The organism is Candidatus Pantoea symbiotica, from assembly GCF_056491525.1.
In genome coordinates, this window is the sequence record NZ_JBSZHR010000002.1 from 1091826 (window position 1) to 1149496 (window position 57671).

General features: G+C 56.6%; 51 protein-coding genes (2 of these 51 cut by a window edge). 31 read left to right on the forward strand and 20 right to left on the reverse strand.

Going from position 1 to position 57671, the window contains the following annotated elements; all coding sequences use genetic code 11:
* Nucleotides 1-1337, forward strand: the 3' portion of a protein-coding gene (locus ACXIZX_RS05635) for an MmgE/PrpD family protein (RefSeq protein ID WP_479403754.1). Its footprint begins 25 nt before the window's first position; the window shows 1337 of its 1362 coding nt (coding positions 26-1362); its start codon lies beyond the left edge, outside the window; its stop codon occupies nucleotides 1335-1337.
* A gap of 337 nt (nucleotides 1338-1674) precedes the next feature.
* Here the strand turns inward: ACXIZX_RS05635 and ACXIZX_RS05640 are convergent, their stop codons facing one another.
* Nucleotides 1675-2760, reverse strand: a complete 1086-nt coding sequence (locus ACXIZX_RS05640) for an iron-containing alcohol dehydrogenase family protein (RefSeq protein WP_479403755.1) — start codon at nucleotides 2758-2760, stop codon at nucleotides 1675-1677.
* Nucleotides 2760-3716 (reverse strand): agmatinase, encoded by a 957-nt coding sequence (gene speB, locus ACXIZX_RS05645; RefSeq protein ID WP_061717265.1) that lies wholly within the window; start codon nucleotides 3714-3716, stop codon nucleotides 2760-2762. The genes ACXIZX_RS05640 and speB overlap by 1 nt, the downstream gene beginning before the upstream one ends.
* Before the next feature lie 124 nt (nucleotides 3717-3840).
* On the opposite strand from speB, the gene ACXIZX_RS05650 reads away from it, so the two are divergent.
* From ACXIZX_RS05650 to ybiB, 3 genes are read left to right on the forward strand one after another with little or no spacing between them, the layout of a single operon-like run.
* A complete protein-coding gene (locus tag ACXIZX_RS05650) occupies nucleotides 3841-4731 on the forward strand; it encodes a LysR family transcriptional regulator (RefSeq protein ID WP_479403756.1) in 891 nt (296 codons plus the stop codon).
* 60 nt (nucleotides 4732-4791) lie between these two features.
* Nucleotides 4792-6936 (forward strand): ATP-dependent DNA helicase DinG, encoded by a 2145-nt coding sequence (gene dinG / locus ACXIZX_RS05655; RefSeq protein WP_008102586.1) that lies wholly within the window; start codon nucleotides 4792-4794, stop codon nucleotides 6934-6936.
* 45 nt (nucleotides 6937-6981) lie between these two features.
* Nucleotides 6982-7950 (forward strand): DNA-binding protein YbiB, encoded by a 969-nt coding sequence (gene ybiB, locus ACXIZX_RS05660; RefSeq protein WP_479403757.1) that lies wholly within the window; start codon nucleotides 6982-6984, stop codon nucleotides 7948-7950.
* 64 nt (nucleotides 7951-8014) lie between these two features.
* Here the strand turns inward: ybiB and ACXIZX_RS05665 are convergent, their stop codons facing one another.
* The 3 genes from ACXIZX_RS05665 to hutH all read right to left on the reverse strand — a co-directional run bounded on the left by ACXIZX_RS05665 (nucleotide 8015) and on the right by hutH (nucleotide 12611).
* Nucleotides 8015-9172 (reverse strand): M20 aminoacylase family protein, encoded by a 1158-nt coding sequence (locus ACXIZX_RS05665; RefSeq protein WP_479403758.1) that lies wholly within the window; start codon nucleotides 9170-9172, stop codon nucleotides 8015-8017.
* A gap of 189 nt (nucleotides 9173-9361) precedes the next feature.
* Nucleotides 9362-11047: a urocanate hydratase gene (gene hutU, locus ACXIZX_RS05670; RefSeq protein WP_479403759.1), complete on the reverse strand. Its 1686-nt coding sequence runs from the start codon at nucleotides 11045-11047 to the stop codon at nucleotides 9362-9364.
* Nucleotides 11048-11057: 10 nt separating this feature from the next.
* Nucleotides 11058-12611, reverse strand: a complete 1554-nt coding sequence (gene hutH / locus ACXIZX_RS05675; RefSeq protein ID WP_179451459.1) for a histidine ammonia-lyase — start codon at nucleotides 12609-12611, stop codon at nucleotides 11058-11060.
* Between the two features lie 319 nt (nucleotides 12612-12930).
* Between hutH and hutC the strand changes: the two genes are divergently transcribed.
* Complete coding sequence (gene hutC, locus ACXIZX_RS05680) at nucleotides 12931-13686, forward strand: histidine utilization repressor (protein ID WP_008102577.1); 756 nt, start codon at nucleotides 12931-12933, stop codon at nucleotides 13684-13686.
* Here hutC and ACXIZX_RS05685 read toward each other — a convergent pair.
* Nucleotides 13670-14209 (reverse strand): HutD/Ves family protein, encoded by a 540-nt coding sequence (locus ACXIZX_RS05685; protein WP_479403760.1) that lies wholly within the window; start codon nucleotides 14207-14209, stop codon nucleotides 13670-13672. The genes hutC and ACXIZX_RS05685 overlap by 17 nt on opposite strands.
* Complete coding sequence (locus ACXIZX_RS05690; protein WP_479403761.1) at nucleotides 14206-15561, reverse strand: formimidoylglutamate deiminase; 1356 nt, start codon at nucleotides 15559-15561, stop codon at nucleotides 14206-14208. Before ACXIZX_RS05690 ends, ACXIZX_RS05685 begins: the two co-directional genes overlap by 4 nt.
* Before the next feature lie 85 nt (nucleotides 15562-15646).
* On the opposite strand from ACXIZX_RS05690, the gene hutI reads away from it, so the two are divergent.
* The 7 genes from hutI to ACXIZX_RS05725 all read left to right on the forward strand — a co-directional run bounded on the left by hutI (nucleotide 15647) and on the right by ACXIZX_RS05725 (nucleotide 22621).
* Nucleotides 15647-16864, forward strand: a complete 1218-nt coding sequence (gene hutI / locus ACXIZX_RS05695) for an imidazolonepropionase (RefSeq protein WP_179451453.1) — start codon at nucleotides 15647-15649, stop codon at nucleotides 16862-16864.
* On the forward strand, nucleotides 16861-17652 hold the full coding sequence (hutG, locus tag ACXIZX_RS05700) for an N-formylglutamate deformylase (protein WP_179451451.1): 792 nt from the start codon (nucleotides 16861-16863) through the stop codon (nucleotides 17650-17652). Before hutI ends, hutG begins: the two co-directional genes overlap by 4 nt.
* Nucleotides 17653-18023: 371 nt before the next feature.
* Entirely contained in the window at nucleotides 18024-18875 is an 852-nt protein-coding gene (locus ACXIZX_RS05705) for a transporter substrate-binding domain-containing protein (protein ID WP_154192011.1), read from the forward strand.
* Between the two features lie 12 nt (nucleotides 18876-18887).
* A complete protein-coding gene (locus ACXIZX_RS05710; protein ID WP_036647922.1) occupies nucleotides 18888-19607 on the forward strand; it encodes an ABC transporter permease in 720 nt (239 codons plus the stop codon).
* Between the two features lie 11 nt (nucleotides 19608-19618).
* Nucleotides 19619-20347: an ABC transporter permease gene (locus ACXIZX_RS05715; RefSeq protein ID WP_008102563.1), complete on the forward strand. Its 729-nt coding sequence runs from the start codon at nucleotides 19619-19621 to the stop codon at nucleotides 20345-20347.
* A 1-nt stretch (nucleotide 20348) separates the two neighbouring features.
* Nucleotides 20349-21143 (forward strand): ABC transporter ATP-binding protein, encoded by a 795-nt coding sequence (locus ACXIZX_RS05720; RefSeq protein ID WP_256696023.1) that lies wholly within the window; start codon nucleotides 20349-20351, stop codon nucleotides 21141-21143.
* Nucleotides 21140-22621: an HAL/PAL/TAL family ammonia-lyase gene (locus tag ACXIZX_RS05725; protein ID WP_479403762.1), complete on the forward strand. Its 1482-nt coding sequence runs from the start codon at nucleotides 21140-21142 to the stop codon at nucleotides 22619-22621. Before ACXIZX_RS05720 ends, ACXIZX_RS05725 begins: the two co-directional genes overlap by 4 nt.
* An 80-nt stretch (nucleotides 22622-22701) precedes the next feature.
* Here the strand turns inward: ACXIZX_RS05725 and ACXIZX_RS05730 are convergent, their stop codons facing one another.
* Nucleotides 22702-23331: a flavin reductase family protein gene (locus ACXIZX_RS05730; protein ID WP_154192016.1), complete on the reverse strand. Its 630-nt coding sequence runs from the start codon at nucleotides 23329-23331 to the stop codon at nucleotides 22702-22704.
* A gap of 127 nt (nucleotides 23332-23458) precedes the next feature.
* Here ACXIZX_RS05730 and rlmF point away from each other — a divergent pair, with 127 nt between their 5' ends.
* The gene (gene rlmF / locus ACXIZX_RS05735; protein ID WP_479403763.1) at nucleotides 23459-24385 is read left to right on the forward strand and encodes a 23S rRNA (adenine(1618)-N(6))-methyltransferase RlmF; all 927 of its coding nucleotides are present in this window, start codon (nucleotides 23459-23461) and stop codon (nucleotides 24383-24385) included.
* Nucleotides 24386-24387: 2 nt separating this feature from the next.
* Here the strand turns inward: rlmF and ybiO are convergent, their stop codons facing one another.
* From ybiO to rhtA, 6 genes are all read right to left on the reverse strand, one after another.
* Nucleotides 24388-26664 (reverse strand): mechanosensitive channel protein, encoded by a 2277-nt coding sequence (gene ybiO / locus ACXIZX_RS05740; protein WP_479403764.1) that lies wholly within the window; start codon nucleotides 26662-26664, stop codon nucleotides 24388-24390.
* A gap of 131 nt (nucleotides 26665-26795) precedes the next feature.
* Nucleotides 26796-27518, reverse strand: coding sequence for a glutamine ABC transporter ATP-binding protein GlnQ (glnQ, locus tag ACXIZX_RS05745; protein WP_061723607.1), 723 nt, complete (start codon nucleotides 27516-27518; stop codon nucleotides 26796-26798).
* The gene (gene glnP / locus ACXIZX_RS05750) at nucleotides 27515-28174 is read right to left on the reverse strand and encodes a glutamine ABC transporter permease GlnP (RefSeq protein WP_007887744.1); all 660 of its coding nucleotides are present in this window, start codon (nucleotides 28172-28174) and stop codon (nucleotides 27515-27517) included. The genes glnQ and glnP overlap by 4 nt, the downstream gene beginning before the upstream one ends.
* Nucleotides 28175-28259: 85 nt before the next feature.
* Nucleotides 28260-29006 (reverse strand): glutamine ABC transporter substrate-binding protein GlnH, encoded by a 747-nt coding sequence (glnH, locus tag ACXIZX_RS05755; RefSeq protein WP_479404849.1) that lies wholly within the window; start codon nucleotides 29004-29006, stop codon nucleotides 28260-28262.
* A gap of 323 nt (nucleotides 29007-29329) precedes the next feature.
* The gene (gene dps / locus ACXIZX_RS05760; protein WP_036647916.1) at nucleotides 29330-29833 is read right to left on the reverse strand and encodes a DNA starvation/stationary phase protection protein Dps; all 504 of its coding nucleotides are present in this window, start codon (nucleotides 29831-29833) and stop codon (nucleotides 29330-29332) included.
* 297 nt (nucleotides 29834-30130) lie between these two features.
* The gene (gene rhtA / locus ACXIZX_RS05765; protein ID WP_154153155.1) at nucleotides 30131-31039 is read right to left on the reverse strand and encodes a threonine/homoserine exporter RhtA; all 909 of its coding nucleotides are present in this window, start codon (nucleotides 31037-31039) and stop codon (nucleotides 30131-30133) included.
* 378 nt (nucleotides 31040-31417) lie between these two features.
* On the opposite strand from rhtA, the gene ompX reads away from it, so the two are divergent.
* A complete protein-coding gene (gene ompX / locus ACXIZX_RS05770) occupies nucleotides 31418-31930 on the forward strand; it encodes an outer membrane protein OmpX (RefSeq protein ID WP_008102541.1) in 513 nt (170 codons plus the stop codon).
* A gap of 132 nt (nucleotides 31931-32062) precedes the next feature.
* On the opposite strand, the gene ACXIZX_RS05775 is transcribed toward ompX, so the two are convergent.
* The gene (locus tag ACXIZX_RS05775) at nucleotides 32063-32257 is read right to left on the reverse strand and encodes a hypothetical protein (RefSeq protein WP_008102539.1); all 195 of its coding nucleotides are present in this window, start codon (nucleotides 32255-32257) and stop codon (nucleotides 32063-32065) included.
* A 202-nt stretch (nucleotides 32258-32459) separates the two neighbouring features.
* Here ACXIZX_RS05775 and mntR point away from each other — a divergent pair, with 202 nt between their 5' ends.
* The 7 genes from mntR to ACXIZX_RS05810 all read left to right on the forward strand — a co-directional run bounded on the left by mntR (nucleotide 32460) and on the right by ACXIZX_RS05810 (nucleotide 40986).
* Complete coding sequence (gene mntR / locus ACXIZX_RS05780; protein WP_008102536.1) at nucleotides 32460-32918, forward strand: manganese-binding transcriptional regulator MntR; 459 nt, start codon at nucleotides 32460-32462, stop codon at nucleotides 32916-32918.
* Between the two features lie 20 nt (nucleotides 32919-32938).
* Nucleotides 32939-34048: an SLC13 family permease gene (locus ACXIZX_RS05785; protein WP_479403765.1), complete on the forward strand. Its 1110-nt coding sequence runs from the start codon at nucleotides 32939-32941 to the stop codon at nucleotides 34046-34048.
* A gap of 115 nt (nucleotides 34049-34163) precedes the next feature.
* On the forward strand, nucleotides 34164-35291 hold the full coding sequence (locus ACXIZX_RS05790) for an HlyD family secretion protein (protein ID WP_061717217.1): 1128 nt from the start codon (nucleotides 34164-34166) through the stop codon (nucleotides 35289-35291).
* Nucleotides 35288-36856 (forward strand): DHA2 family efflux MFS transporter permease subunit, encoded by a 1569-nt coding sequence (locus ACXIZX_RS05795; RefSeq protein WP_154153149.1) that lies wholly within the window; start codon nucleotides 35288-35290, stop codon nucleotides 36854-36856. Before ACXIZX_RS05790 ends, ACXIZX_RS05795 begins: the two co-directional genes overlap by 4 nt.
* A 1-nt stretch (nucleotide 36857) precedes the next feature.
* A complete protein-coding gene (locus ACXIZX_RS05800) occupies nucleotides 36858-38387 on the forward strand; it encodes an efflux transporter outer membrane subunit (RefSeq protein WP_479403766.1) in 1530 nt (509 codons plus the stop codon).
* 416 nt (nucleotides 38388-38803) lie between these two features.
* Entirely contained in the window at nucleotides 38804-39205 is a 402-nt protein-coding gene (locus ACXIZX_RS05805; protein WP_008102525.1) for an H-NS family histone-like protein, read from the forward strand.
* A gap of 188 nt (nucleotides 39206-39393) precedes the next feature.
* Entirely contained in the window at nucleotides 39394-40986 is a 1593-nt protein-coding gene (locus ACXIZX_RS05810; RefSeq protein ID WP_008102523.1) for an ABC-F family ATPase, read from the forward strand.
* Between the two features lie 82 nt (nucleotides 40987-41068).
* Here ACXIZX_RS05810 and moeB read toward each other — a convergent pair whose 3' ends face one another.
* A complete protein-coding gene (gene moeB / locus ACXIZX_RS05815) occupies nucleotides 41069-41821 on the reverse strand; it encodes a molybdopterin-synthase adenylyltransferase MoeB (RefSeq protein WP_479403767.1) in 753 nt (250 codons plus the stop codon).
* Nucleotides 41821-43056 (reverse strand): molybdopterin molybdotransferase MoeA, encoded by a 1236-nt coding sequence (gene moeA / locus ACXIZX_RS05820; RefSeq protein WP_479404850.1) that lies wholly within the window; start codon nucleotides 43054-43056, stop codon nucleotides 41821-41823. The genes moeB and moeA overlap by 1 nt, the downstream gene beginning before the upstream one ends.
* Nucleotides 43057-43411: 355 nt before the next feature.
* Between moeA and ACXIZX_RS05825 the strand changes: the two genes are divergently transcribed.
* The 5 genes from ACXIZX_RS05825 to gsiD all read left to right on the forward strand — a co-directional run bounded on the left by ACXIZX_RS05825 (nucleotide 43412) and on the right by gsiD (nucleotide 49728).
* On the forward strand, nucleotides 43412-44377 hold the full coding sequence (locus tag ACXIZX_RS05825) for an isoaspartyl peptidase/L-asparaginase family protein (protein WP_154181443.1): 966 nt from the start codon (nucleotides 43412-43414) through the stop codon (nucleotides 44375-44377).
* Between the two features lie 9 nt (nucleotides 44378-44386).
* Nucleotides 44387-46243, forward strand: coding sequence for a glutathione ABC transporter ATP-binding protein GsiA (gsiA, locus tag ACXIZX_RS05830; RefSeq protein WP_179451430.1), 1857 nt, complete (start codon nucleotides 44387-44389; stop codon nucleotides 46241-46243).
* 63 nt (nucleotides 46244-46306) lie between these two features.
* Nucleotides 46307-47842 (forward strand): glutathione ABC transporter substrate-binding protein GsiB, encoded by a 1536-nt coding sequence (gsiB, locus tag ACXIZX_RS05835; protein WP_008102499.1) that lies wholly within the window; start codon nucleotides 46307-46309, stop codon nucleotides 47840-47842.
* A gap of 49 nt (nucleotides 47843-47891) precedes the next feature.
* Nucleotides 47892-48812, forward strand: a complete 921-nt coding sequence (gene gsiC / locus ACXIZX_RS05840) for a glutathione ABC transporter permease GsiC (RefSeq protein ID WP_061717203.1) — start codon at nucleotides 47892-47894, stop codon at nucleotides 48810-48812.
* Between the two features lie 10 nt (nucleotides 48813-48822).
* Nucleotides 48823-49728 (forward strand): glutathione ABC transporter permease GsiD, encoded by a 906-nt coding sequence (gene gsiD, locus ACXIZX_RS05845; protein WP_061717201.1) that lies wholly within the window; start codon nucleotides 48823-48825, stop codon nucleotides 49726-49728.
* Nucleotides 49729-49795: 67 nt separating this feature from the next.
* On the opposite strand, the gene ACXIZX_RS05850 is transcribed toward gsiD, so the two are convergent.
* A complete protein-coding gene (locus tag ACXIZX_RS05850) occupies nucleotides 49796-51457 on the reverse strand; it encodes a methyl-accepting chemotaxis protein (protein ID WP_479403768.1) in 1662 nt (553 codons plus the stop codon).
* A 115-nt stretch (nucleotides 51458-51572) separates the two neighbouring features.
* Here ACXIZX_RS05850 and ACXIZX_RS05855 point away from each other — a divergent pair, with 115 nt between their 5' ends.
* Entirely contained in the window at nucleotides 51573-52022 is a 450-nt protein-coding gene (locus tag ACXIZX_RS05855; RefSeq protein ID WP_293795882.1) for a DUF4385 domain-containing protein, read from the forward strand.
* Here ACXIZX_RS05855 and rimO read toward each other — a convergent pair.
* Complete coding sequence (gene rimO, locus ACXIZX_RS05860; protein WP_008102489.1) at nucleotides 52019-53344, reverse strand: 30S ribosomal protein S12 methylthiotransferase RimO; 1326 nt, start codon at nucleotides 53342-53344, stop codon at nucleotides 52019-52021. The genes ACXIZX_RS05855 and rimO overlap by 4 nt on opposite strands.
* 326 nt (nucleotides 53345-53670) lie before the next feature.
* Here rimO and ACXIZX_RS05865 point away from each other — a divergent pair, with 326 nt between their 5' ends.
* From ACXIZX_RS05865 to ACXIZX_RS05875, 3 genes are all read left to right on the forward strand, one after another.
* A complete protein-coding gene (locus tag ACXIZX_RS05865; protein WP_007887698.1) occupies nucleotides 53671-54306 on the forward strand; it encodes a carbonic anhydrase in 636 nt (211 codons plus the stop codon).
* A 118-nt stretch (nucleotides 54307-54424) separates the two neighbouring features.
* Nucleotides 54425-55081, forward strand: a complete 657-nt coding sequence (locus tag ACXIZX_RS05870; RefSeq protein WP_008102487.1) for a DUF3313 domain-containing protein — start codon at nucleotides 54425-54427, stop codon at nucleotides 55079-55081.
* Nucleotides 55082-55185: 104 nt separating this feature from the next.
* A complete protein-coding gene (locus ACXIZX_RS05875; RefSeq protein WP_179451424.1) occupies nucleotides 55186-56319 on the forward strand; it encodes a PQQ-dependent sugar dehydrogenase in 1134 nt (377 codons plus the stop codon).
* A 1-nt stretch (nucleotide 56320) separates the two neighbouring features.
* Here ACXIZX_RS05875 and ACXIZX_RS05880 read toward each other — a convergent pair whose 3' ends face one another.
* Entirely contained in the window at nucleotides 56321-56977 is a 657-nt protein-coding gene (locus ACXIZX_RS05880) for an HAD family hydrolase (protein WP_008102483.1), read from the reverse strand.
* Nucleotides 56978-57251: 274 nt separating this feature from the next.
* Between ACXIZX_RS05880 and ACXIZX_RS05885 the strand changes: the two genes are divergently transcribed.
* On the forward strand, nucleotides 57252-57671 hold the 5' portion of the coding sequence (locus ACXIZX_RS05885; RefSeq protein WP_071531640.1) for a serine hydrolase. 786 nt of this gene lie beyond the right edge of the window; the window shows 420 of its 1206 coding nt (coding positions 1-420); the start codon lies at nucleotides 57252-57254; the stop codon falls past the right edge of the window.

A 57671-nucleotide genomic window follows, 5' to 3' on the forward strand; every position in this document is an offset into this window, starting at 1 on the left:
CGGCCTTTATCGCCGAGACGCGTTTTGCACAACTGCCTGCGCCGCTGGTGGAGCAGGCGAAACGTCATTTGCTTGATACGCTCGGTGCTTCGCTGGCGGGCTGCGACAGCCCGATTTGGCGCGAATGTCTGGCGCTGGTGCAGGCCGAAGGTGGACGCGAGCAGGCGCAGATTTGGGGCAGCGCGCAGCAGGCCAATCCGCGTCAGGCGGCGTGGCTGAACGGCGTGGCGGCGCATATGTATGAACTCGACGACACTGGCGGCTGCGATCACTCCGGCGCAGTGGTGATCCCGGCGCTGCTGGCGGCCTTGCCACTGGCGACGCAGCCGGTGGACGGACAAGCGCTGCTGGTGGCGATGGTGATCGGCTATGACGTCGGCCGCCGCGTGTTAGAAGCCTGCGGCGGGTACTCGGCGCATAACGGCGCAGGCTGGCACTCTACCGCCAGCTGCGGCGTATTTGGTGCGGCGGCGGCGGTGTGTTCGCTGCTGCAGCTGGATCGCGTGCAGTGTGCGTCTGCGCTGGGCATTGCTGCCAGCTTCAGCGGTGGGTTGTGGGGCTTTATTCATGACGGCTCGCACACCAAAAAACTGCATGCCGCGCGCGCCGCAGAAGGTGGCGTGCAAGCCGCGCTGCTGGCACAACGCGGTATCAGCGGCCCTTCGGCGGTGTTTGAACCGCGCTGGGGCGGCTTCCTGCAAACCTTAGCGGCAGATACTCAGCAGCCGCAGGCCTTAACGGCGGATCTCGGCGACGTGTGGAAACTGGCGCGCTGCTCGATCAAACCTTACGCCTCGTGCCGTGGCACCCACGCGGCGATTGATGCGCTGGGGATCCTGCTACACCAGCATGATGTACGCGTAGAGCAGATCGCGCGCATCGTGGTGGGCGTGAATCCGTTCCTGCTGGAGATGTGTGGCGGTCGTGAGTTACACAGCCTGGCGGCGGCGCAGATGAGCCTGCCGTATGCGCTGGTGGCGCGTGCACTGTACGGCTCAGCGGAGCTGGCGAGTTATGACGACGCCAAACGGCTGCATCCTGATGTGGAAGCGTTGCTGGCGCGTATTGAGCTGGTGATCGATGCGCAGCAGAGCCGCGACGACGAGCCGTGGGTGCGGCTGGAAACCGAGCAGGGCGCGCAGTGGCAGCAGCATGTGCCGGTGCCGTCAGGCGCGCCGACCAATCCGCTCACGCTGGATGCGCTGCTGGCGAAGTACCGCAGTTTGGCCGCGCGCGTGTTGCCGCTGGAGCAAGTCGAACGGCTCGAGGCGGTGTGTCTGGAGCTGGATGAAGTGGCGGATGTGCGGGAAGTGGTGGGGTTGTTGGCGATAAGGTAAAACCAGGTCGGCATAAATGCCGACCCTACAAAATCCACGCATTTCGCCGTAGGGTCGCCATTAATGGCGACCGCTATTAAACCCTGCCCGCCAAACCCTTCAACCCGCGCCATCGCCGCCAGCTCACGCTCAGTCAGGTCGGCATAAATGCCGACCCTACAAAATCCGCGCATTTCGCCGTAGGGTCGCCATTAATGGCGACCGCTATTAAACCCTGCCCGCCAAACCCTCAATCCGCGCCATCGCCGCCAGCTCACGCTCAGTCAGGTCGGCATAAATGCCGACCCTACAAAATCCGCGCATTTCGCCGTAGGGTCGCCATTAATGGCGACCGCTATTAAATCCTGCCCGCCAACCCCTCAATCCGCGCCATCGCCGCCAGCAACCGCGCTTCGGTCACCGCTTCGGCCATGTTCTCCATATCCGGCGCATGCACCGATTCACGCACAATCAGCGCCAGCTCATGCTCATCCAGCTCGGCAATCTCGCTCAGCGTCAGCGGCACGCCGCAGTCGCGCGCCAGGCGCATCTCATCCAGCACTTCTTCATCGGCGCGATTCTCCAGCGCCAGCAAACACAGGTTGCCGAAGCCGACCAGCAGGCCATGACCAAACTCGCGGGTTTTATCGCAGAAGGTAAAGCCTTCATAAATCGCGTGCGAAGCTGCCGCGTGTGCGCCGTTGCTCATCAGCGAGGTTAATCCTGCCCAGGTGAAAATCGCATCCAGCACTTGATCGAGCGACGCGCTGCTCTCACCGCGCAGCACTGCGGCATAGGCCGCCGGGCCGTGTTCGGCAATCACGTCATAACAAATCTGGCTGTGCGCTAGTGACGAGAGCGCATTGCCATCGCGCGCCGGATGGCGTGCGCTGACCGCGCGGAACTCGTACCACTTCGCCAGCGTATCGCCCAGCCCCGCGGCCAGCCAGCGGGCGGGCGCTTTTGCCAGCAGCTCGCTGTCGATAATTACTGCTGCTGGTGCCTGCGGCAGTGGGAAGATATCGAAGAAATTGCCGTTGTCGTCATAACGAATACTCAGCGGCGTTACCGCAGAACAGGTGGCGGCGATGGTTGGCAGCGTCACCACCGGCAAGCCGAGCTGTGCGCCCACCGCTTTCACCGTATCCAGTGATTTACCGCCGCCAACGCCAATCAGCACCTCGGCGTCCAGTTCAGCTGCCAGCGCCGCTAAACGGTCGATGTGATTGATCGAGGTTTCGCCGCCAAACCACTCTTGCGCCAGCAGCGTGACATTGGCCGCCAGCAGTTGCGCGCGGACCTGCGCTTCTACCGCCTGCAACGCCTGATGGCCGCCAATCAGCAGCGCACGCTGGCCCAGCCCGGCGCAGATCGCGCCTAATTGATTGATCACGCCCGCACCGCGCAGCACGCGCGCCGGGAACACCAGATTCTGTTGTGTCATCACTTGTTCTCTGTGTAACGGACGCCGGGCAACACGCACAGCATCTCATAAAGGATATTGGCCGCCAGCTGCGAGGTCATGCCGCTGATGTCATACGGCGGCGAGACTTCTACCAGATCGCCGCCCACCAGATTGAGTCCACGGCAGCCGCGCACGATCTCCAGCCCTTGCATCGAGGTTAAACCGCCCACTTCCGGCGTGCCGGTGCCAGGCGCCCATGCGGGATCGAAGCTGTCGATATCGTAAGAGAGATACACCGGGCCGTTGCCGATACGCGCGCGCACCTCGGCCATCAGCGGCGTCATCGATCGATACCAGCACTGCTCGGCGGGCACCAGATGGAAGCCCTGATCGACGCCCCACTGAAAATCGTCGGCGGCGTAGCCTTGCGCACGTTGTCCAATCTGTACCACGCGCTGACAGTCGAGCAGGCCTTCTTCCACCGCGCGGCGGAACGTGGTGCCATGCGCGATCTTCTCGCCAAACATCTCGTCGTTGGTATCGGTATGCGCATCAATGTGAATCAGACCCATCGGCCCATGCTTCTTCGCCAGCGCGCGCAAAATCGGCAGCGTCAGCGTGTGATCGCCGCCCAACGTTAACGGGATAATCGGCCAGTTATTCAGCTCGGTATAATAGTTTTCGATGATATCAACCGATTTCAGCAGGCTGTAGGTGTTGATCGGCACATCGCCGAGATCGCCGACGCGCAGCGAATCAAAGGGCGCGGCGCCGGTAGCCATGTTGTAAGGGCGGATCATCACGGAATCGGCGCGAATGGCGCGCGGGCCATAGCGCGTGCCGCTGCGCTGCGAGGTGCCGATATCCAGCGGAATGCCGACGAACGCCACATCCAAATTGGCCGGTGTGTCAGCGGCGGGCAAACGCATCATGGTGCCGCGTCCGGCAAAACGGGGCATCTCGTTGCCGCCTTGCGGCTGGGGGAAATCGGTCATCACGCACTCCTTCAGTCAGGTGAAACCCATCATTACCCAGCCCGCGCGCCGGAAAAATCCTTGACAGCAGATAATCACTTCAGAGATTACTTAACTTTAGTCAGCAATCACTGAAGGAAAATCGGTGCAGACGCTTCCCAATCTCAAACTTCTGCAGGTGTTCGCCAGCGTGGTGGAAAATCAGGGCTATTCGCGCGCGCAGCAGGCGCTGAACATGACCACGCCCGCCATCAGCGCCTACATGAGCGAGCTGGAAACTCAGCTCGGTTTTATCCTCTGTCAGCGCGGACGCGGCGGCTTTACTCTGACCAGTAAAGGCGAACAGTTCTATCGCTACAGTCAGGAGATGCTGGCGACGCTGGCGGGTTGGCAGGAGCAGGTGGAAACCTTGAAAAGCGCGCAGGGCGGCACTTTTTCGCTTGGCGTGGTGGACGCCACCGTCACCGACAGCACGCTGGATCTGCCCGCTGCGATTGCGCGTTTTAATCAGCGCTTTCCGGCGGTGTTTTTCAATCTGAGCGTGCGCGATCCCAATGAGTTGCAGCAGCAGTTGCTGGAGGATCGGCTGGATTTGGCGATTGGTCACTTCCCGCTGCGCGCCAGCAATCTGATGACCATTCCGCTGTATGAAGAGCAGCATTGGCTCTATTGCAGCCCGGAACATCCGCTGGCTGAAGGTCATCCGGATGTGCGCACCGTGCAGCAAACCGGCATGGTGACGCGGCGTTACTGGAATCAGCAGGAGTTGAACAAGCGCGGCTTCCGCCAGAGCAACGCATCGGTTGAGAGCATCGAAGCGCAGCTGACGCTGATTCTCTCCGGCCGCTTCATTGGCTATTTACCCGAACACTATGCGCGCAGCTGGGAACAGCAGGGCGCGCTGCGCCGTCTGCTGCCGCACCATTTCCACTTCCGCGCGCCTTTCTCTTTTGCTTTTCGCCGTGGGCGCGCGCGGGAAACCTTGATCCGCGCGATGCGTGAAATTCTGAATCCAGCGCGAAAAAATAGCAGCTAAAGCTGACGCTGCGCCAATACTGTGTAAAAATACAGGCCAATTCAGCAAACAGTAACGAAAATGGCCCTGACAGCAGCGATAAAAAGCCAGATTGCGCAATGGTATAAGGCGCTGCAGCAGCAGGTTCCTGACTTTATTCCGCGCGCGCCGCAGCGCCAGATGATTGCCGAAGTGGCGAAAAGTCTGGCCGGTGACGAAGGGCGTCATCTGGCGATTGAAGCGCCAACCGGCGTCGGCAAAACCCTCTCTTATTTAATTCCCGGTATTGCGGTAAGCCGCGCCGAGGAAAAACGGCTGGTGATCAGCACCGCCAACGTGGCATTACAGGATCAGATCTTCACCAAGGATCTGCCGCTGCTGAAGAAAATCATCCCCGATCTCACCTTTACCGCTGCCTTTGGCCGTGGACGCTATGTTTGTCCACGCAACCTTGCGGCGCTGGCGGCGACCGAAGATCAGCAGGGCGATTTGCTGCTCTATCTTGATGAAGAGGCGGTCACCGGCTCGAAAGAGGAGCAGAAATTCTGCGCCAAGCTGGAGAAGCAGCTCAGCAGCTACCGCTGGGATGGCTTGCGCGATCACACCGATGTCAACATTGACGACAGCTTGTGGCAACGCCTCTCCACCGACAAAGCCAACTGCCTCGGCCATCACTGCCGCTGGTATCGTGAATGCCCGTTCTTTGTCGCGCGTCGCGAAATTGAGCAGGCGGATGTGGTGGTCGCCAACCATGCGCTGGTGATGGCGGCGATGGAGAATGAATCGGTGCTGCCACCGGCGAAAAACCTGATGCTGGTGCTGGACGAAGGCCATCATCTGCCGGAAGTGGCGCGCGATGCGCTGGAGATGAGCGCAGAGATCACGCCAGGCTGGAGCAGTTTGCAACTCGATCTGTTTGTGCGGCTGGTGGAAACCATCATGGTGCAGTTCCGCCCGAAATCCCCGCCGCCGCTCACCAATCCGGAACGCCTGAAAGGCCACTGCGATGAAATGCGTGAGCTGCTGCAGATTCTCTGCGATGCCCTCAATCCGCTGTTGCCGGGCCATAATCAGCCGGGCGAGTTCCGCTTTGTACTGGGCGAATTGCCGGAAGAGCTGCTGAGCCTGTGCGCGCGGCTGTTCAAACTGAGCGATGCGCTGCGTGGCCTGAGCGAAGGCCTGCTCAATGAGTTGGGCGATCAAACCGGTAAAGCTGACATCATGCGGCTGCATAAAGCGATTATTCAGCTCAATCGCCACTTTGGCTGGTTCGAATCAATCAGTAAATTGTGGCGGCTGGCGGCGATGGAGAAAGCCTCGAATGCGCCGGTGTCGAAGTGGATTACGCGTGAGATCCGTGAAGGCCAGGCGCATCTGCTGTTCCACTGCGCGGGCATTCGCGTGAGCGATCAGCTGGAAAAAATCCTGTGGCGCAAAATCCCGCATGTGGTGGTGACCTCGGCAACTTTGCGATCGCTCAACAGCTTTAACCGTTTGCAGGAGATGTCCGGGCTGAGCGAGAAAGCCGGCGACCGCTTTGTGGCGCTGGATTCACCGTTTAACCATATCGATCAGGGCAAACTGGTGATTCCGCAGATGCAGTTTGAGCCGCAGATGGCGCAGGAAGCGGAGCACATCGCCGAGATGGCGCGTTTCTTCCGTCAGCAGATAGCCGAAGAGAAGCACAAAGGCGTGCTGGTGCTGTTCGCCAGCGGCCGCGCGATGCAGCAGTTTGTCGCGCACATTCCGGAGCTGCGTTTATCAATGCTGGTGCAAGGTGACCAGCCACGTTCGCGCCTCGTGGCGCTGCACCGGGAACGCGTCGAAGCCGGTAAAACCAGCATTTTAGTTGGCCTGCAATCGTTCGCCGAAGGGCTGGATTTGAAAGGCGATCTGCTGTCGCAGGTGCATATCCATAAAATCGCTTTTCCGCCGGTGGACAGTCCGGTAATTTTGACCGAGGGCGAATGGCTGAAGAGCCTGAAACGCTATCCGTTCGAGGTGCAGAGCTTGCCGAGCGCCTCCTTTACCTTGATTCAACAGGTAGGACGTTTGATTCGCAGCCACAGCTGCTTTGGCGAAATCGTGATTTACGATCGCCGACTGCTCAACAAAGCTTATGGCAGCCGACTGCTGGCCGCGTTACCGGTGTTCCCGATTGAGCAACCGCCGATGCCGGAAGCCAGCAGTGACAAGCCGAAAAAAAGTCGCAGTAAGAAAATCTAACTTTGGCAGCCGCACGGCGGCGCGCCCTGGAAGCGGGAATGCCTGATGGAACTGAATAAAATCATTAAAGAGATTGGGCGCGGTAAAAATCACGCGCGCGATATCGATTTCGACACCGCGCAGGCGCTCTACAGCGCGATGCTGGCCGGTGAAGTGCCGGAGCTGGAATTGGGTGGCGTGCTGATTGCGCTGCGCATCAAGGGCGAAGGCGAAGAGGAGATGCGCGGTTTTTACCACGCGATGCAGCAGCAGATGATGCGGTTGCAGGCACCGGCTCATCGTCCGATGCCGATTGTTATTCCCAGCTACAACGGTGCGCGTCGTCAGGGCAATCTGACGCCGCTGCTGGCGCTGTTGCTGGTGAAACTCGGCTTCCCGGTGCTGTTGCACGGCGTTAGCGACGATCCCACGCGCATCACCACCGAAGCGGTGCTGGCGGCGCTGGACATCGCGCCCATGACCTCCGCCGCACAGGCGCAGGCGAAGCTGGATAACGGCGAGCTGGCATTTATCACCATTGATCATCTGTGTGCGCCGATGGCGCAACAGCTGTCGCTGCGCTGGCGCATGGGCGTGCGTAACAGTGCGCATACGCTGGCGAAACTGGCGACGCCGTTTGCCGAACGCGCCGCGCTGCGTCTGGCCAGCGTCTCGCATCCGGAATATGTGCCGCGCGTAGGGAAATTCTTCCAGGATATCGATGCACCGGCAATTCTGCTCAACGGCACCGAAGGCGAGGTGTATGCCAATCCGCAGCGCTGCCCGGCGATTAACTTCATTCGCGGTGCGGGTGCAGAAGCGGAAGTATGGGTTGAACGCCAGCCGGAAGTCAGCGTTGAACTGCCGGAAAGCAAAAGCGCGCAGGATACCGCCGAGTGGATCAATCAGGTGTTAGTCGGGGAACGCGCGGTCCCACAGGCGCTGCGTTTGCAGCTGGCGTGTTGTTTGGTGGCAACCGGGGAATCGGTCAGCATGGCGGACGCGGAAGGGCGGTTAAAACAGGCGGGAATCTGAGTTCTGCCAGGTGCATCGCGCGGTTTTCGTAGGGTCGCCATTCATGGCGACCGCAAACACGTAATCACGCTTTCGCTAACACGCTCTCCACCAACCGCTGCCAGAAGGTAATACCGATCGGCAGCAGCTCATCATTAAAGTCGTAATGGGCGTTATGCAGCGGGGCGGACGGCGTTGCGCCATCGGCACCGAGCCAGAAATAGGCGCCGGGACAGGCTTCCATCATGCAGGCAAAATCTTCCGAAGCCATTGAAGGGTTCACCTGCCAATGCACCTGCGACTCGCCGAGCACATCAACCGCCACCGCACGCACCTGTTCGGCTTGCTCTGCATGGTTGGCGGTGACCGGATATCCGGGATACCAGTGAATCTCTCCGCTGACGCCAAACGGGCGCGGCAACGTAGTGACAAAATCCTCAATCAGACCGCGCACGCGATTGCGCACGTCGGTCTGCAAACATCGCACCGTGCCACGCAACACAATCTGCTCAGGAATGACGTTAATCGCTTCACCGCCGTGAATCTGCGTCACGCTCACCACCGCCGAAGCCAGCGGTGACAGGCGACGCGATGGAATGGTTTGCAGCGCCAGAATCAGTTCGGCGGCCACCACCATCGGATCGGCACCGCTTTCCGGCATCGCCGCATGGCAGCTTTTACCGTGCAGCGTAATTTCGAAAGAGTCGAGTGACGCCATCATCGCATCCGGATTCACCGCCAGCGTGCCCACCGGCATGCCCGGCCAGTTGTGCATGGCGTACACCGCATCCATCGGGAAGCGTTGGAACAGACCTTCTTCCACCATCTTGCGCGCGCCACCGAGATTCTCCTCGGCGGGCTGGAAGATGAAGTGAATGGTACCGCTGAAGTTGCGCGTGGCCGCCAGCTGACAGGCCGCAGCCAGCAGAATAGAAGTGTGACCATCATGGCCACAGGCGTGCATGACGCCGGCTTTTTGCGACTTCCACTGCGGATCGCCTTTTTCGGTGATCGGTAACGCATCCATATCGGCGCGCAGGCCAATAACCGGTCCGGGACCGTTCTCTAAGGTGCCGATCACGCCGGTGCCGGCTAAGCCACGAAACACCTGTAATCCGGCATCGGTGAGTATCTTCGCGACGAGCTCGCTGGTCTGCTGCTCCTGGTAACCCAGTTCAGGATGTTGGTGTAACTGACGACGCCAGTTGAGGGCGTTTTCCAGCAGTGCAGCAGGCAGGCTCATAAAGTAAGGCTCTCCATTAGCAGCGTGAGCTGCAAAATAATGTATTTACTGTAGTGGCAAGCGCATGGCGGCGTCTATCGCGGAACGGAATAATTTGGCTATAGGCTATAGCGGAATGGAATATGCGGGTTTTAATAAAAGAGGTCGCCATGAATGGCGACCCTAAGATGATACTGCGCGAGGTGAACGTTATTTCTGCATCGGCAGGTTTAAGCCGTGTTCCTTTGCGCAGCTCTGCGCTAGTTCATAACCGGCATCCGCGTGACGCATTACGCCCGTGGCCGGATCGTTCCACAACACGCGGCCTAAGCGCGCATCGGCTTCTTTAGTGCCGTCACACACGATCACTACACCTGAGTGCTGCGAGAAGCCCATGCCGACGCCGCCGCCATGGTGCAGACTCACCCAGGTCGCGCCGCCTGCGGTGTTCAGCAGGGCATTCAGCAGCGGCCAATCGGATACCGCATCCGAGCCGTCTTTCATCGCTTCGGTTTCACGGTTCGGTGACGCCACGGAACCGCAATCCAGATGATCGCGACCAATGACGATCGGCGCTTTTAGCTCGCCATTACGCACCATCTCGTTGAACGCCAGCGCCGCTTTGTGACGCTCGCCAAGACCCAGCCAGCAGATACGCGCCGGTAAGCCCTGGAAGGCGATGCGCTCCTGCGCCATGTCGAGCCAGCGGTGCAGATTCTGGTGATCCGGGAACAGCTCTTTCAGCTTGGCATCGGTTTTGTAGATATCTTCCGGATCGCCTGACAGCGCTACCCAGCGGAACGGGCCTTTGCCTTCGCAGAACAGCGGACGAATATAGGCCGGGACAAAGCCAGGGAAATCAAAGGCATTTTTCACGCCTTCATCCAGCGCCACCTGACGGATGTTGTTGCCGTAATCCACGGTCGGGACGCCCATGTGATGGAAGTCCAGCATCGCCTGCACATGCACCGCCATTGAGGCGCGCGCAGCTTTCTCCACCGCTTTTGGGTTGCTGACACGCTCTGCTTCCCAGCGCGCCACATCCCAACCGACCGGCAGATAACCGTTAATCGGATCGTGCGCCGAAGTCTGATCGGTGACGATATCCGGCTTCATGCCGCCCGCTTTGGCACGTTTCACCAGCTCCGGCACGATTTCAGCGGCGTTACCCAGCAAGCCAACAGAAATGGCGCGCTTCTCTTTATTCGCCTGATCAATCAGCGCCAGCGCTTCGTCTAGCGTGTAGGCTTTGTGGTCAACGTAGCGAGTACGGATACGGAAATCGATGCGTGATTCCTGGCACTCAATGGCCAGCACGCTGGCACCGGCCAACACGCCAGCCAGCGGTTGTGCGCCGCCCATGCCGCCCAAACCGGCGGTGAGGATCCAGCGGCCGCTGAGATTGCTGTCGTAATGCTGGCGACCGGCTTCGGCGAAGGTTTCAAAAGTGCCTTGTACGATGCCCTGCGCACCGATGTAGATCCACGAACCGGCGGTCATCTGGCCGTACATCATCAGGCCCTTTTGATCCAGCTCGTGGAAGTGATCCCAGTTGGCCCAATGTGGCACCAGATTCGAGTTAGCCAGCAGCACGCGCGGTGCATCGGCATGCGTGCGGAACACGCCCACCGGTTTGCCGGACTGGATCAGCAGCGTCTCTTCCGGCTGCAGCGCGCGCAGCGAACGCAGGATCTGCTCGAAGCACTCCCAGTTACGCGCGGCTTTACCGATACCGCCGTACACCACCAGATCTTCCGGGCGCTCTGCCACGTCAGGATCGAGGTTGTTTTGGATCATGCGGTATGCCGCTTCAATCAACCAGTTGGCGCAGTGCAATTCATTACCGCGCGGCGCACGGATTTCACGGGCTACAGCCTGAGTCAAAGTTTCGCTCATCATCGATTCCTTAATTAACAGTCTTACGCTGGCTTGGCAGCAGCGCGGTAAGGGATTCAGGCCATGCGGATGCGCTGGCCCACAGACGCATGGATTCGATATCCGGCGCCAGTAAACGGTCGTGATCGAGGAAGGCCACGTTCTCGCGGATGCGGCTCATCTCCTGTTCCAGCGTCGGCGAGCTCTGCAGCGGACGATGGAAATCGATGCCTTGTGCAGCGGCCATCGCTTCAATACCCACTACAGCAGCGGTGTTGAAGCACATGCTGCCGAGGCGGCGGGCTGCGTAGGTCGCCATTGAGACGTGATCTTCCTGGTTAGCGGAGGTCGGCAGGCTGTCAACGCTGCCGGGATGCGCCAGCGATTTGTTCTCAGACGCCAGCGCCGCCGCAGTGACCTGGGCGATCATAAAGCCGGAGTTAACGCCGCCATCATTGACGAGGAAAGGCGGCAAACCGGAAAGACCGGTATCCAGCAGTAGCGCCAGACGACGCTCGGAGATCGCGCCGATTTCGGCAATCGCCAGCGCCAGAATATCGGCGGCGAAAGCCACCGGCTCGGCGTGGAAGTTACCGCCGGAAATCACATCGCCGCTGTCGCTGAACACCAGCGGATTATCGGAGGCGGCGTTGGCTTCAATCTGTAATACGCGCGCGGCGTGCGTCAGGTTATCCAGGCAGGCGCCCATCACCTGTGGTACGCAACGAATCGAGTAGGGATCCTGCACGCGGCCACAGTTGGTGTGCGAGCCGAGGATTTCACTGCCGGATAATAAAGAGGAGACGGCGGCGGCAACGTTAATCTGTCCCACCTGACCGCGCGCTTCGTGAATACGCGCATCGTAAGGTTTCACCGAGCCTTTAATGGCTTCCAGCGACAACGCACCGGCCATCAGGCCGGCAGCGAACAGGTTTTCCGCTTCGAACAGACCGCGCAGCGCCAGCGCGTTAGAGACCTGCGTGCCGTTGAGCAGCGCCAGACCTTCTTTAGGGCCCAACACTATCGGCTGCAGGCCAACGCGCGCTAAGCCTTCGATCGCGGGTATCAATTCGCCATCGACGCGTACCTGACCTTCGCCCAGCAGCATCAGCGACATATGCGCCAGCGGCGCCAGATCGCCTGACGCGCCAACCGATCCTTTCTCCGGAATGCACGGCATCACGCCCGCGTTGAACAGCGCCAGCAGCGCTTCAATCAGTTCGATGCGCACGCCAGAGTGACCGCGCGCCAGGCTGATAATTTTGGTGGCAACCACCAAACGCGCCACATTGTCCGGCAGCAAATCGCCCAGGCCAACGCTGTGCGACAGCACCAGATTGCGCTGCAGCTCTGCCAGCCGCGCCGAAGGGATCTGCGTCTGCGCCAGCTTGCCGAAACCGGTGTTGATGCCGTACACCACTTTGCCGGATGCGACGATGGCATCGACGGTTTCATGGGCACGGGCAATCGCTGCGCGCGCTTCATCGGCCAACGTGAGCGTTACCTTGCTTTGATAAATGCTGCGCAAGGTCGCGAGGTCCACTTCACCGGGAACGAGGCGAATTTCCTGAACCGAACCTGACATAGTCTACTCCTGTCTATACAAGTGATCTGGCATGAATTGGACGCCAATATTTTGCGATGTGGCTGTCCGATTTGCCGTGGATTGCGATGAGTGAAGCATAAGTGTCTAATCTTGTCTATACAAGTAGCAAGCGCTATGCCAGATTGTTCTTGTTCTGTGAATTGCGGCGCAAAGCGGTGAAACAGGCGCAACCGCAGCGGGATTGCACCGCAATGGCACGAAAGCTGCACCAATGCTGGGCGGATTGCACAATTAGATGTATATACATTTACCGGCTGAGACAGTAAACTTTGGGCATTATTCTTTAAAGGAACAGGAAATGGCGGAGCAAACAGCAGTAGCACAGCTGGCTGCGGCGATGGGCGATGAGCCTGCGCCGATTTACCAGCGGGTGAAGCAGGCAATCGTTAGCCAGATCCGTGAAGGCCACTGGAAAGCTAATCAGCGCGTGCCGTCTGAAAGTGAACTGGTAAACGAGCTGGGCGTCAGTCGTATGACCATTAACCGCGCGCTGCGAGAACTCACCAGCGAAGGTTTTCTGGTGCGCATGCAGGGCGTCGGCACCTTTGTCGCAGAGATGAAGGGCTATACCGCGATGCTCGAAGTGCACAACATCGCCGATGAAATTGCGCAGCGCGGTCATCGTCACAGCTGCAAGATTTTGTCGATTGGGCAGATGAAGGCCGATCCCGAACAGGCGGCGGTGCTGGGATTATCCACCGGGCAAACGCTGTTCCATTCGCTGATTGTACATTACGAAAACGATCTGCCGGTGCAGCTGGAAGATCGTTTGGTTAATCCGCTGGTGGCGCCGGATTATCTCAGTCAGGATTATCATCAGCTGACGCCGTACACCTATTTGATGCGCGTCGCCCCGCTGACCGCCGGTGAGCATATTGTTGAAGCGGTGCTGCCGGATCTGCGCCAGCGTAAGCATCTGGCGCTGGATGAACATGAGCCGTGCCTGTTGATTCGTCGTCAGACGTGGAGCGACAACAAGATTGTGACCTACGCGCGCCTGCTTTATCCAGGATCACGCTATAAGTTGCTGGGTCGCTTTAGAGGACACGGTTAAGCGTGACAAATAACAGTCTGGCATCCGACGTTTGTGGTGCCAGCTGTAACTTTTCATCCAGCCACCACATCCCTTGATCCACCGTCAGCTTTTCTCCGGCCGATGTTTGCCATGTGCCCGCTACCACCCACGCCACGCCGTTTTCACTGCTGACCGTTTCTTGCGCGATGCTCACCGCAGACCGCCAGCTGTCGCGCCGCGTCATGATATTGAAATCCTGACAGCTACCAGAAATCGTGGCTTCAATCGCCCATTCACCGGGGAACGCCCACGGCTGCAGCGGAGTTAAGCGCTGCTGAGCCTGTTCACTCTCAAGTAAAACGCTGTCGCCATGCAGCAAGGCAATTACCCGATCGATGCCGGGGAAGGGCGAAAACGGCCCGTCGGCGGAGATGGTGGCGATGCTGGCGCGCCAGGCAAATTGCGCGTCGCCCGGCGGATAGCTAACGATTTCCCGCGTTTCACCGCCGCCGTTGCGCCAACGGCTGACCGGAAGCTGGTCATAGGCAAAACGGGTTCTCATTGTAACGCCCTCATCGCCTCGGCAAAGTCTGCCGCTGCGTGCTCTTCTGCCGCATGATGGCCTGCGCTAATCACCTGTTTGCCCGCCACAAACACGTCACGGATCTGTTCGCGCTGCCCGCCAAACAGCCAGCGATTCAACAGAGATGTGCTGCTGACGCTGCTGAGAAACGCGTCCTCTGCCAGCACCAGCCAGTCAGCACGTTTGCCAATCGCCAGTTCACCCGCCGATAAGCCACACGCCTGCGCACCGCCCTGTGCGGCTTGCTGCCACAGCAGATCGCCGACGGAAGGTTGATTGGGCAAGGTGATGCGGTTGCGACGACGATCGCGCAGTCGCTGACCGTACTCCAGCCAGCGCAGCTCTTCCAATGCGCTGAGCGACACGTGGCTGTCGGAGCCAATGCCCCAGCGGCCGCCGCGCGCGATGTATTCCACCGCCGGGAAAATGCCGTCGCCGAGATTGGCTTCTGTGGTCGGACACAAGCCCGCCACCGCGCCGCTCGCCGCCATGCGCTGAATTTCATCGTCATCAAGATGGGTGGCGTGAATTAAACACCAGCGCTGATCGACCTTGAAGCGATTGAGCAGCCACGCCACCGGACGTTCGCCGCTCCACGCCAGGCTGTCGTTAACCTCTTTCTCCTGCTCGGCGACGTGAATGTGCACCGGCACATCCTGCGGGCAGGCGGCTAATACCTCTTGCATCTGCGCTTCATTCACCGCGCGCAGCGAATGGAAGCAGATGCCATGATTAAGCAGCGGCTTATCCGCGCTCCAGCTTGCCACGCGCTGCTGCTGTTGCAGATAGGCGTCGGTTTGCTGAATGAAACGGCGCTGGCCGTCGCTGGCCGGCTGCGAACCAAAACCGCTATAGCTGTAGAGCACCGGCAGCAAGGTTTGGCCGATGCCTGCGTTATCCGCCGCCGCCATCAGTGCTAACTGCATGGCATCATCGGCGTAAGGTTTACCCTGCGCATCGTGGTGCAAATAGTGGAATTCCGCCACCTGGCTGTAACCGCCTTTCAGCATGTCGATGTAGAGATGCGTGGCGATGGCGCCAACCTGTTCGGGCGACAGGCGCTGCACCATGCGATACATCAGATCGCGCCATGTCCAGAAGCTGTCCTGCGGATCGCCCGCCACTTCGGCCAGTCCTGCCATCGCGCGCTGGAAGGCGTGTGAATGCAGATTCGCTATCGCTGGAATCACCGGTCCGGCAAGACGCGTGGCCTCGCCGGGCTCGCTGTTGGGCGCGAGTTGTGTAATCTGTCCGGCTGCGTTGGTGGTAATCAGCACGCGCTCATGCCAGCCGTCGGCCAGCAGCGCGCGTGGGGCAAAATAGGTTGTCATGGTTGATCCTGCATGGCGAAAGGTTGTATATACATATACATACTTTGAAGCCTGGTGTAAATCGCCGAACGCGAAGGGGAGTGGGATGGCAGAAACAGAGCAGATCGACAGCCTGTGGCTGGGGGCCGACATCGTGACGATGCGTGACGGACACTACAATCTGATTGCCGATGGCGCGCTGGCGGTCGATCAGGGAAAACTGATTTGGGTGGGGCCGCGCAGCGAATGCCCGGCTTTTGCCGCGCGTGAACAGCACCAATTTTCCGGCGGCATCATCACGCCCGGTTTGGTGGATTGCCATACGCATCTGGTGTTTGGCGGCGATCGCAGCCAGGAGTTTGAGCAGCGCCTCAATGGCGTGAGCTATGCGGAAATTGCTGCGCAGGGCGGCGGCATTCTCTCCACGGTGCGCGCCACCCGCGCCGCTTCCCAGCAAGAGCTGGTAGCGAGTGCGCGCTGGCGGCTGGATCGTCTGCTGGCGGAAGGTGTCACCACGGTGGAGATCAAATCCGGTTACGGTCTTGATGAAGCCAGCGAGCTGACCATGCTGCGCGCCATTCGTGAGCTGGCGGAAACGGTACCCGCCGATGTTCAAGCTACATGCCTGGCAGCGCATGGCTTCCCGCCGGAGTTTAAAGACAACCCGCAAGGCTGGATCGATATCATCTGCCAGCGCCTGCTGCCGCAGGTGAAAGCTGAAGGTTTGGCGGATGCGGTCGATGCGTTTTGCGAGCATTTGGCCTTTTCGCCTGAGCAAGTTCGCACGGTATTTGATGCAGCCAAAGCATTGGGCATGCCGGTGAAACTGCACGCCGAGCAGCTTTCGGCGCTCGGCGGTGCGGCGCTGGCGGCGGGTTACGGTGCGCTTTCCGCCGATCATCTGGAATACGCTACCGAATCCGATGCGCAAGCGATGGCGCAGCACGGCACCGTTGCGGTGTTGCTGCCGGGCGCGTTTTATCTGTTGCGCGAAACTCAGCGTCCGCCGGTGGCGCTATTCCGTGAACACGGCGTGCCGATGGCGCTGGCCAGCGATGCCAATCCGGGCACGTCACCGGCGCTTTCGCTGCGTCTGATGCTGAATATGGGCTGCACGCTATTTGGTTTGACGCCGGAAGAGGCGTTGGCGGGCGTGACCTTGTGGGGCGCCAAAGCGCTGGGATTACAGCACTCGCACGGTTCGCTGGAAGCGGGCAAGGTCGCTAATTTTGTACACTGGCCGCTGGCGCGTCCGGCAGAGCTGGTTTACTGGCTGGGCGGCGAATTGCCGTGCCAGGTTATTTATCGTGGAGAAGCGCAATGACACCTTTTCATTTCACCGCCGGCAAGATTCCGCTGCTGGTCAGCATTCCGCACGCCGGTACGCAATTAACGCCAGAAGTGGATGCCGGTTTGAGCGACGCCGCGCGCGGCCTGCCGGATACCGACTGGCACTTGCCGCTGCTGTATGACTTTGTGCGCGATCTTGGTGCCAGCGTGTTGATTGGTCACTATTCGCGTTTTGTAATCGATCTTAATCGGCCGGCGGATAATCAGCCGCTCTACACCACGGCGACCACCGGCTTGTATCCGGAAACCTTGTTTGACGGCAGCCCAACCTTTGCTGCAGGTAAAACGCCGAGCGCCGAGGTGCGTCAGGGTTATCTGGACACCATCTGGCAACCGTATCATCAGCAGCTGCAACAGGAGCTGGCGCGGCTCAAAGCACAGCACGGTTACGCGCTGCTGTTTGATGCGCACTCGATCGCTTCGGTGATCCCGCGCTTGTTTGAGGGACGTTTGCCGGATCTCAACATCGGGACTAACGATGGTGCCAGCTGTTCAACGGCGGTTATCGACGCGATTAAGCAGGTTTGTAGCGAGCAGCAAGATTACAGCTGGATCGCGAATGGGCGCTTTAAAGGTGGCTACATTACCCGCGCCTACGGCCAGCCGGAGCTGGGCGTGCAGGCGGTGCAGCTGGAGCTGGCGCAGCTCAATTATATGGATGAAACTCCGCCGTTTGCCTGGCAGCAGGATCGCGCTGCGCAGCTGCAGAAGGTGCTGAAACCGCTGATGCAGGCGTTTCTTGCAGCGGGTAAACCTCAATAAAAACCACATTCGTAGGGTCGCCATTAATGGCGACCAATTAACGCTGTGAGTACATTTTAGACGGTCGCCATTAATGGCGACCCTACTGCACCATCTCAATGCATTCTCTGCTACACCACAGTGCAACATTACGTCCATTGCGTGACAATCCTCCTGATTTTGCGGCTTTGCCGATTTGGCATAGCGCTTGCTAGGTTGTATGTACAAGTAAAGACCACGCAGCGATTATTAATTTTTATACTGGCTGGCTCACAAAAAGCTTATGCCGACAATGATCTGCCGCACGCTAACTTGTATATACATGAAAGGTCATCTGCAAATATTGCACAAGCAGAGACTGACAAACTCGATTAATAGCCAGGAGAAGCCGCATGACGCACCGTGTTCAGATTCGCCGTTTTTGCCTCACGACCCTGTTTGCCAGCCTGATGATGAGCGGCATTGCCGTACAGGCGAAAGAGTGGAAATCGATCACCATCGCTACCGAAGGCAGCTATGAACCCTGGAACCTGACGCTGCCGGGCGGCAAGTTAGGCGGCTTTGAACCTGAACTGATGGAAGACCTGTGCAAGCGCATGGGCATTCAGTGCAAGCTGGTGGTGCAGAACTGGGACGGCATGATCGCCGGCCTCAACGCCGGTAAATATGACGTGATCATGGATGCGATTGTTATCACGCCGGATCGTAAAAAAGTGGTCAACTTCACCACGCCATATGCCTCAACGCCCGCCACTTTCATCACCACCAAAGACAATCCGCTGCTGCCGGCCGATCACAACATCATCAAGCTGCATGACGATGAGAAAGAGATCAACGCGGCAATTGCTCCGCTGAAGGCGGCGCTGAAGGGTAAAACCATCGGTATCGCCTCCGGCACGGTTTACACGCCATTTATCGATAAGTACTTCAAAGGCGATGCTGACGTACGCGAATACACCTCGTCGGCGGATGCGATGCTCGATCTGCAATCGGGCCGTATCGATGCGGTGTTCGATGACGTGACCTTTGCGCAATCGATGCTGGCGCGCAAAGAGAACAACAATCTGATCTTTAGCGGTCCTCAGCTCGGCGGCCCAATTTGGGGCGAGGGCGAAGCGATGGGCGTGCGCATGGCGGATAACGACCTGAAGGCCAAGCTGGATGAGGCAATTCATGCCGCGCTGGCTGACGGCACGGTGAAAAAGCTCAGTGAGAAGTGGTTTAAAACTGACGTAACCCCGTAAGTGAGGTGAAAGATGATGAGCCTGCTGAGTTTTGGTGCTGATGGTTGGGGCCGCCTGATCCTGAGTGCCGCCTGCACCACGCTGCTGCTGTCGCTGGTGGCGCTGATGATTGGTGCGGTGGTCGGTTCCGGTGTGGCGGCCGCTAAATTATCGCCTCAGCGCTGGCTGCGCTGGTTGGGTGAAAGCTATTCGGTGGTGTTTCGCGGCATCCCGGAACTGCTGGTGATCTACCTGTTCTATTTCGGGGGATCAGGCCTGATTACGCTGGTTGGGCAGATGTTCGGCGCGGATGGCTTTATCGAAGCGCCGCCGTTCCTGATTGGTGCGCTGGCTATCGGGCTCATCTCTGGTTCGTATCAGGGTGAAGTGTATCGCGCGGCGCGGCTGGCGCTGTCGAAAGGCGAGGTGGAAGCCGCGGTGGCGATTGGCATGCCGCGCTGGCGTATCGCGCAACGCATTCTGCTGCCGCAGGTGGTGCGTTATGCGCTGCCGGGCATGTCGAACGTGTGGCAGATGAGCCTGAAAGATTCGGCGCTGGTGTCGGTCACCGGCATCGTTGAGCTGATGCGCGCCAGCCAGGTTGCGGCGGGATCCACGCGCGATTACTTCACTTTCTATCTGATCGGCGGCGCCTGTTATCTGGTGCTGACGCTGGTGTCTAATCATGCGTTTCGTCGGGCGGAATCGCGCCTTGGTCGTGCGTGGCAAAGTCGCACTGCGGCACAGCATTAAGGAGCAGCAGCATGATCGACTTCGCTTTTCTCTTTGATACCTTTCTCAAGCTGAGCGCCGCGCTGCCGGTGACGCTTGGCCTGTTTATCAGCGCCTTTATCTGCGGCGGCCTACTGGCGATTGGTATTTTGTCCCTGCGCATGAGCCGCTGGCGCGTGCTGAGCGGTTTCGCGCGCGGCTACATTCTGGTGTTTCGCGGCTCGCCGCTGATGATCCAGCTGTTTCTCATCTATTACGGTCTTGGGCAGTTTGGCGTGATCCGTCACAGCTTCGTCTGGCCGTTCCTGCGCGAACCCTTTATCTGCGCGGTGCTGGCGCTGTCACTCTGTACTGCGGCCTATACCGCAGAGATCTTGCGCGGGGCGCTGCTCGCGGTGCCAGCTGGACAAGTGGAAGCGGGTCTCGCCTGCGGTATGTCGCGCTGGCTGCTACTGCGCCGCATTATCGCACCGATCATGCTGCGCTATGCGTTGCCCGCATACTCCACCGAAGCGATTTTGCTGGTGAAATCCACCGCGCTCGCCAGCCTCGTCACCGTTTGGGACGTGACCGGCGTGGCGCAGCAGATCATTCAGCGTACCTATCGCACCATGGAAGTGTTTGTCTGTGCGGCGGCGATCTACCTGATTCTCAACTTTATTATCGTCCAGCTGTACGCGCTGTTAGAGCGTCGTCTGACCCCGGCGCATCGTGTCGCAAAAAAGCCGTTGCCCGCCGTTAAACCGCTTGCCGGAGAGTAATATGCATTCCACATCACCCGTTACCTTATCCGCCACCGATATCCATAAATCCTTTGGCGCGATGGAAGTTCTGAAAGGCATTTCGCTGCAGGCGCATAAAGGCGATGTCATCTCGATTCTTGGTGCCAGCGGCTCAGGCAAAAGTACTTTGCTGCGCTGCATCAACCTGCTGGAAACGCCGGACGCCGGTGTGGTGAGCGTCGGTGGCGAAACCATTGAGATGAAACGCCATGCGCGCGGCCATCAGCTGGCGGCCAATCCGAAGCAGATTGAGCGTTTGCGTTCACGCCTCGGCATGGTGTTCCAGAGCTTTAATCTGTGGTCGCACATGACGGTGCTGCAAAACGTCATTGAAGGGCCGCACTATGTGCTGAAGCGCGATAAGAAAAGCTGCATCGCCCAGGCGGAGCAACTGCTGGATCGCGTCGGCTTACTTAATCGCAAAGATTTCTACCCGGCGCAGCTGTCGGGCGGCCAGCAGCAGCGCGTGGCGATTGCCCGCGCGCTGGCGATGGATCCGGAAGTGATGCTGTTCGATGAGCCAACCTCGGCGCTCGATCCTGAACTGGTAGGCGAAGTGCTGAAAGTGATGCGCAGCCTGGCCGAAGAGGGGCGCACCATGCTGGTGGTGACGCACGAAATGGGCTTTGCGCGCAACGTCTCTAACCGCGTGGTGTTTATGCATCAGGGCACTATTGATTGTCAGGGCGCGCCGGAAGAGATGTTTGGTGCCGAGGGATCGCAGCGCTTTAAGCAGTTTATCTCCAGCCATCACGGCGCGGAGCAGCCAGCATGACTATCGTGTGGGGCGACAGCCCATTGACCTGGCAAGAGCTGGTGCAGGTGGCGCGGCACGACGCGGAACTGAGTTTGAGCGTCAGCGCCTGGCAGCGCATTGCGCAAGGGCGCACCATTGTCGATGAGATTGTCGCCAGCGGCCAGATTGCTTACGGCATCAATACCGGTTTGGGCGCGCTGTGCAACATCACGCTGCCGGAGGATCAGCTTAGCCAGCTGTCGCGCAATACCCTGCTGAGCCACGCCTGTGGCGTCGGCCCGCTGCTGACGCGTGAGCAGGCGCGCGCCATTCTGTGTGCGGCAATTGCCAATTACAGCCACGGCAAATCGGGCGTATCGGTGCCGCTGGTGCAGCATCTGCTGGCGCTGCTCAATCAGCAGATTACGCCGCAGGTGCCGTCGCAGGGTTCGGTAGGCTATCTCAGCCATATGGCGCATATCGGGCTGGCGCTGATTGGTGTTGGCGACGTCGAGTATCAAAACCAGATTATGCCTGCCGCGCAGGCGCTAACGCTGGCGGGATTACAGCCTTATCGTCCAGGTGCCAAAGAGGGTTTGAGTCTGGTCAACGGCACGCCGTGCATGACCGGGTTATCCTGTCTGGCGCTGGATGATGCGGCGCGTTTGCTGGATTGGGCCGATGTCACCGGCGCGATGAGTTTCGAGGCACTGCGCGGACAGCTGGTAGCCTTTGATACCGAAGTTATCGCGCTGAAAGCCAGTCCTGGCATGCAGCTGAGCGGTCAGCGCTTACGCGCACTGCTGAGTGATAGCCCGCTGCTGGCGACGAGCGTCGGCATTCGCACCCAGGATGCGCTGAGCCTGCGCTCCATGCCGCAGGTGCACGGTGCCAGCCGCGATCAGTTCGATCACGCGGCGCGCCAGATTGAGACCGAACTCAATGCCTGCACCGATAATCCGCTGGTGCTCGGCACGCCGGATAACTGGCGCGTGGTGTCGCAGGCTAATCCGCACGGCGAATCGGTGGCGATGGCGGCGGATCTGCTGGCGATTGCCATGGCGGAAGTCGGCAGCATCGCCGAGCGGCGGCTGGATCGGTTAGTCAATCCACTGGTGAGCGGCTTACCGGCGTTTCTGGTGGCGCAGCCGGGTGTCAACTCCGGCATGATGATTGCGCAGTACGTGGCAGCATCACTCTGTGCGGAGAATCGCCAGCTGGCGCAACCGGCGGTGCTGGATAATTATGTGACCTCGGGTTTGCAGGAGGATCATCTCAGCTTGGGTACCGGCGCGGCACTCAAGCTGCTGAAGCTGGTGGGCAACGTGTGGCAGATTTTGGCGATTGAGTATCTGCTGGCGGCGCAGGCGCTGGATTTCCACGGCGAAGAGCAGCTGGCGCAAGGGACGGCGCAGGCATTACGTCGCCTGCGCGCGGTGGTCGCCAACTGGCAGGAGGATCGCTGGCTGGCGCCAGAGATTGCGCGTGCGGTGCAGGTTTTGAAGAGCGGTTTGTAACACGGTCGCCATTAATGGCGACCCTACAAAACCCGGTCGTAGGGGCGCCATTTATGGCGACCTGGCCGACGATTAGCTGATCAGCGGCGCGCGTCCGGGCGCACCAAATCAAAGCGCAGTTCTTCGCTGATGCCGTAATAGGCCGACGGGCCACCGGCACGCAGGATTGGCTGCGCTTTGGCGGTTTGATAGATCCCTTCTTCCAGCAGTGATTCATCAATATGAATGGCGACCGCTTCGCCCATCACCAGCCAGCTATCAATCGGCTTGCCTTGCGCATCCTGCAGTTGAATCAGCTGCGTCAACTTACACTCAAAATTCACCGGGCTTTCCGCCACCATGCTGACATTGACGTGTGATGCGGCAAGCGGCGTTAATCCCGCCAGCGCAAACTCATCTTGATCAGACGGCACCGACGCGGAGCTCTCATTCATCGCCTCGGCCAGCGGACGCGTCGCCAGATTCCAGACAAACTCTTTGGTCTCGGAGATATTCTGCACGCTGTCTTTCCAGCCACTGCTGGCGAAACCGATAATGGGCGGATGATAGTTGAAGCAGTTAAAGAAGCTATAGGGCGCTAAATTGCGCACGCCGCTGGCGCTTTGTGAGCTGACCCAACCAATTGGGCGAGGGCCGACGATCGCATTCAAAGGATCGTGTGGCAAACCGTGCCCAGCGCGGGGCTGATAAGAGTAACGCTGACGAGTCATAACTATCCTTATAAGGGAACCTGAGTGTGGTGCACTAATCTCATCTAATACGGTGAATTCGATTAAGCGCATTGTGCGATGCCGCTAGCCAGAGTATCTTACGCCCGCGCTATTTTCCGGAGAAACTATGAACAAGCCAGCCGCCACGTCACCTTTCCATCCGCGTAACCGCCATCAAGGCCGTTATGATTTTGCTGCTCTGACCGCAGCCCATCCGCCGCTGGCGGTGAAAGTGCGTCCCAACGGCTACGGCGAGTTGTCGGTGGATTTCGCCGATCCTGAAGCGGTGATGCTGCTGAATCAGGCGCTGCTGAAGTTGTTCTATAACCTCAACTGGCAATTGCCTGCAGGTTATCTGACGCCGCCGGTGCCGGGCCGTGCCGATTACGTGCACGCGCTGGCCGATCTGCTGGCAAGCGACAACGGCGGCGTGGTGCCACGCGATCTGGATGTGATGGATATCGGCTGCGGCGCGAACTGCATCTATCCGTTGATTGGCAACGCCGAATATGGCTGGCGTTTTACCGGTACCGATATCACCGCCGAAGCGATTACCGTTGCGGGACAGATTGTGGCGAGTAATCCGGGCTTGCAGCGCGCCGTGCGTCTGCGTCGGCAAAAGGATACCTCGGCGATTTTCGCTGGCGTGGTGCATAAGAATGAGCGCTATCACGCGGTGCTGTGCAATCCGCCGTTCCACGTATCTGCGGAAGAGGCGGCCACCGTAGGTCAGCGTAAAACGCGTAACCTCGGCCTGGGCAAAAACGCGCCGCTCAATTTTGGTGGTCATCATAATGAATTGTGGTGTGACGGTGGCGAGCGTAAGTTCGTCGGCCAGATGATCGCTGAAAGCATGGCGTACTCCGACCATATTATCTGGTTCACCTCGCTGGTCTCGCGCAAAGAGAATTTACCGGCGCTGCGCGACCAGCTGCGCGATCTTGATGCTTATGAAGTGCGCATCATCGAAATGGCGCAAGGGCAGAAGCAGAGCCGCTTTATCGCCTGGACGTTCCAGCCGCCGGCAACACGCGCTAAACGGCTGAAACGCTAAGCTTATTGTGCCGGCGGCAATGCCGGTAAGCTGGCAGCGGAGGCAATATCGCTGCCTGTTTGCATCACTTCTACCGTTTGGTGCGGCGCTTTAATGCCGGCCGCATCAAAATGCTTCTTCACCTTATCATCCAGCGCAAAACGTACCGTCCACTGCTTCAGCGGCTGGGTGGTGAATGACACGCGCACGGTAAAGGATTGGTTGGTTAATCCCACTAATCCGGCAAAGCTCGGCTCGCCAATCACCATGCCGCGAATATCCGGGTTCTCCAGCAGCTCTTTCACTGCGCCCTGCAGCGTTTGGTTAACGCGTTCGGTATCTTCACTGCGATCCACATCGTAGTTCGCCACAAACGATCCGATGCCGCGCACAAAGTTGGCGAAGGTGGTGATCGATGACCACGGAATAATGTGATACGCGCCGGTATCCTGACGCACGCCCACTGAGCGAATCGACATGCGTTCTACCGTGCCGGTGATTGGGCCAATGGTGACTAAATCACCGGTGTTCATGCCGTTCTCAAACTGGATAAAGATGCCGGTGATGATGTCCTTTACCAGCGTTTGTGAACCGAACGACACAGCCAGACCGAGCGCGCCGGCACCGGCCAGCAGCGGTGCAATATTTACACCCACTTCCGACAGCAAAATCATAATGGTGATGGTGCTGATCACCACCGCCAGCGCGTTGCGGAACAGCGTCAGCAGCGTGCGGGTGCGCGCGCTCGGCATCGGGCGGCCGTGCGAATCCGAGGCGAGGCGGCTTTCGATCAGACTCGCCAGCAACGTCCAGCCGATTGCCGACAGCAGCACAATCATCACGATGCGAATCAGGACATCCACCATTTTTTGGCCGGTACCAAGAGTGAGCCAGTGCCAGAGATCAAACAGATTCCATGCGTTGAGCAGTAGCAACAGCGTGGCAAATACCGTGACCACGCGCGCCAGTTTCAGCAGTGCTTTCACCCAATCGTTGACGCGCTTTTGCAGCTCGGGATAGTTGCGGCGCATATCGGGCGACAGCGTGACGGTTTTGCCAATCCAGCGTGTCAGCATGCCGGAAATCAGCGCGGCGATGACCACAATCGCCAGGCTGCGCACCGTGGCGGACATCATAAACTTTAGGCTGTCGCCGGGATTGAAGATCGAGAACAGGAACAGCGCGATAAAGTAGGCGCTGGCCAGCCAGTGCCACACCATGCCGAAGGCGCGGATGAACAGCGCAAAGAAGCTCATGCTGCGATCGGCGAGACGCGACAACTCCTGATGGATGTTGTTTTTGTTGCGGAAAATCAGCCACAGCGCCCAGCCGGTCATGATCCCCATAATCAGCATATTGACCAATGCGGCCACCTGAATGTTGACCTGATTGGAGACAATCGGCACCACCACCAGTAAACCATAACCGATGATGCCGCTCAGCCAGCTCAAACGTGTGTTCCAGTAGCTGGCGCGCGCATCAGTTAAGTGGAAGAAGCGCAGCGTGGAGAAGCGCGGGCAGAAAATCAGACGCAGCACCGCTTTAAAGAATTCAATCAACGCAAAGGCGTTAAGGAACAGACCTTGCTGATAGGCGATGGTGCGGTTGTTGTTGTGATAGTTGTCGCTGATGATCTGCCCGACAAACAGCGTCAGCGCCAGCAGCACAATATCGAGTACAAAGGCCATCAAGATGGTAGCGGGCAGGTGCAGCCACTTGGTGCGCTCAAGGTTTTGATTGCGTCCCCAGCGGCCCATGCGTCGCCAGATCGGCCACATCATACGGCGTGTCAGCCAGTAAAACGCAAACACCGAGGCGGCGAGGGCGGCAAAGTATTTCAGCGCGTTGAGGAAGGTTTGTTGGTTAAAGGCTTTGTGCGGCGCATTGGTGATGTTGTCATGCAGTTGGACAAACTGCGCGGCTACCGCGCCGCCATATTCACGCGTCACGCTGGTGACGCTCTCCAGCACCGTGGGATCTTCTTCATTGGCCTGCGGCGGTGCCAGCACCGGCGGTTCGCTGGTGGATTTACTGTTTGCAGCCTGACGTAACTGATCGATCAGCTCCTGGCGCGAAGCGTTGTTATCCAGAATATTCGCCAATGCGGCATAGGCGGCTTTTTTCTCGTCTAAGCTGGGTTCGCTTTCGGCTGTGCTATTCGTTGCCGGGGTTTGTGACTGCTGAGCTGCAACGGCCGCCTGCGGCAGATTAACCGCCTGCGCCGGGGCAATGACAAACAGAGTGTACAAACTGAAGAGTAACCACATGGCTAAACGCCATGGTGGGCTGGCAGACGACATCGCTTTTCTCCTTTAGCTTCGCGCAGCGGCACAAGAGAGAAGTATAGTCAGTGATGGAAGGTTAGGATTCTGAAAGGAAAATTGTTGGGTGCGGGTAAGAAGAAGGTCGCCATGAATGGCGACCCTACGGATTAGGAGACGTGCTGCAGGAATTCGCGCAGACGATCGCTTGGCGGGTTGGTGATCAGATCGTCCGGGTTGCCATCTTCTGCAATGGTACCTTTATCGATAAAGATCAGACGCGAAGCCACTTTCTGGGCGAAACCGACTTCGTGCGTCACGATGACCATCGTCATGCCTTCTTCCGCCAGATCCTGCATCACTTTCAACACTTCGTGACGCAGCTCGGGATCCAGCGCTGAGGTTGGCTCATCAAACAGCATCATCTTCGGCTTCACCGCCAGCGCCCGGGCAATCGCCACGCGCTGTTGCTGACCACCGGAAAGCTCAGACGGGAAGTGATGTGCGCGCTCGGCGAGGCCAACTTTACCCAGCAATTCACGCGCCAGCTTATGCGCTTCTTCTTTCTTCGCACCGCGCACGCGAATCGGGCCAAAGGCAACGTTGTCCAGCGCGCTCATCTGTGGGAACAGATGGAACTGCTGGAACACCATGCCCGCTTCCTGACGAATCAGGCGCTCATCCACTTTCGGATCATTAACCTTCATGCCATCGACAATCAGGTCGCCGGTGGTGATCTCTTCCAGCTTGTTGATGCAGCGCAGCAGCGTGGATTTACCGGAACCGGACGGCCCGATAATCACCACCACTTCGCCTTGATTGATCTTCAGGTTGATGTCGTGCAGAACCTGAGTCTGGCCGAAATTCTTCGAGACGTTTTTAAATTCAATCACAGAATTTTCATCCTTTTCTCAATACGGCGCAGCACAAAGCTCAACACCAACGTAATAACCAAATAGATAATGGCAACGGCGCTCCAGATCTCCAGCGCGCGGAAGTTTCCGGCAATGATCTCCTGACCCTGACGCGTCAGTTCGGCCACGCCAATCACGATAAACAGCGACGTATCCTTGATGCTGACAATCCACTGGTTACCCAGCGGCGGCAGCATACGGCGCAGCGCCAGCGGCATGATCACGTAACGCAGGGTTTCGCGGCGCGACAGACCCAGCGCCAGACCCGCTTCACGGAAGCCTTTGTTGATCGACAGCACCGCACCGCGCGTGATTTCTGCGATGTAGGCGCCGGAGTTGATCATGATGGTGACCACCGCCGCGCTGAACGGATCGATACGCAGATCCGGGAAAGCCATCGGCAGGGCGAAGTAGATAAACATCACCTGAACCACGATTGGCGTACCGCGAATCAGTTCGATAAACACTAAGGCGATGTTGTTGGTGATCCAGCCGCCGTAGGCGCGGGCAAAACCGGCGACTAAACCGATAATTAAACCGCCGACCAGGCCGAGGACCGAGATCAGCAGGGTCATTTTGGCGCCTTCGATTAAAATCGGCAGGGCAGGCCAAATGACGCTCCAGTCAAACTCCATGGTGTGACTCCAAAATCTGTTGCGTGGAAATGTAAAAAGCAGGGAGTGTTAAGCTCCCTGCTGGAAAAATCGGCTTAAGCCGCAATTATTTTGGTTCAGTACCGAACCATTTTTTATAGATGGTGTTGTAAGTGCCGTTGTCGCGCAGGGTTTTCAGTGCGCCGTTCACTTTTTCACGCAGGTCGTCGCTGCCTTTCGGGAACGCGATGCCATACTGCTGCGCTTCAATCGACTCGCCAACCGCTTTGAAGCGGCCTTTACCGGCGGTGTTGATGAAGTACAGAATGTTCGGGGTATCGTGCAGCACAGCGTCAGCACGGTTAGTGCCTAACTCCATGTAAGCATTGTCGATGTTCGGGAACTGACGCAGATCTTTCGATTTGATGTGCGCTTTCGCGTAATCAACCGAACCGGTGCCGCTCTTCACTGCAACCACTTTGCCGTTCAGATCGTCAATGCTCTTCACGTCTTTTTCGTTCTCGCGCACCATCACCAGCAGGCCGCTTTTGTAGTAGCCGTCAGAGAACTCAATGGCTTTTTTACGTTCTTCGGTAATGGTGATACCCGCCAGCGCCAGGTCAATGTTTTTGGTTTGCAGTGCAGGGATGATGCCGCTGAAATCCATTGGCTTAAAGGCGTAATCGAGTTTCAATTTTTTCGCGATGGCATCCCACAGATCGATATCAAAACCGACGTATTTATCGCCTTGTTTGAACTCGAAGGGAACGAATGCGGTGTCGGTTGCGACGATCAGTTTTTTGTCTGCTGCGGTGGAAGAAAGCGAGAAGGCCAGCGCTAACGCGGCCACGGAGACTTTAATCAATGACTTCATCATTTTTTTCCTTATTACCCTTCAGGCCTTGTGGCCTGCTGTACGGCGTATCATATGAAAAAATTATGCCAACTTTTTCATTTTGCAGGAAATCAGTAGTTTTAAGCACTTGCTGACACGATTTTGCGCAGAAGAAAAGTTTTGCACCTTATTGGTGCTTCATTTTGGTGCATGGTGCTGTTGTGGTGCAGGCACAGTGTGCACCAAGGGCGGGGAGAGCGAAAGAAGGGATTAAGGAATTGTTAACGACGTCAAAAAAAGCACCACAATGTTACAGACGTAAAAAAAGGCGGGATAACCCGCCTTCGTTATAACACTGAGATTTATTCAATATTCGATTCGATAAACCACAGGAATTTATCCAGATCGCGCGATGCCGCAGTGAAGATATCAGCGGTGTCTTCATCGCTCACTTCAGTAATGGCTTTGCGCGTGTCATTCGCCACAATCGCATAACGATCGGCCAGCGCTTTCAGGTGATCCTGCACGCTATGAATGTTCAACGGATAGCTTTTCAGTGGTGTTTTATCGTTAACGATCTGAGTGGTACCCAGCGCTACGCCGCCTAGCTGAACCACACGTTCAGCGATAGTGTCCTGGTGATCGGTAATGGCCGCACGGAAACCATCCAGCATCTCATGTACGCCAATAAAGTTAGCGCCACGCATATTCCAGTGCGCCTGCTTGGTGATCAGCGACAGGTCAATAAACTCCACTACCAGACGGTTGAGCACCTCGATGGTCGCTTTCTTATCGCTGTCAGCGACGTCATTACGGGTGTAAATCAGATCAGACGATTTAGTTTTAACCAGTTTTGCGGTACTCATCATTAATGTCCTCTTATTGATGGTTGTCCTAATCAAGCACGGAAATAAGTATAGCAGCAGTTTTTTAATCTGCAGGATTGATTAAATCAATGACAGGAATAGATAAACCTTAATGTTGCTCAGGGATTGTGCGGTTTAAATATTAGTTGAAGTAAAACAGAAGGTTGTGGATTGTGTTAATTATTTATTAATCGTGTTGCAAAATAATAACGGAGAAATCCTAACGCCACATTAAAAATGAAAATGAGAATGCTTCTATATTTAGCCTGCAGCAAAGCAGGCTAACGTGTTGAATATTTATTGCGGATGATTGATATCCACTTCGCTTATTTTTGCGCTTTTTTGTTTCATGGTCAGCGTTGAACCTGCCGAAGCGACAATGATCGCCAGCAGCGCCATCCACTGTTGCAGCGTTAACAGTTCGCCGAGGAACAACATGCCTGAAAGCGCCGCCATCGCCGGTTCCAGACTCATTAAGGTGCCGAAAATGCGCGCTGGCAATCGCGTTAGCGCCATCATCTCTAAAGAATAAGGAATGGCGCTGGAGAGCAGGGCGATCAGCAGCGCTAACGGCAGTACTTCCCAATGCCAGATGCCCGGCGCGGCGAATGTCAGGCCGAGCGGTACAAAAATCACTGAGGCAATCAGCGAACCCATCGCCACCGTTGCCGGGCCATGTTCCGCGCCCGCCCGCTGACCCGCAAGAATATAAACTGCCCAGCAGGCACCCGCGCCTACCGCTAACAGCGCACCGAGCGGATCGATATGACTCATCCCTTCACCGATTGGTAACAGGAACCACAAACCCACCACCGCCAGCAGCACCCAAATAAAATCAAGCGGACGACGCGCGCCGATCAAGGCCAGCGTCAGTGGACCCAGAAACTCCAATCCAACCGCAACGCCCAGCGGCACGGTGCGAATCGCTAAATAGAAGAGATAGTTCATGCAGCCAAGCGCTAAACCGTACATCAGCAGCGGTTTGCGCTGCTCGCGCGTAAAGCGCAAACGCCAGGGTTTGAAGATGATGCAGAGAATCAGCGTGCCAAGACCAAGACGCAGCGCGGTAATGCCGGGCGCGCCAACGGTGGAAAACAGTGATTTTGCCAACGAAGCGCCGCCTTGCAGCGAAAGCATGGCAATCAGCAGCACGGCAATAGGGAACAACACCGGGGCCATATTTTTGGTCGTTTGAGGCGCAGACATCCTGTAATCCAGTCCTTTATTTATTAACAGCAGGGTAACAAGCGCTCAGTGTAAAGGAATCTTCGGCAAATAAGGAGACGCGAATCGGGGAATTAAAAAGCGCTAACAGGTCATAATTTGGCCATCTTTAGGGCCATTTCCGTAAAGAAACGTCAGGTTAGTTTAGGAATTTACTTAAAGGCATTTTTTGTGATCGGAATTTATGTTGCAGGAATATGATGGTTTTTATAAGTAAAATGAATGACATAGGAAACTTCATTAACTTTCTGTTACACCAAACAATCTGTTAGACAACAAAATGCGGGCAGAGTTTCTTGCTGTTTTTTGTTATATTTACAGCGTTGTCAGGAGAGAAGTATATTCACATTTGAGGTGGTTATGAAAAAAATTGCATGTCTTTCAGCATTGGCTTGTGTACTTGCAGTTTCTGCAGGTTCTGCCATGGCACAAAGCACCGTTACCGGTGGTTACGCTCAGAGCGATTATCAAGGCGTTGCTAACAAAGCAAACGGCTTCAACCTGAAATATCGTTACGAAGACGGTTCTAACCCACTGGGTTGGATCGGTTCTTTCACCTACACCGAGAAAGATCGTACTGATGCTGGCGTTTATAACAAAGGCCAGTACTACGGCATCACCGGTGGTCCAGCTTACCGTCTGAACGACTGGGCAAGCATCTACGGTGTTGTTGGTGTGGGCTACGGCAAATTCCAGCAGAACGATACCGCAGTACGTTCTAAATCTGATTCAAGCGACTACGGTTTCTCTTACGGTGCGGGTATGCAGTTCAACCCAATCGAGAACATCGCAGTTGACGTAGGTTACGAGCAGAGCCGTATCCGCAACGTCGACGTTGGCACCTGGATTGCTGGCGTAGGTTACAGCTTCTAAGTTCTTGCTTAGACCAGTTGCACAATAAACGGTCCTTCGGGGCCGTTTTTTTATGGGCGCAAAATATGGTTTACCGGCTACCAGAAACACAAAACCCGCTACGTGAGCGGGTTTTATTAGAAGTCGGGAACGTTAGCCGCGCCAGATCAGGTTTGGGCACGGACGTTCAACCAGCTGTTTGCCGGTGAGCTTTTCAATCAGCATCAAACGCAGCGCAAACGGCGAGCGGGTAAACAGGCACAGCAGTGATTTCAGCTCAAAAGCCGGTTTGCTCTGTTCAGCCTGGAAACATTTGCCACAGTCGAGGCAGTTTTTCATGGTAGTCATGTTCACCTCCCGAGTGAATGACGACAATTTCTTTGTAGCCTTTATAAGCTATTCGCTTACATTATCAACAAAGATAGCACTGGCTATACTCTTTAGCCAACACTATTTAGGAAAAATTTGTGCTTATTTGTGCCTGGTTTACAATGGGCGCAGCCAGCCCGCACCGCAGGTAAAGTGCGGCAGATAATAAAGAGGAAGTTAGATGAGTCGTCGTGCAAAAATCGCCACCAACATGCCCCAGGGCCCGCTAAAAGAGATAGAGGAGCATGTCGAAGGATTTCGTCAGGTGCGCGAGGCGCATCGTCGTGAGCTGATCGATGACTACGTAGAATTAATCTCTGATTTGATACGTGAATTTGGCGAAGCGCGTCAGGTGGATATGGCCGCACGTTTGGGCGTATCCCAGCCGACCGTGGCGAAAATGCTGAAGCGTCTTGGCACCACCGGCTTAGTTGAGCAAGTGCCGTATCGCGGCGTATTCCTCACAGCTGAAGGTGAGAAGCTGGCTGAAGCGAGCCGCGTTCGTCACCATATTGTTGAAACCTTCCTGTTGGCGCTGGGCGTTAGCCCGGAAACCGCACGCCGTGATTCAGAAGGCCTGGAGCATCACGTCAGTGATGAAACCCTGGCCGTGTTCCAGAAATTCTACGAGAGTCGCTAACTACAAGGCCTTCCGCCATCATGCCCAATCTGCTTCGTTCCTTAATGCGCGATCGTATTTTGCATTTGTTATTGCTGTTGGGTGTGATCATGTTGCCGCTGGCGAATTTCCGCTGGTCGCAACTGCCTGCCGCGGTGGACTGGCACACCATCATGACGCTCACCGGCTTATTGATGTTGACCAAAGGGCTAGAGAACAGCGGCTATTTTGATGTGCTCGGCGCGCGCTTGATCCAACGTTTTCAACATGAACGCGCACTTGCGCTGTTCATGGTATGCGCCGCCGCGTTGCTGTCTACTTTTCTCACCAACGATGTTGCGCTGTTTATTCTGGTGCCACTAACGCTAACGCTGCGCAAATTTTCGCGCTTGCCTATTTCCCGCCTGATCATTTTCGAAGCGCTGGCGGTGAACGCAGGTTCCTTACTGACGCCGGTTGGCAACCCGCAAAACATTCTGTTGTGGAGTCACGGTACGCTCAGCGTGCCAGGCTTCATTGCGCAAATGGCGCCGCTGGCGGCATTTTTAATGCTCACGCTAATGGCGCTGACGTGGTGGAGTTTCCCGGCGCGCGTAATCCAGAAACATGACCAAACCGAAAGCCAAACATGGTACAAGCCGCTGTTCACGATTAGCGTGCTGCTGTACATCGTGTTTATCGTGGCGCTCGAGCTGAAAATGACCGGCTGGGCGTTGCTGCTGGTGGCCGCCTGTTTCCTGATTATGGCGCGTAGCGTGTTGATCAGCATCGACTGGAGTTTGCTGCTGGTGTTCGTGGCGATGTTTATCGATGTCTTCCTGTTGATGCATTTGTCCTGGCTGCAGCCGCATTTTGCCGCTATTGGTCAGCTAGGCGAGGGCGGACTCTATCTACTGGCCATTGGCCTGTCGCAATTCATCAGTAACGTTCCCGCCACCATTCTGCTTTTGCAGAAAGTGCCACCGTCCGACGTGCTGGCGTGGGCGGTGAATATCGGTGGATTTGGCTTATTACCGGGATCGCTCGCCAACCTGATTGCCTTGCGCATGGCGCAAGATGCGCGTGTTTGGTGGCGTTTCCACTTGTTTTCCATCCCGATGCTGGCTTGGTCGATGTTGGGCGGATGGCTGCTGTTACACCTCATACGTTAGCGCGATGCCGATGTCGGCTTGTGTAAAGTTGCATTGGCATTTGTCAATTTCCCATCTAAGGTTATGTTGACCGTTTTTGCCCGGGAATCGGGACAACCGCCTACGATGAAAAATTATGGAAAACCAGAATCAACCGTCTGAACGCGATCAGCAGGATCCGCAAAACACCTCGAATACCCATCAAGATAACAACGAACCAGAACGTAAACGCCCCGGAAAGAAGCCGCTGATTTTTCTCGCCATTGTGGTGGTGATCATGATCGTGGTGGGATTATGGTTCTGGCTCACCACGCGCAATATTGAAAGCACTGATGATGCCTTTACCGAAGGCAATGCGGTGACTATCGCGCCGAAAGCGGCCGGTTACGTGGTCAAGCTGCTGGTGCGCGATAACCAGCGCGTAAAGCAGGGCGATTTGCTGGTGGAGATCGATGCGCGCGACAGTGAAGCGCAGCGCGATCAGGCCAAAGCCCAGCTTGGTCTGGCACAGGCGCAGCTGCATCAGGCGCAGGCGCAGTTAGCCTTGTCTCGCGTGCAGTATCCGGCGCAGCGCGATCAAGCGCTCGCCGATCAGGCCAAAGCGCAGGCCAACTTGCTCAACGCTCAAGCCGATTATCGTCGCCAGCGCGGTGTTGATCCGCGTGCGACTTCACAGCGCAATATTGATACTGCCGCCGCGCAGCTGCGTTCGGCTGAAGCGCAACTGCAAAGCGCTAAAGCGCAGGTTGAAGTGGCTTCTCAGGTGAAGCTGCAAATCCGCCAGCAGGAAACCAATGTTGAAGCGCGTGAGCAACAAGTTGAGCAGGCGCAGGCGCAGCTCAACACCGCCGAATTGAATCTCTCTTATACCCAGGTTCGCGCGCCATACGATGGCTTCGTCACCAAGCGTAACGTGCACCTCGGCACGCTGGTGCAGGCTGGCAGCGCGCTGTTCTCGCTGGTTTCGCCTGAAATCTGGATTAACGCCAACTTCAAAGAGTCGCAGCTGGCGCGCATGAAGCCGGGCGACAAAGTGGAAATCAGTGTCGATGCCTGGCCGGATATGAAGCTGGAAGGGCATGTGGATAGCGTGCAGATGGGATCCGGTTCGCGCTTCTCCACCTTCCCGGCTGAAAACGCCACCGGCAACTACGTGAAAATCGTGCAGCGCGTGCCAGTGAAAATCGTCATCGATAAAGGATTGGATCCTAACCATCCGCTGCCGCTGGGCTTGTCGGTTGAGCCGAAGGTCACAGTGGAATGAGTGCGAGCGAAAGCTGGCGTCCGGCCAGCAATCCGTGGCTGGTCGCTATTACGGTGACGCTGGCGGTGTTTATGGAGATCCTCGACACCACCATCGTTAACGTCGCGCTGCCGCACATTGCCGGCTCGCTCTCCTCCAGCTACGACGAATCGACCTGGGTTCTGACTTCTTATCTGGTCGCCAACGGCATCGTGTTGCCGATCTCGGCGTTCTTCAGCCGCCTGTTTGGCCGCAAGCAATTCTTCCTGATCTGCATCGTGATGTTCACCATCTGCTCCTTCCTGTGCGGCATCGCCACGGAACTGTGGCAGATCATTTTGTTCCGCGTGTTGCAGGGCTTTTTTGGCGGCGGATTGCAGCCGGTGCAGCAATCGGTACTTCTCGATTACTTCAAAGCCGAAGATCGCGGCAAAGCCTTTGGCCTGTCGTCGATTGCGATTATCGTCGCGCCGGTGATTGGTCCAACGCTCGGCGGCTGGATCACCGACAACTACAGCTGGCGTTGGGTGTTCTTCATTAATATTCCGGTTGGCATTTTGACGGTGATGGCGATTTATCAATTGCTGGAAGATCCGCCGTGGGAACGCAAGTGGGATAAAGGCCGCCTGAAGATTGATTACATCGGCATCAGCCTGATCACGCTGGGCCTCGGTTGTTTGCAGGTGTTCCTCGATCGTGGCGAAGATGAAGATTGGTTTGCCTCGCACTTTATCCGCCTGTTCGCCATGCTGGCGGTGATCGGCATTATCGGCGCCATTTATTGGCTGCTGTATGCCCGTAAACCGGTGGTCGATCTCACCGTAATGAAAGATCGCAACTTCTGGGTGGCGGGCTTGCTGATGGCGGGCATGGCGATGATTCTGTACGGCAGTTCGGTGGTGCTTCCCCAGCTGGCGCAGCAGGATCTTGGCTACACTGCAACCTGGTCGGGGCTGGTGCTATCGCCCGGCGCGATATTGATTGTGCTGACGATACCCATCGTGCTGAAACTGATGCCGATCGTGCAAACGCGCTACATCATAGCGTTCGGCTTCACCTGTCTTGCCAGCGCCTTCTTCTATTCCACCACGTTAACGCCCAACGTCGATTTCACCACGCTGGTGATGATGCGCAGCGCGCAGTCGATCGGCCTCGGCTTCCTGTTTGTGCCGCTGACCACCATTGCGTTCATTACCGTGCCGCAGCGATTAAACGCCGATGCCTCAGCATTGTTCACCATGTTCCGTAACGTCGCGGGCTCGATTGGCATTTCGCTGTCGACGGCGGGCATTACGGAACGCATGCAGACGCGTTCGGCCAGCATGGTGCACAACATGTCGCCGCTCAACGAGCCTTACAATCTCACGCTGCAACACTGGGCTGATTCGATCCGTAATTTCACCACCGCCGTGGGCGATCCGCTGGTGCTGGCGAGCGGGCAGCTCTATCAGGAGATGATCGCCCAGGCGCGTATTCTGGCGTACATCGACGTATTTATGGGCCTCAGTATTGTGGCGCTGCTATTGATTCCATTCTGTTGGTTGCTTTCGCCAATTAAGAGCGAAGGCGGTGCAGGAGCACATTAAAATGAAAATGATTTCGCGATCTCAGCCGTCACTGACGTTGCTGGCGCTGTCACTGTTGCTGGCCGGATGCGCGGTAGGACCGGATTACCAGCCACCGCAGGCGCACACGCCGGGCGGCTACCATGATTTACCTTCACAGCAAGCGTCTAAGCCGCTGGCGGCGGCGACCAATCCGCTGTGGTGGAAAAGCTTTAACGATCCGCAGCTTGATAGCCTGATTGAGCGCGCCATTGCTGGCAACTTAACGCTGCAACAATCGGTACTGCGTATTGCCGGTGCGCGTGAGCAGCTGGCGCAGGCGCGCGGTGGCCTATTCCCGTCGCTTAACGGCTCGGCAAAGGTCACACGCCAGCAGTTGGGTTTAAAAGGTTTGCTGAAATCTAACGGCGTTTATGACCAGGTTGATAGCGATGTCGCCAGCCAGCTCAACGGTTTAGATCATTCCGTTACCTTGTATCAGGGCAGCTTCGACGCCAGCTGGGAGCTGGATCTGTGGGGCAAAGTGCGCCGCCAGATGGAAGCCGCGGATGCGCAGCAGCAGGCGGCTATCGAGCAGCGCAACGATGCGTTGGTCTCGCTGGAAGCTGAAGTCGCGCGTGCCTATCTGCAACTGCGCGGTTCGCAGGCGGTGCTGGCGACCTTGCAACAGCAGATCGAGGTGGCTCAGCAAACCTGGGAACTAACCAAAAGCCAGCAGCAAAACGGCTTAGCGCCGACCACCGATGTGGAAAACGCCCGCGCGCAGTTGGCCTCGCTGAATGCGCAGCTGCCGCAATATCAGGCGCAGCAGCAGCAGGCGATGAACGGTTTGGCGGTGCTGCTGGGTAAAACGCCGGGCGCGCTGGATAATGAACTGATGAACATAAAGCCGCTGCCCGATTTGCCGAAATTGGTGCCAGTGGGCATTCCGTCCACGCTGGCGCGGCGACGTCCGGATATTCGTCAGGCCGAAGCGACCTTGCATGCGGAAACCGCGAACATTGGCGTGTCGGTTGCCGACCTGTTCCCTAGCCTGTCGCTCACCGGGCAACTGGGCGTGCGAAATACCGATGCCAGTTATCTGGATGACTGGAGCAGCCACTTCTTTAGTGTTGGGCCGTCGCTATCGATTCCTATATTTCAGGGCGGCCGTTTAGTCTCCAGCGTAAAACTGGCGCGCGCGCAGCAAGCCAGCGCGGCGCTTGATTATCGGCAAACGGTATTAACCGCGCTACAGGATGTGGAGAACGCGCTGGTGAGTTATCGTGCCGATCAACAGCAGGTTATTGCACTGGATGAAACCACCGGCGCACTGCAACGTGCATTTGATTTAGCCAGCGACAGTTATCGTCAGGGTATTTCTACTTTCCTCGAAGTATTAGATGCGCAGCGACAATTGGCGCAAGCTAAAGCGCAATCGACGCAGGCGCGCATGCAAAGTGCACTCGATTTAGTGGCGTTATATAAAGCGCTGGGCGGTGGCTGGGAACCTTATCAAAATGTCAATCTGCCAGACTATTCAGTGTTTGGTCCCGCGACGGAAGTGCATTAATTTCCCTTAGTAGCCGGTTAACCACCGGCTTTTTTATCGGCACGATAAGAAAAAATGAGATTCTTCTCTCATCCTCAGCAATATATTACTCCACAATGAAAATAGGTTTTTCGTTACACCATTAATCCTTGCTTACCTTTATGCTCACTAATGCTGCAGCACGCAATAGCGCCTAAATGGTTGTTTATTACCTGAGAATATCGGACTGAAATCGATTCCAGTTCCTCCATAAGGAACAACCTTGAGTTGTTAATTCAGGGTTAATTAAAGCAACCTTACCCGTTTTAAAGCTCAATGTAAGAATTAGGTAAGCAAGTTCAGATAAATCCGGACAATAAAATTAATTTATTTTTTTATTTGAATTAGGTAATCTTGCCACTACAGTTTATTTAACCCCCTTAAGCAAGGACATTGTGATGAGTGACGCATTTAAAGTTCTGAACAACATTCGCACATTACGTGCGCAGGCTCGTGAACTGCCATTGACCGATCTGGAAGAAATTCTGGAAAAATTAACTGTTGTTGTGACTGAACGTCGTGACGAAGTAAACGCAGAAGAAGCGCAGAACCGCGAAAAAGAAGAGAAGCTGTCTAAATATCGCGAAATGCTGCTGGCTGACGGTATTGACCCGAACGAATTACTGGGTGCTCTGGAAGTTGGTAAAAAACGCGCTAAGCGTGCACCACGTCCAGCAAAATATTCTTACACCGACGAAAACGGTGAAGTAAAATCATGGACCGGCCAAGGCCGTACCCCAGCTGCGATTAAAAAAGCGCTGGATTCAGGTAAAAGCCTCGATACTTTCCTGATCAAATAATCCGCACAATCCTTGTAAGTGGGAGCCGAAGGCCAACGCCTTCGGCTTTTTTATTTATTTTTTTGTATTAGCTCAAGACGTTCAGCCGATTACCCTCTCTGCCTCTGGCGCAGAGGTGGCGTACGGGTGCCCGCTTCTGGCATAATGCCCGCTGTTTTTTCCTCCACTGCGTAACAAAGGTCAATGCCGTGTTAGTTTCCAGCAATATCACCATGCAGTTCGGCAGTAAGCCGCTGTTCGAAAATATCTCCGTTAAATTTGGCGGCGGTAATCGTTACGGTTTAATCGGTGCGAACGGCAGCGGTAAATCTACCTTTATGAAAATACTGGGCGGCGACCTGGTGCCGACGGGTGGAAATGTTTCCCTCGACCCCAATGAGCGTATCGGTAAGTTACGTCAGGACCAATTTGCCTTTGAGCAATATAGTGTGCTGGACACCGTGATCATGGGCCACAATGAATTGTGGGCAGTGAAGCAAGAGCGTGACCGTATATATGCTTTGCCGGAAATGAGCGAAGAGGAAGGCTATAAAGTCGCCGATCTCGAAGTCGAATACGGCGAGATGGACGGTTACAGTTCGGAATCACGTGCCGGTGAATTATTACTGGGCGTTGGCATTCCGGTGGAGCAGCACTACGGTCCGATGAGCGAAATTGCGCCGGGCTGGAAATTGCGTGTGCTTTTAGCGCAGGCATTATTTGCTAATCCGGATATTTTGTTGCTCGATGAACCGACTAACAACCTGGATATCGATACCATTCGTTGGTTGGAGCAAGTGCTCAACGAACGTAACAGCACCATGATCATCATTTCGCATGACCGTCACTTCCTGAATATGGTGTGTACGCATATGGCGGATCTGGATTACGGCGAACTGCGCGTTTATCCAGGTAATTATGACGAATATATGACCGCGGCTACTCAATCACGCGAACGTTTATTATCGGATAACGCCAAGAAGAAAGCGCAAATTGCCGATCTGCAATCGTTCGTCAGCCGTTTTAGCGCCAATGCCTCTAAATCACGTCAGGCAACTTCGCGCGCCAAGCAGATTGATAAAATTAAGCTGGAAGAAGTTAAAGCGTCCAGCCGTCAAAACCCGTTTATCCGTTTTGACCAGGATAAGAAACTGTTCCGTAATGCGCTGGAAGTTGAAGCGCTGACCAAAGGTTTTGATAACGGTCCGCTGTTTAATAAACTCAACTTGATGTTAGAAGTCGGCGAGAAATTGGCGATCCTCGGTGCCAACGGTATCGGTAAAACCACGCTGCTGAAAACGCTGGTCGGTGAACATACGCCAGATAGCGGCACGGTGAAATGGTCCGAGAATGCGCGCATTGGTTATTACGGCCAGGATCACGCGGAAGACTTTGCTGAAGATCTGACGGTATTCGACTGGATGAGCCAGTGGAAGCAGGAAGGCGATGACGAACAAGCGGTGCGCAGTATTCTTGGCCGCCTGCTGTTTGGTCACGACGAGATCAACAAGCCAGCCAAAGTGTTGTCGGGTGGTGAGAAGGGCCGCATGCTGTTTGGCAAGCTGATGATGCAGAAGCCGAACATCCTGATCATGGATGAACCGACTAACCACCTTGATATGGAATCGATCGAGTCGCTCAACATGGCGCTGGAGATGTACGAAGGCACCCTGATTTTCGTTTCGCACGACCGTGAGTTTGTCAGCTCGCTGGCGACCCGCGTGATGGAGATGAAAGCCGATCGTATTATCGACTTCACCGGTAACTATGAAGATTACCTGCGCAGCCAGGGGATTGTTTAAGTGTGAAAAATAAGGTGCGCATTAATGCGCACCTTACGAAAAATCGCACCTTACATATGTAGGGTCGCCATTTATGGTGACCTTATTCACCACACACTTCGCAATGCGCGTCTTGTGCCACCTTCATGCTGCGGAATTCTGCGCTCATCGCATCGTACATCAGTAAGCGCGAGCTAGCGGGTTGACCGAACGTCGTTAGCACTTTTAAGGTTTCCATCGCCTGCATTGCGCCAACCACGCCAACCAGCGGCGCCATCACGCCCGCCTCTACGCAACTTAACACCTGATCGCCAAACAAACGGCTAATACAGCGATAACACGGCTCGCCGGGCTGCCAGGTGAAGACGCTGAGCTGGCCTTCCATGCGAATCGCTGCGCCGGAGATCAGCGGCACCTTGTGCTGAAAACAGAGACGATTGATCTGCTCGCGGGTATCGACGTTATCGGTGCAATCCACCACCGCGTCGTGCCGTGCAATCAATGCGCTGAGCTGCGCGTCGTCCAGCTGTGCATCAATTGGCTCCAGCTGACAATGCGGATTAATTGCGGCTAACTGCTGCTGCGCCGAGGCGACTTTTGCCATGCCAATCTTCGCATCGCTGTGCAGGATCTGGCGCTGCAGATTGCTCAGGCTAACGGTATCGAAATCGAGCAAGGTGAGATGTCCTACGCCCGCCGATGCCAGATAGGGCGCTGCTGCACAGCCGAGACCGCCGAGGCCGACCACCAACACGCGTGATGCCTTCAGCTTCTCCTGGCCATCAAAATCAAAACCGCGCAGTACGATCTGGCGGTTATAGCGCAGCATCTCTTCATCGCTCAACTCAACGCTCATTAGCCCTCCAGCAGCGTATTAAAGGCTTCGATCTCCACCCATTCGCCGGGTTCGACATCGCCGCGATCGCGCTCAAGCACCACAAAGCAGTTTGCCAGCGCAAACGAACTGAACACATGCGAACCTTGCGCACCGGTGCTGCGCACTTCCAGCACGCCGTCATCGCCACGGCTAACAATCGCACGCTGGAAGTCGAGACGACCCGGGGATTTCTTCAAACGCTGGGTGGCGCGTGCGCGTTGGCGCAGCGGCATGATGCGCGTGGTTTGACCGGTTAAGGTGGCCAGCAGCGGCTGGACTAATTGATAGAAAGTTACTGCCGCAGAAACCGGATTGCCCGGTAAACCGCAGAACCAGCTGTTTGCCAGACGACCAAAGGCAAAAGGTTTACCCGGCTTAATCGCCAGTTTCCAGAAGGTGATGGCGCCGAGCTCTTCCAGCATCGCACGGGTGAAGTCGGCCTCGCCAACCGACACGCCGCCGGTGCTGATCACCACATCGGCCTGACGATCGGCTTCGGTAAAGGCAGTACGCAGCGCCGCCTGATCGTCGGCAATGACGCCGAGATCGATCACTTCGCAGCCGAGTTTGTTGAGCATTAACGCCACGGTAAAGCGGTTGGTATCGTAAATCTGACCTTCCGCCAGCGGCTGACCGACCGCCTGCAATTCATCGCCGGTGGAGAAAATTGCCACTCGCAGTTTGCGCAGCACGCTGACTTCAGCAATCCCCAGCGACGCCAGCAGCGGCAGTTCGGCCGCGCCGAGACGTACTCCGGTGTCCAGCACCTGCTTGCCCGCCTGAATGTCTTCGCCGATGCGACGAATGTTCTGCGCGGCCTGCACCGGCGCGGTAATTACAATGCCGCCGTCGCGCTGCTCCGTTTGCTCCTGCATCACCACGGCATCACAACCGGCGGGAATCGGCGCGCCGGTCATGATGCGGATCACGCTGCCCGCTGGCCACGCACCGTTAAACGGCGCGCCAGCAAACGCTTTACCGGCCACCGGTAATACGCGGTCAGGCGCGATATCAGCCAGACGCAGCGCGTAACCGTCCATCGCCGAGTTATCAAACGAGGGCACATCCAGCGGCGAAAGAATCGGCTTCGCGGTGATGCGTCCGGCGGCTTCAAACAGCGAGACGTTAAGCGAATCGCTGATCGGCGTCAGCTGTTGCAGCATCTTTTGCTGCGCGTCTTCGAGGGAGATTAATCCTGCGGTAAAAGGTTCCATGTCCATCTCTGCCTGGTTAATTTCAGATGCGGTCTATTATGGGTAATGCGTGGCCGTTAAGCGAGAGTTGGTGGTCAGGAAGGGGTATTTCACGCTACGGCTGATTGAATTTTCGGTCACCATAAATGGCGACCCTACAATATTGCGCGTGTATTTGTAGGGTCGCCATTTATGGCGACCGGAAAAACCACTCACAACCAAAAAAGCATAATCCACAATAAAAGGTTATGACCGCGCAGGCAGTTTCTGCTTTACAAGATGAGGGGGCCTTTCTATAGTCGAAAATTGCCAAAAAAAGATGAAAACCATTCTAAATCAGTGTTTTTGGTTCTGATTCCTTCACAGGGTACCGGTTATGGCTAAAGCAGTTATCGCAATTCACGGCGGTGCGGGCGCGATTACGCGTGCGGCAATGAGCGCCGAAAAAGAGCAGCACTATCGTCAGCAACTCAGCGCAATCGTTACCGCAGGCCAGCAGATTCTGGCCGCCGGCGGCAGTGCGCTGGATGCCGTTACCGAAGCTGTGCGCCTGCTGGAAGAGTGTCCGCTGTTTAACGCGGGCAAGGGCGCGGTGTTCACCCATCAGGGCACGCATGAACTCGATGCCAGCATTATGGATGGCCGCACGCTGGACGTCGGCGCGGTCGCGGGCGTCAGCCACATCCGCAATCCGATTCTGGCGGCGCGTAAAGTGCTGGAAAACAGTCCGCACGTACTGTTTATCGGTGCGGGCGCAGAAGCCTTTGCCGCCGAGCAGGGTTTAGCGCCGGTCGAGGCAGATTTCTTCTCCACGCCGGAACGCTGGGAACAGCTGCAGCGCGCGCTGCACAGCCAGCAAATGGTGCTGGACCACGACGGCGAAGCAAACAGCCACAGCGACGATCCGCTGGACCCGGATCGCAAATTTGGCACCGTTGGTGCGGTGGCGCTCGATCTTCAGGGTAATCTGGCGGCCGCCACCTCAACCGGCGGCATGACCAACAAACAGGCCGGTCGCGTGGGCGATTCGCCGTTGGTCGGTGCGGGCTGCTACGCCAGCAACGACACAGTAGCGGTCTCCTGTACCGGCACTGGCGAAGTGTTTATCCGTACGCTCGCCGCTTACGACGTGGCGGCGCAGATGCATTACGCCGGACGCTCGCTGCAACAGGCCACCGCCAACGTCATTCATGACAAAGTGCAGGAGCTGGAGGGCAGCGGCGGGCTGATTGCCATTGACGCCGCAGGCAATGTGGCGCTGCCGTTTAACAGCGAAGGCATGTATCGCGGATTCGCCTACGTGGATGGCGACGTTGAGGTAGCGATCTACCGCGACAGCTAAGGAGCAGGCATGACGGACCAACAGCTGCAGTTTGCGCCGGAGCAGGTTCTGGCGGTGCGCGATCTTAACGTGCGCTTTGAGCATGAAGGTCGCATTACCGAAGCGGTACGCAACCTGTCGCTCGACCTGCATCGCGGTGAAACGTTGGCGCTGGTGGGCGAATCGGGCTCGGGCAAATCCGTCACCTCGCTGGCGCTGATGCGTTTGATTCAGCAGGCCGGCGGTGAAGTGAGCGGCGAAATCCAGCTGCGGCGTCGCAATGGCGAGGTGTTGGATGTGATGCGCGCGTCGAACGGTCAGATGCGCAAAGTGCGCGGCGCCGATATGGCGATGATTTTTCAGGAGCCGATGACCTCGCTCAATCCGGTATTCACCGTTGGCGAGCAGATTGCGGAATCCATCCGTCTGCATCAGGGCAAAAGTCATCAGCAGGCGCTGGCGGAAGCGCGGCGCATGCTCGATCTGGTGCGCATTCCCGAAGCGCAAAACGTGTTATCACGCTATCCGCATCAACTCTCCGGCGGCATGCGCCAACGCGTGATGATTGCCATGGCGCTGTCGTGTAAACCGGCGCTGCTGATTGCCGATGAACCCACCACCGCACTCGACGTCACCATTCAGGCGCAGATTCTGCAGCTAATCCGCGTGCTGCAAAAAGAGATGCAGATGGGGGTGATTTTTATCACCCACGATATGGGCGTGGTGGCGGAGATGGCCGATCGTGTGCAGGTGATGTATCGCGGTGATGTGGTGGAACGCGCGCCGGTGCAGCAGCTATTTGCTGAACCGCAACAGCCGTATACCCGCGCGTTACTGGCGGCGGTGCCCAAACTGGGGGCGATGCACGGCCAGCCGTTACCGGCTAAATTCCCCTTATTGCACAGCAACGGACGCGAAGAGCAGGCCGTGCCGCAGGACACGGTGCGCCACGATCGACCGCCGATTTTGCAGGTGCGTGATTTAGTCACGCGCTTTGATATTCGCGGCGGCTTGCTCAATCGCGTCAAGCGTCGCGTGCACGCGGTGGAGAAAGTCAGTTTCGATCTCCATGCCGGTGAAACGCTGGCGCTGGTGGGGGAATCCGGCTGCGGAAAATCCACCACCGGACGTTCACTGCTGCGGCTGGTGGCCAGCCAGGGCGGCACCATCACCTTTGACGGCCAGCGCATCGATGCGCTGCAGGGCAATGCGCTGGCGTCGTTGCGGCGCGATATCCAGTTTATTTTTCAGGATCCTTACGCCTCGCTCGATCCGCGTTTAACCGTCGGTTTCTCGATCATGGAACCGCTGCTGGTGCATAAAACGCTGGATCGCCGTCAGGCGGAGAAACGCGTTGCCTGGCTGCTGGAGCGCGTTGGTCTGCTGCCGGAACATGCGCAGCGCTATCCGCACGAATTTTCCGGCGGCCAGCGCCAGCGTATCTGCATTGCGCGCGCGCTGGCGCTCAATCCCAAAGTGGTGATCGCCGATGAGTCGGTGTCGGCGCTGGACGTGTCGATTCAGGCGCAGATCATCAACCTGATGCTCGATTTGCAGCGTGAATTTGGTATCGCCTTCTTATTTATCTCGCACGATATGGCGGTGGTAGAACGCATCAGCCATCGCGTGGCGGTGATGTATCTCGGACAGATTGTGGAGATGGGGCCGCGCCAGGCGGTATTTGAGCAGCCGCGCCATCCGTACACTAAAAAACTGATGGCCGCAGTGCCGGTGGCCGATCCGGCGCACCGGCATCGTGAGCGGGCGCTGATGGTGGATGAGATCCCCAGCCCGATTCGCCCGCTGGGCGATGAGCCGGAAGTGGCGCCTTTACTGGAAGTGGCGCCGGGCCATTTTGTCGCCCGACACGCAATTAGTGGCGCCTGAGCAGCAAACAACCGCACATCTTTGGATGTCGCACATGACAGGGATTACAGGAGAACGATAACGATGCACCATATTATGCGAAAAGGGGTTATCACTGCCGGTTTGTTGAGTTCGGCGCTGGCGCTGCCCGCGTGGGCGGCGAAAGATGCGGTGATTGCGGTAGCCTCGACCTTTACCACGCTCGATCCGTATGACGCGAACGATACGCTGTCGCAGGCGGTGGCGAAGTCTTTCTATCAGGGCTTGTTTGGCTTCGATAAAGACATGAAGCTGACCAACGTGCTGGCGGAAAGCTATCAGGCGAGCAGTGACGGTTTGACGTACACCATCAAGCTGCGCCCCGGCGTGAAATTCCAGGATGGCACCGACTTCAATGCCGAAGCGGTAAAAGTAAACCTCGATCGCGCCAGCAATCCGGATAACCATCTCAAACGCTATAACCTGTTCAAATATATCGCCACCACCGAAGTGGTCGATCCGAGCACGGTGAAAATCACCCTGAAGCAGCCGTTCTCGGCCTTCATCAACAACCTCGCGCACCCGGCGGCGGTGATGATTTCGCCAACCGCGCTGAAAAAATATGGCAAGGATATCGGCTTCCATCCGGTGGGAACCGGTCCGTTTGCCTTTGATACCTGGAACCAGACCGACTTCGTGAAAGTGAAGAAGTGGGATGGCTACTGGAAAAAAGGTTATCCGAAGCTGGATAGCATTACCTGGCGTCCGGTGGTGGATAACAACACCCGCGCGGCGATGCTGCAAACTGGCGAAGCGAGCTTTGCTTTCCCGGTGCCGTTCGAGCAGGCCAAACTGCTGGAAGGCAACAGCAAGCTCGATGTGGTCACCACGCCATCGATCATGCAGCGCTACATCAGCCTCAACGTGACGCAAAAGCCGTTTGATAACCCGAAAGTGCGTGAAGCGCTGGAGTACGCGATCAACCGTCAGGCGCTGGCGAAAGTCGCCTTTGCCGGTTACGCCACGCCAGCTACCGGCATCGTGCCGCCGAGCATCGATTTCGCGCAGAGCTATCCAGCGATCAAATACGATCCGGCTAAAGCACGCGAATTGCTGAAGGAAGCGGGCTTCCCGAACGGTTTCGAAACCACTTTGTGGTCGTCGCATAACCACAGCACCGCGCAGAAAGTACTGCAGTTCACCCAGCAGCAGCTGGCGCAGGTGGGCGTGAAGGTGAAAGTGACGGCGATGGATGCCGGTCAACGTGCCGCTGAAGTGGAGAGTAAAGGGCAGAAAGAGAGCGGTGTGCGCATGTTCTACACCGGCTGGTCAGCCTCGACCGGTGAAGCTGATTGGGCGCTGACGCCGCTGTTCGCCACCACCTCATGGCCGCCAGCGATCTTCAACACCGCGTTCTACAGCAATCCGCAGGTGGACAAGGATCTCGCCGATGCGCTGAAAACCACCGATCGCGACCAGAAAGCTAAGCTGTACAAAGACGCGCAGGATCGCATCTGGAACGACCATCCGTGGATTCCGCTGGTGGTGGAACAACTGCTTTCAGCCAACAATAAAAACCTCAGCGGTTTTTATGTCATGCCCGATACCTCATTCAATTTCGATGAGGCCGATCTGAAGTAACAGACGCGGCCAGCCTTAGCGGGCTGGCCGATGCTGCGCAGGACTTCGCATGCTCAACTATTTTCTTAAACGATTACTGGGACTGATTCCCACGCTGCTGATTGTGGCGGTGCTGGTGTTCCTGTTCGTCCATTTGCTGCCGGGCGATCCGGCGCGCCTGATTGCCGGCCCGGAAGCGGATGCTTCGGTGGTGGCGCTGGTGCGTCAGGATCTCGGCCTTGATCAGCCGCTGATCAAGCAGTTCTGGCACTTCATGATCAATGCGGTGCAGGGCGATTTCGGCCATTCGCTGGTCTCGAAACGTCCGGTGATTGACGAAATTGCCGCGCGCTTTTTCCCGACGCTGTGGCTGACACTGAGCAGCATGGTGTGGGCGGTGATTTTCGGTATGGCGATTGGCATCACCTCGGCGGTATGGCGCAATCGCTGGCCCGATCGCATCGGCATGACGCTGGCGGTGTCGGGTATTTCGTTCCCGGCGTTTGCGCTCGGCATGCTGCTGATGCAGGTGTTTTCCGTCGAGCTCGGCTGGTTGCCGACCGTCGGCGCGGATAGCTGGAAACACTACATTTTGCCGTCGATCACCTTGGGTGCGGCGGTGGCGGCGGTGATGGCGCGCTTCACCCGCGCCTCGTTCGTGGAGGTGATGCAGGAAGATTACATGCGCACCGCACGCGCCAAAGGGGTACGCGAATCGCTGGTGGTGGTGAAACACGGCCTGCGTAACGCCATGATTCCAGTGGTTACCATGATGGGCCTGCAGTTTGGTTTCCTGCTCGGCGGCTCGATTGTGGTGGAAGTGGTGTTCAACTGGCCAGGCTTAGGCCGCTTGCTGGTGGATTCAGTCGAGATGCGCGATTACCCGGTGATTCAGGCCGAAGTGCTGCTGTTCTCGCTGGAATTCATTCTGATTAACCTGATTGTCGATGTGCTGTACGCGGCAATCAACCCGGCAATTCGCTACAAGTAAGGAGTCGCAATTGAAGAACTGGCGACGAGCCGCGGCATTGAAAACCATGCCGACTATCACGGAAAACCGGGTACGCACGCCGTGGCGCGAATTCTGGCGGCGATTTCGCCGTCAGCATGTGGCGCTGCTGGCCGGATTGTTTGTGCTGCTGCTGATTGTGGTGGCGTTTATCGCGCCGCTGATTGCGCCTTTTGATGCGGAAAATTATTTCGATTACGACCGGCTAAATGAAGGGCCGTCGCTGATGCACTGGTTTGGCGTTGATTCGCTGGGGCGCGATATCTTCAGCCGCGTGCTGGTAGGCACGCGCATTTCGCTGATTGCCGGTTTCTTTTCGGTAGCGATTGGCGCGCTGATCGGCACCGTGTTAGGTCTGCTGGCGGGCTATTACGAAGGCTGGTGGGATCGCATCACCATGCGCATCTGCGATGTGCTGTTCGCTTTTCCCGGCATTCTGCTGGCGATTGCGGTGGTGGCAATTATGGGCAGCGGCATGAGCAACGTGATTGTCGCGGTGGCGATCTTCAGCATTCCGGCGTTTGCCCGTTTGGTGCGCGGCAATACGCTGGTGCTGAAACATCAAACCTATATTGAATCGGCGCGCAGCATTGGTGCGTCGGACTGGACCATTATCATGCGTCACATCCTGCCCGGCACGGTGTCGTCGATTGTGGTCTATTTCACTATGCGTATTGGTACCTCGATCATCACGGCGGCGAGTTTGTCCTTTCTCGGCCTCGGTGCGCAGCCGCCCACGCCGGAGTGGGGCGCGATGCTCAATGAAGCGCGCGCCGATATGGTGATTGCGCCGCATGTCGCCATCTTCCCAAGTCTGGCGATTTTCCTTACCGTGCTGGCGTTTAACCTGCTGGGTGATGGTTTGCGTGATGCGCTGGATCCGAAATTGAAGACCTGATGCTGTTTCGGTCGCCCGTAAGGTCGCCATTTATGGCGACCTTTTCACCCACCGCACAATCCCGCCCTTAAAACGTTTCCCAATTGTCATTACTGTGCGCGGCGGCAGGTGCGGCGCGGGTTGGCGTCATCACCGGTTTCACCACTTTCGCCAGCGGCGCAGCGGCCTGGCGAGCGCCGGTTTTGAAGCGGGCCACCGCAGAAGAGAGGCTGCTGGCCTGTTGTTCCAGCGACGCCGACGCATTAGCCGATTCCTGCACCAGCGTGGCGTTCTGCTGTGTGACGCGATCCATCTCGTTCACCGCCTGACCAATCTGGTCGATGCCGCGACTCTGCTCATCAGATGCCGAAGCAATCTCGCCCATGATATCGGTGACGCGGGTGACGGCGCTAACGATCTCCTGCATGGTTTCACCGGCGCTGCTCACCTGTTGTGAACCGGTGTTGACGCGCTGCACGGAATTCTCAATCAGCAGTTTGATCTCTTTCGCCGCCTGGGCGCTGCGCTGTGCCAGATTGCGCACTTCGCCTGCCACCACGGCAAAACCGCGCCCTTGTTCACCGGCACGCGCCGCTTCTACCGCTGCGTTGAGCGCAAGGATGTTGGTCTGGAAAGCGATGCCATCAATCACGCTGGTGATATCGGCGATTTTCTTTGAGCTGTCGGCGATATCGCGCATGGTTTTCACCACGCCATCCACCACGTTGCCGCCTTTATCGGCGGTCTCCGAGGCAGTTTTCGCCAGCTGCGTCGCCTGACGCGCGTTATCGGCGTTCTGTTTCACCGTGGCGGTCAGCTGTTCCATGCTGGCAGCGGTCTCTTCCAGCGACGCCGCTTGCTGCTCGGTGCGTGAAGAGAGATCGTTATTGCCGGTGGCGATCTCGCTGGCGCTGCCAAAAATCGCATCCGCGCTATCACGCACATTGTTGATGGTGCTGAGCAGCGACTGCTGCATGTGGTTGAGGCTGGCGGCAATCGACGCCATTTCGCTGCGGCCTTCCACCTGCAAACTGGCGGAGAGATCGCCGTCGGCGAAGCGCTCCATCTGTTGCTGCACCTGCTTCATTGGTGCCAGCAGAATGCGACGCACCAGAATCCACACGGCAACCAGCAGCAGCAACACAACCACAGCCATTACGGCCATCATCACCAACATATGCTGGTAGGCGCTGTCGTAGTCTGCACTGCGCTCCGTTAACAATTGCACGTTATGTTCACGCCACTGTTTATAGGCCGCTTCCAGGTCATCCTGCGCCTGCTGGGCATCAAGATTTCCATAGGAGGCGTAATCATTGGCTTTCAGGAACGTCGCCGACTGTTTCAACAAATCAGCGAAGGCAGCAAACTTAGTGTCAACTACACTGGCTGAGCCCGCGCTTTGTCCGGCAATGTGCGGCATGCTCTTGTAGAGATCGTAATGTTGCTTTGCTTCATCCAGTGACGCACTTGCGCTGATCAGCAGTTTGTTGATGGCGGCGACTGACGCTTCATCCGTCTGTTTTTTCAGGATACGAATGGCGACGCGGTTGATAATCACGCGGGTTTTCACCAGCGTTTGCCAGCCATCGGCCAGCTCCCGTTGCTGATGGGACAGCTGATTGCTGGTGGTGAAATTATGCTGTCCGGTAATCAGTGATGATAAAAACAGCGAGCCGGAAATCGCCTGCATCGCGGTGAAAACCACCAATATCATCATGATGGCCGTCACAATTTTCATTCGTTTAAACATAGGTGCGTCTCTGAGGAAGTAGGCTGATATTGAAGTTATCGGTATAAAAGCAAATCGCTTAAGTGCCAGCGGGAAATAATTACGTCACGGGATGATGAGAGGCGGGAAAAAACAGATGAAAGCGTTTAATTACGAGCAGGATTTCAAGCACATCGATTTTCGCCAGCAGCCAGAGCTGTATCAGGTGGGGCGCGGCGAGCAGGGCGTGTTGATGGTCGAACCTTACAAAAGTGAGATTCTGCCGCACTGGCGTTTTCGCACCGTCGAGCTGGCAAAGCAGTCTTCACAACAGATCATGCAATTGTTTGAAACGTATCGCGCGCAGGACGATTTTGTCGGCATGGACATGGCGCGCAAATATATTCAGATGGGGTACACGCGTGCGCGCCGCTACAGCAATCATCAGGGCGGGCGGAAATATGACGAGGCGGGCAACGAATTGCCGCGCACCACAGAAAAAGAAAAGGCCGCTGCGGCGGCCGTTTTCAAAGCGTGCTGGGATAAACTGCGTGCGGATACTGACTATCTGGCGCGCAAACGTGCGCACCAGCAAAAGTATGGTTAAACGCGCGTGCCCCACAGATCGTATTCGTCGGCGTGTTCGACTTTAACGCGTACCACATCACCGACTTTCACCTGACGATCGCCGTTCAGATAGACCGCGCCATCGATTTCCGGCGCATCAGCCATGCTGCGGCCTACCGCGCCTTCTTCGTCGACTTCATCAATCAGCACCAGCACTTCGCGGCCGATTTTCTCCTGCAGACGTTCGCTGGAGATCTTCTGCTGCAGCTGCATGAAGCGATCAAAACGATCCTGCTTCACGTCATCCGGTACCTGATCCGGCAACTGGTTGGCGGTTGCGCCATCTACCGGGCTGTACTGGAAGCAGCCAACGCGATCGAGGCGCGCTTCCTGCAGGAAGTCGAGCAGCATCTGGAAATCTTCTTCGGTTTCACCGGGGAAGCCGACGATAAAGGTTGAACGCAGCGTCAGCTCTGGGCAGATTTCACGCCAGCGCTTAATGCGCTCCAGCGTACGCTCTACCGCGCCTGGACGCTTCATCAGCTTGAGGATGCGCGGGCTGGCGTGCTGCAGCGGAATATCGAGGTACGGCAGAATCTTGCCTTCGGCCATCAGCGGAATAACGTCATCCACATGCGGATACGGATAAACGTAGTGCAGACGCACCCACACGCCGAGTTTGGCTAACTGCTCGCACAGGCTCACCATGCTGGTTTTCACTGGCGATCCGTTCCAGAAACCGGTGCGATGTTTGACATCCACGCCGTAAGCGGAGGTGTCTTGTGAGATCACCAGCAGCTCTTTCACGCCGGCTTCGACCAGACGTTTCGCTTCGTCGAGTACCGAACCGATTGGACGGCTATCCAGATCGCCACGCATCGATGGAATGATGCAGAATGTGCAGCGATGGTTGCAGCCTTCGGAAATTTTCAGGTAGGCGTAATGGCGCGGCGTCAGTTTGACACCTTGCTCCGGCACCAGGCTGAGGAACGGGTTGTGCTCCGGCTTAGGCACATAGGTGTGCACGTGCGACAGAACCTGCTCGTAGCTGTGCGGGCCAGTGATCTCCAGCACTTTTGGATGCACTTCGCGGATCTGATCCACTTTGGCGCCGAGGCAGCCGGTGACGATCACTTTGCCGTTCTCGTTCAGCGCTTCACCAATCGCTTCCAGTGATTCCTGTACGGCGCTATCAATAAATCCACAGGTGTTAACGATGACGATCTCTGCATCATCGTAGCGTGGCACCACGTCATAGCCTTCGGTACGCAGTTCCGTCAGGATGCGTTCAGAGTCGACGAGGTTTTTCGGACAGCCGAGGGAGACGAACCCCACGCGCGGTGGATTTTTGACTTGGCTCATAAGGTTAAAAATTCATCATAATTAGTGTGGATAGGGGGGCGATTGTACAGAGGTTGCAGAGGAAAATGTATAGGCTGTGTAAGAATCTCCTTATCGACAACCAATGTGCTGTAGATATGCTTAACTCAGTGAGCGACGCGCGCTCTCATTAAGCGCCGCGCCTGAGTTGCTCGTCTGCGAACGTGATCCGAGTTGTGTAAGCTGACGTGTTTTGCTTAAATGTTGGGTCGGTAAAGGTAAGTACTTATCTTCACTGAAAATTTCAAATCGCACTGATAGTGAATCCTCACTGCCAGGGCAGAAGTGGATAATGTGAGAGCAGACATATGCAAGAGATCGTCAAAGGTTTTCTGAATTTTCAACAGAATGTGTTCCCTGAAAGGAAGGATCTTTTCAAAAGTTTGGCATCCAACCAAAATCCCAAAGCCCTGTTTATCTCTTGCTCAGACAGCCGTCTGGTGCCAGAGCTGGTGACGCAGTCGGAGCCGGGTCAGCTGTTCGTGATCCGTAACGCCGGTAATATCGTGCCACCTTTTGGTCCAGAGCCGGGCGGCGTGTCCGCCACCATTGAGTACGCAGTAGTGGCGCTGGGCGTGACCGAAATTATTATTTGTGGTCACTCCAACTGCGGTGCCATGAACGCGATTGCTTCCAATGCCGATCTGGAAACCATGCCAGCGGTTGATCACTGGTTGCACTACGCCAACGCGGCGAAAGCGGTGGTGGAAGAGCGCAACTACGATTCGGTTGAGAAACGTCTCAACGAAATGGTGAAAGAGAACGTGATCGCGCAGCTGCACAATATCAAAACACACCCTTCTGTGGCGGTCGCGCTGCGTAAAGGCAAAGTGCGCCTGCACGGGTGGGTTTATGATATTGAGAGCGGTGGCATCATTGCGCTGACCAAAGGCGGTGAATCCTTTATTTCACTGTCGGAAAACCCGGAAACCTGCTTCGAGTAATTCCGCCTAACCACCTGCAATGCAGGTGGTTTTTCCTCGCATTTCGCTAATATTTCCTCCCGCGCTGAAAACCAACTTCTACACTTGAGAAGCAATTACCTCTGATAAGGGCTCTCTCATGCGATTTCCCCTTTGTGTTCCCGTGTTAACGCTGGCGCTGCTGGCCGCGGGTTGTACCTCTCATGTGGCCGACAAAAAACAATATTCCGGTTTTCTCGGCGATTACAGTCAGCTGCAATCGACCCAATCGCCAAGCGGTAAACCGACGCTGCGCTGGATCTCTCCCGATTATCACGATGCTGATTATCGAGGCGTGGTATACACGCCGGTGGTCTATTATCCGGCGGCGCACCCGACTGCACGTATCAGCCAGCAAACGCTGGATGAGGTGCGCAGTTACACCGATAGCCAGCTGAAGCGGGCGATTTCTGAACGCAAACCGCTGGTGACCACCAAAGGCCCGCGTACGTTGCTGGTGAAAGCGGCGATTACGGCGGTATCGGCAGAAAATGAAGGCGTGCAGTTCTACGAAGTGGTGCCGATTGCCGCCGTTGTTGCCAGCACCATGGCGGCCACCGGGCACCGCACGCAAGAGAGTTCGCTGTTCCTCGAAATCGAAGCAGTGGATGCTCAAACCGGTAAGCCGATGATTAAAGTGGTGCGTAAAGCCTTCGGCAAAACCTTACCGAATAACAACACGCCAATTACCCTCACCGATCTCCGTCCAGGCATTGATGAGATGGTGCGCGACACGTTGGCGTTCTCCGTGCCGTGAACCTGTGCCCGGCCGTGTGCCGGGCTTAATGTTTTGTAAATCCTGCACATCCTTTGTCACGCGCTGACTACCCTTAACGGCAGACCGTGATAAAGGAGAATGCCATGCGTTTACTGCCCGCCGCGCTGCTGTTTGGCGCTTTAAGCACGTCCTTACCGTTATTCGCTGCCGATGTGCAGGTTCAGGTGCTGCAGGACAAGCTCGATCATCCGTGGTCCGTGGCTTTTCTGCCCGACAATCAAACGCTGTTAATCACTGAACGATCCGGCCAGCTGCGCAGCTGGCAGCCGGGCAAAGGCCTGTCGCAACCGATCGGCGGCGTGCCGAAGGTGTGGGCGAATCGTCAGGGCGGCTTGCTGGATGTGGTGCTGGCGCCGGACTTTGCCCAAAGCCGCCGCGTGTGGCTCAGCTACACCACCGCCGATGCCAGCGGCCGCGCCGGTGGCGTGGTGGGTTATGGCCGATTAGGCGATGACAACCGCCAGCTGAGCGACTTTAAAGTGGTGCTGGAGCAAACGCCGAAGCTGTCGGGTGGCGCCAATATCGGCACGCGACTGGCGTTTGATCGTCAGGGCTTTCTCTATATCGCCTTCGGTGACAACTTCGCCAGCAGCAGCGCGCAGCAGCTGGATAAGCTCTCCGGCAAAATCGTGCGTCTGACCAAAGACGGTGAAATCCCGCCGGACAATCCGTTTGTCGATCGCCAGGGCGCGCGCGCTGAAATCTGGTCTTACGGCATGCGCAATCCGCAAGGGCTGGCGCTCAATCCGTGGACGCAGCAAATGTGGGAAAGCGAACACGGCCCGCGCGGCGGCGATGAGGTAAACATCCCGGAGAAGGGCAAAAATTACGGCTGGCCGCTGGCAACTTACGGCATTGATTACAGCGGAGAGAAAGTGCCGGAAGCGAAAGGCAGTGAAGTCGAAGGTACCGAGCAACCGCTGCACTACTGGAAAGTCTCGCCCGCCATCAGCGGCATGGCTTTCTATAACAGCGCGCGCTTCCCGCAGTGGAAAAACTCACTGTTTATCGGCGCGCTGAAGGAGAAGAGTTTGATTCGCTTGCAGGTGAATGGCGAGAAAGTGGTGGAGGAGCAGCGCTTACTGGAAGATCGTGGCGAGCGTATTCGTGATGTACGACAAGGCCCGGATGGTTATCTCTATGTGCTAACCGATGAGTCCAACGGCAAGCTGCTGAAAGTGGGGCTGCCAGACGCCGCCAGCGCCCCACGCGGTTAACTTAGCGTGCCCAGTTACACACTTCCCATCCGCGCTGCTGTGCTTCCTGCAGCAGCAGCGGATTGGGATTCACCACCCATGCATGGTCGGCATGCGCCAGCAGCGGTAAATCATTCATTGAATCGCTGTAAGCCCAGGTGCGTTCAAAGCGTTGGTCCTGCTGTAACGCTTTCCAGTCGCTGAGGCGCGTCACTTTGCCTTCACGATAGGTCATGGTGCCGTAAGTTTGCCCGCTGTAGCGTTCATCCACCACTTCAACGCCAATAGCCAGTGCGCCGTGAACACCAAGGCGCTCGGCGATGGGAACAGCAAGATGATCGCCGCTGGCGGTGATGATCATTACCGTGTCGCCGCGCTGCTGATGCCACTCAATACGCTCGCGGGCGGCGGGGAACACGCGCGGCATGATGTCGCGATGGATAAAGCGGCGTACCCAGCCTTCCACGGTCATGGTGGCCATACCGGCGAGTGGCGCCAGCGTGGTGTTCATATACTCTTCAATCGATAACGTACCGGTGTGATATTTTTCCATCAGAATTTTCTCTTGCTGGATGATCTCTTCGGGGGCAAAGCCCTGTGAAACCAACCAGCGCAGCCACAGGCTGGTGCTGTCTTCACAAATCAGGGTTTCGTCCAAATCGAAAATGGCTAAGTCCATCGCGGCTCTCCTCAGGCTGACTGAATTCAGGTTAGCGGAAATTTGTGACTGGCTTAACCGTTCTGCGAAAAATCGGAATTACACGCAAAATTTTTCAATAGTCAGATGGGCAAAAGTGGCGGCGCTGCACGGTTGGTGCCAGGGTTACTCTAATAAACTCTATAAAACTTTACGATTGGACGGTTTTTTTCGCTGGCCTGAACCGTTAGCGTGGGATGAGACACGTCTTATCTGCAAAAAACCAAGATTTAACAAGGACAATCTGGTCATCCTCATGAGAAAAAACACCTTCGCTACTGCATGGCGGCCGCTGGCTGCATCGTCACTATTATTACTTTTCATTCCTATTTCAACGCTGGCAGAACAAGCTCCAGCCGCTCCGCAGATAGACGCCAAAGCCTGGATCTTAATGGATTACAACAGCGGCAAAGTGCTGGCGGAATCCAATGCCGATCAGCGCCTCGATCCCGCCAGTTTGACCAAAATGATGACCAGCTATGTGGTCGGCCAGGCGCTGAAATCGGGCAAGATAACCAACGATGACATGGTCACCATTGGTCAGGATGCGTGGGCCACCGGCAATCCCAAACTGCGCGGTTCATCGCTGATGTTCCTCAAGCCTGGCGATCGCATTCCGGTCTCTGAACTGAATAAAGGCGTGGTGATTCAATCTGGCAACGACGCTTGTATCGCA

Excerpts from the sequence above, each read along its gene's own strand:
- ACXIZX_RS05640 (WP_479403755.1), bottom strand. The coding sequence starts at position 2,760 with ATGACACAACAGAATCTGGTGTTCCCGGCGCGCGTGCTGCGCGGTGCG.
- speB (WP_061717265.1), bottom strand. The coding sequence starts at position 3,716 with ATGACCGATTTCCCCCAGCCGCAAGGCGGCAACGAGATGCCCCGTTTT.
- dinG (WP_008102586.1), top strand. The coding sequence starts at position 4,792 with ATGGCCCTGACAGCAGCGATAAAAAGCCAGATTGCGCAATGGTATAAG.
- ybiB (WP_479403757.1), top strand. The coding sequence starts at position 6,982 with ATGGAACTGAATAAAATCATTAAAGAGATTGGGCGCGGTAAAAATCAC.
- ACXIZX_RS05665 (WP_479403758.1), bottom strand. The coding sequence starts at position 9,172 with ATGAGCCTGCCTGCTGCACTGCTGGAAAACGCCCTCAACTGGCGTCGT.
- hutU (WP_479403759.1), bottom strand. The coding sequence starts at position 11,047 with ATGAGCGAAACTTTGACTCAGGCTGTAGCCCGTGAAATCCGTGCGCCG.
- hutH (WP_179451459.1), bottom strand. The coding sequence starts at position 12,611 with ATGTCAGGTTCGGTTCAGGAAATTCGCCTCGTTCCCGGTGAAGTGGAC.
- hutC (WP_008102577.1), top strand. The coding sequence starts at position 12,931 with ATGGCGGAGCAAACAGCAGTAGCACAGCTGGCTGCGGCGATGGGCGAT.
- ACXIZX_RS05685 (WP_479403760.1), bottom strand. The coding sequence starts at position 14,209 with ATGAGAACCCGTTTTGCCTATGACCAGCTTCCGGTCAGCCGTTGGCGC.
- ACXIZX_RS05690 (WP_479403761.1), bottom strand. The coding sequence starts at position 15,561 with ATGACAACCTATTTTGCCCCACGCGCGCTGCTGGCCGACGGCTGGCAT.
- hutI (WP_179451453.1), top strand. The coding sequence starts at position 15,647 with ATGGCAGAAACAGAGCAGATCGACAGCCTGTGGCTGGGGGCCGACATC.
- hutG (WP_179451451.1), top strand. The coding sequence starts at position 16,861 with ATGACACCTTTTCATTTCACCGCCGGCAAGATTCCGCTGCTGGTCAGC.
- ACXIZX_RS05705 (WP_154192011.1), top strand. The coding sequence starts at position 18,024 with ATGACGCACCGTGTTCAGATTCGCCGTTTTTGCCTCACGACCCTGTTT.
- ACXIZX_RS05710 (WP_036647922.1), top strand. The coding sequence starts at position 18,888 with ATGATGAGCCTGCTGAGTTTTGGTGCTGATGGTTGGGGCCGCCTGATC.
- ACXIZX_RS05715 (WP_008102563.1), top strand. The coding sequence starts at position 19,619 with ATGATCGACTTCGCTTTTCTCTTTGATACCTTTCTCAAGCTGAGCGCC.
- ACXIZX_RS05720 (WP_256696023.1), top strand. The coding sequence starts at position 20,349 with ATGCATTCCACATCACCCGTTACCTTATCCGCCACCGATATCCATAAA.
- ACXIZX_RS05725 (WP_479403762.1), top strand. The coding sequence starts at position 21,140 with ATGACTATCGTGTGGGGCGACAGCCCATTGACCTGGCAAGAGCTGGTG.
- ACXIZX_RS05730 (WP_154192016.1), bottom strand. The coding sequence starts at position 23,331 with ATGACTCGTCAGCGTTACTCTTATCAGCCCCGCGCTGGGCACGGTTTG.
- rlmF (WP_479403763.1), top strand. The coding sequence starts at position 23,459 with ATGAACAAGCCAGCCGCCACGTCACCTTTCCATCCGCGTAACCGCCAT.
- ybiO (WP_479403764.1), bottom strand. The coding sequence starts at position 26,664 with ATGTCGTCTGCCAGCCCACCATGGCGTTTAGCCATGTGGTTACTCTTC.
- glnP (WP_007887744.1), bottom strand. The coding sequence starts at position 28,174 with ATGGAGTTTGACTGGAGCGTCATTTGGCCTGCCCTGCCGATTTTAATC.
- glnH (WP_479404849.1), bottom strand. The coding sequence starts at position 29,006 with ATGAAGTCATTGATTAAAGTCTCCGTGGCCGCGTTAGCGCTGGCCTTC.
- dps (WP_036647916.1), bottom strand. The coding sequence starts at position 29,833 with ATGAGTACCGCAAAACTGGTTAAAACTAAATCGTCTGATCTGATTTAC.
- rhtA (WP_154153155.1), bottom strand. The coding sequence starts at position 31,039 with ATGTCTGCGCCTCAAACGACCAAAAATATGGCCCCGGTGTTGTTCCCT.
- ompX (WP_008102541.1), top strand. The coding sequence starts at position 31,418 with ATGAAAAAAATTGCATGTCTTTCAGCATTGGCTTGTGTACTTGCAGTT.
- ACXIZX_RS05775 (WP_008102539.1), bottom strand. The coding sequence starts at position 32,257 with ATGACTACCATGAAAAACTGCCTCGACTGTGGCAAATGTTTCCAGGCT.
- mntR (WP_008102536.1), top strand. The coding sequence starts at position 32,460 with ATGAGTCGTCGTGCAAAAATCGCCACCAACATGCCCCAGGGCCCGCTA.
- ACXIZX_RS05785 (WP_479403765.1), top strand. The coding sequence starts at position 32,939 with ATGCCCAATCTGCTTCGTTCCTTAATGCGCGATCGTATTTTGCATTTG.
- ACXIZX_RS05790 (WP_061717217.1), top strand. The coding sequence starts at position 34,164 with ATGGAAAACCAGAATCAACCGTCTGAACGCGATCAGCAGGATCCGCAA.
- ACXIZX_RS05795 (WP_154153149.1), top strand. The coding sequence starts at position 35,288 with ATGAGTGCGAGCGAAAGCTGGCGTCCGGCCAGCAATCCGTGGCTGGTC.
- ACXIZX_RS05800 (WP_479403766.1), top strand. The coding sequence starts at position 36,858 with ATGAAAATGATTTCGCGATCTCAGCCGTCACTGACGTTGCTGGCGCTG.
- ACXIZX_RS05805 (WP_008102525.1), top strand. The coding sequence starts at position 38,804 with ATGAGTGACGCATTTAAAGTTCTGAACAACATTCGCACATTACGTGCG.
- moeB (WP_479403767.1), bottom strand. The coding sequence starts at position 41,821 with ATGAGCGTTGAGTTGAGCGATGAAGAGATGCTGCGCTATAACCGCCAG.
- moeA (WP_479404850.1), bottom strand. The coding sequence starts at position 43,056 with ATGGAACCTTTTACCGCAGGATTAATCTCCCTCGAAGACGCGCAGCAA.
- ACXIZX_RS05825 (WP_154181443.1), top strand. The coding sequence starts at position 43,412 with ATGGCTAAAGCAGTTATCGCAATTCACGGCGGTGCGGGCGCGATTACG.
- gsiA (WP_179451430.1), top strand. The coding sequence starts at position 44,387 with ATGACGGACCAACAGCTGCAGTTTGCGCCGGAGCAGGTTCTGGCGGTG.
- gsiB (WP_008102499.1), top strand. The coding sequence starts at position 46,307 with ATGCACCATATTATGCGAAAAGGGGTTATCACTGCCGGTTTGTTGAGT.
- gsiC (WP_061717203.1), top strand. The coding sequence starts at position 47,892 with ATGCTCAACTATTTTCTTAAACGATTACTGGGACTGATTCCCACGCTG.
- ACXIZX_RS05850 (WP_479403768.1), bottom strand. The coding sequence starts at position 51,457 with ATGTTTAAACGAATGAAAATTGTGACGGCCATCATGATGATATTGGTG.
- ACXIZX_RS05855 (WP_293795882.1), top strand. The coding sequence starts at position 51,573 with ATGAAAGCGTTTAATTACGAGCAGGATTTCAAGCACATCGATTTTCGC.
- rimO (WP_008102489.1), bottom strand. The coding sequence starts at position 53,344 with ATGAGCCAAGTCAAAAATCCACCGCGCGTGGGGTTCGTCTCCCTCGGC.
- ACXIZX_RS05865 (WP_007887698.1), top strand. The coding sequence starts at position 53,671 with ATGCAAGAGATCGTCAAAGGTTTTCTGAATTTTCAACAGAATGTGTTC.
- ACXIZX_RS05870 (WP_008102487.1), top strand. The coding sequence starts at position 54,425 with ATGCGATTTCCCCTTTGTGTTCCCGTGTTAACGCTGGCGCTGCTGGCC.
- ACXIZX_RS05875 (WP_179451424.1), top strand. The coding sequence starts at position 55,186 with ATGCGTTTACTGCCCGCCGCGCTGCTGTTTGGCGCTTTAAGCACGTCC.
- ACXIZX_RS05880 (WP_008102483.1), bottom strand. The coding sequence starts at position 56,977 with ATGGACTTAGCCATTTTCGATTTGGACGAAACCCTGATTTGTGAAGAC.